We start from the raw sequence: 57,671 nt of genomic DNA on the forward strand, positions 1-57,671 counted from the left end.
CGTCGCCGGTTAGACGGGAGTCCATCGCCGAGTAAAAGGGCGTCCGTCACCGGGTAGACTGGAATCCATCGCCGAGTAAAAGGGCGTTCGTCACCGGGTAGACTGGAATCCATCGCCGAGTAAAAGGGCGTTCGTCACCGGGTAGACTGGAATCCATCGCCGAGTAAAGGGAGCTCGTCTACTCACCTCCACTCTCGCTTAACAAGCGGTTGGGCTGGGGTTGGGGCTCGGCTGGCGATAACCCATAAGTCGCTTTTTGATTTTTTCCCGCATGTATAACTTAATTTCTAGAAACGAAGAAGCCTTCAAACCCACTGTCTCGGTGGTTTGAAGGCTTTTTGACTCTACCTTTGGGTCTGGCTCATCCGTCCGTCATGACCCTTTTGGGACATTCCCTTTTCTGTTTTTTTCAGAAAAAGCATAGCCAAGACTGAGTTAGGCCCGCAGTTGCGGGAGAAATCACTAGAGCGCTCACGGCGTTACCCTTTTGCACATTTAGTTGTGCCAGAAACAACTAGAGCGCTCAGATTGCCCCATTTCGGACTTTTAGTTGTGTCGGAAACAACTAGAGTGCTCCGAGCGCACCTTTTCAGACTTTTAGTTGTGCCAGAAACAACTAGAGCGCTCAATCGGCGCCGTTCCAGACTTTTAGTTGTGTCGGAAACAACTAAAGTGCTCCGAGCGCACCTTTTCAGACTTTTAGTTGTGCCAGAAACCACTAGAGCGCTCCGAGCGCACCTTTTCGGACTATTAGTTGTTTCAGAAACCACTAGAGCGCTCCGATTGCACCTTTTCGGACTTTTAGTTGTTTCAAAAACCACTAGAGCGCTCCGATTGCACCTTTTCGGACTTTTAGTTGTTTCAGAAACCACTAGAGCGCTCCGATTGCACCTTTTCGGACTTTTAGTTGTTTCAGAAACCACTAGAGCGCTCCGAGCGCACCTTTTCGGACTTTTAGTTGTGCCAGAAACCACTAGAGTCATTTCCATTCAGCTAAGTCGGTTCCACAAAGCTAAATCGACTCCATTAAGCGCTACCGCGCACTTCATTCGCTTCCGGACGAACATGCACAAGCGTCCCGGACACTTGTTGCGGCTGCTGCAGCAAGTTCAGAATTGGACAGGCCACCTCCACTGCATCATGCAGCTCTGCCAGTTGTTCCGCCGTTGCGCTCGACTCAATTCGCAGTGTGTAAGAGATGTTGTAGAGATAAACGGGAATATGCTCATACCCCGGCTTGCCCCCTAGCGGATGAAAATCCCCCGTCACTTCTGCCTCTACCGCATCAAGCGGTACACCGCGACTCGCCGCCTGAATTAACGTTATATGCGACAAGCAGCTTCCAAGCACGCCAAGTTGCAGCTCGGGTGAACCAGGTCCAAGCTGATGTCCTGCAAAGTCGGGCCCGCTGTCACTGATCACTTGAAAGTCGCGAATCCGAATTTCCCGTACGCCGCTTCTTCCCGCCACTCTGACACCAGCTTTCAACTGTTGCGAAACGACGACGCTTTCCTCCGCAAATCGCTCATTGCGGGCGTCAAGCGCCTCCTTTTTGTCTTGCAAATACTCGTTTAATTTGCTCATCGCGCACGCTCCTTTTTTTAAAAAATGCCTTCCCTTCGTTCGATAAACTTCACTCGTTAATTCATTCATTCATTCATTCATTCATTCGTACATTCATTCTTTAATTCATTCTTTAATTCATTCGTTCATTCATTCGTACATTCATTCGTTCACTCGTTAATTCACTTGTTAATTCATTCGTTCGTTCACTCGTTAATTCACTTGTTAATTCATTCGTTCGTTCACTCGTTAATTCACTCATTAATTCGTCCATTAATTCATTCGTTCATCCGTTAATCCTCTAGTTAAATCGCTCACTAAATTTCATTCCTCAAACCTCGTTGCCGTAAGGCTTGTTTATTCTTTTCTCCATGACGCTTTGAAGATAGCCGTAGACGATAGCAACCAGCCAATACAAAATCGCTGCTGCCAGGAAAGCTTCAAGAAATTTGTAGGTTTCCGCGGCCATCAGCTTAGCCTGCGCCATCATCTCCGTCAGCCCAAGCGTAAAGCCGAGCGACGTCTCCTTAATAACGGTCACGACGGTGTTCCCGAACGACGGCAAAGCGATACGAACCGCCTGAGGCAAAATAACGCGTCTCATACTCTGCCAGCGCGTCATTCCGATCATTTGGCAAGCTTCCCACTGCCCATAATCGATGGAGCGTATAGCGGCCCGAATAATCTCCGCTAAGTAGGCCGCGCAATTTAAGGTGATCCCTATAACGGTAGCCCAGTAAGCATTAATATCACCGAATGCGGGAAACACTTGGGGAATCCCGTAATAAAGAATAAAAAGCTGCACAAGCAAAGGCGTTGCTCTAAAGAACGAAATATACACTTTTGACAAGGTCGCCAATATAAAAATGTTGCGTCTAATCGCCGTTTCAAGTAAAAAACCAAGAATTAGTCCAAAAAGGATAGAAAAAACAGCAATCGTAATCGTTAAATACATAAACTCAAGCAGACGCGGCAGCGCCGACAGCAAATACGCCAAATCAAACATGGATGACCTCCCTCTTCTCCAGCGCGGCTAGCGGCTAGTTGTCGGGATTCGTCAAATCCTGAGTAAACCATTTTTCAGAAATTTTGGCGAGCGTGCCGTTATCGCGGAGCTTCTGAAGCGCTTCGTTCACCTTGAGCACCAGCTCCTTATTTTCCTCTTTGTTCACAAAAGGATTGGCGGCTGGAATCGTCGTTAATTGCTTGCCCCCTAGTTGCAGCGGAAGCTGAGTTTTTTGAATGGTGCCTAAAGCCGAAGCTTTAGTAGCAAAAGTCGCGTCAATCCGGCCAATCGCTACATCTTGGAAACCGGCGTCCGCCGATTCATAGTTTACAATTTCAATTTCTCCCTTAGTGTCGAACTCCTTAACCAAGTTAACAAAATTTGTTCCGAGCTGGATGCCAATCTTTTTCCCCTTCAAATCCTCCAGCGACTGAATTGCATCGTTGCCCTCCTTGACGACGAGCTGAGCGCCGGAATACACGTAAGGATCGCTGAACAAATATTTTTTCTTCCGCTCCTCCGTCACAGCGATGGAATTGGCAATCGTATCGATTTTTCCGGTATCGAGCAATCCGAATAAACCGCTGAATTCCGAGGTTTTCCATTCCACCTCATAGCCGGTCAGCCCTGCAATTTCTTCCCATAAATCGACTTCAAAACCTTCGAGCTTATTCGTTTCACTGTTCTGAAATACGTAAGGGTAAAAGCCCCCTGTTGATCCGATGACCAGCTTTTTGCCTGAAGCTTCCGCCTTCGCGCCAGTCTCTTCCCCTTTCTCAGCACATGCCGTCAGCAACAAAACCACGCTTAACAACGCTAACAGCCATGCTTTACGCCCCGCTTTTCCTCTGTTTTGCATCTCCGAACACTCCCTTAACCCTCATTTTGTCACCCTCCATTAACATAGTTATCCTATGAATTTAATGGGTATTGAGCTATAAATGATTATAAGGTTCATTTTTGCCGCCTATCCAATACCAATTTTCATATTAAATCGATCGTTCCAAACCTATAACGTAACGAGGCTTATCCGCGCCGACCAAAGCCGATTCCGTCAAACGCCCTTGAAGCTTATGAAAATATTCCACAACATAGATTCTGAACCGTTCGAAGCTAGGCGACAGCTCCTGACGTTCCGGCCAAGAAAGGCTTATTGTACGCGAGAAATGGGAATCTGCGATCAGCACGGAGACGGTGGAAGGATCTGTATTGTCAATTTCCCATAACGACGGGATAAACGAAATGCCGATCCCAGCGCGGACAAGCTTATGAAGCATGGACGGGTCCTCCACTTCAAAAATCACATTTGGAGAAAATCCGGCTTTTTGGCAAAGTCCATCCGTCGCATCTCTTAGGCCAAACCCGCCTTTTAAGCCGATAAAAGCTTCCTTCTCCAGTTCCATAAGCTGGACGGATTCCCGGCTGGCAAGAGGATGTCCGGCTGGCACAAGCAGCTTCAACTCTTCTGTGAACAAAGTGATGTTTGTTGTACCCGGCAGCTCAATAGGAGGCGACGAAACGCATAAGTCGATTTCTCGATCCTTAAGAAGCTGTTTCATGGAATGATAACAGCCTTGCTGAAAACGGAATCTCGTCTCGGGATGTTTGGCGACAAAAGCGGCAAGCATCTCGGATACAAACGGCAAATGAATGGAAGCGAGCGTAATCACCTCTTCATAATTGCCCGAAATGCGAATCGCTTCGCGTTTGCCTTTCTCCAGCTCGGTAAAGGCCCGTTCCACATGCTGCAAAAAGGATTTCCCCGCCTCGTTCAGCCGAATGTTGCGGCCCAGTCGATCGAACAAGGCAACGCCAAGATCATCCTCTAGCCTTGCAATCGTTTGGCTTAAGGAAGGCTGGGCGATATTCAGCTCTTTCGCCGCTTGTGTGATATGCTCTCTCCGGGCGACGGTTTGGAAATATTTCAATTGCAGCAGGTCCATACACTCTCTCCTCTCTTTTTGGAAAACAGCTCTTTGAGACCAAAAAAACTCGAAGCTTGTGCTTCGAGTTCTACAGCCGGCTGTTCGATCTCAATTGTGGAATGTATTGAATATTCTGTATGTTTATCCCTATTCTAGACTTAATCATAGGGATGGTCAATACTATTCATTGGATGCAGGCGCATGATTATACCGCTGCCGCTTTTTTGCTCAGCTCACGCCTCACTGCCGGAATGACCTCTTTAGCAAATAACTCAATGGAGCGGGCTACCTCAGCATATGGAACGCCTCCAATATCCAGTTGAAGCGTATAGCGGTTATGCCCGATTAATTCATGCTGGTATAGTATTTTTTCAATAATTTGCTCGGGACTGCCGACAGCCAGCGCATTGTCCGCTCCGGTAGCAAGCTCAAATTCCTCTCTCGACAGCCGGTCAGCCGGGTTGCGCCTTTGCATAATATGTTCAAAATAGTTGGCGTGATACGGGAAATATTCATTAACCGCATCATGCCCTGTTCTCGCAATATACCCATGGCTGGATATGGCCACCGGAAGCTGCTCCGGCCTGAAACCGGCAGCCTGCCCCGCTTCTCTATAGGCGTCGACAAGCGGCTTCAGCCGAATCGGATCGCCGCTAAGCTGCGCCAATGCAAGACCAAGCCCCAGTCTCCCCGCCCGCTCCGCGCTCGCAAGCGTCCTTCCTACGCCGATCCAAATAGGCAGCTTCCCGTTCAGCGGGCGCGGCGCCACGCCGGATTCCGTCAATTCAGGACGGAAACAGCCGCTCCACGATACCTTTTCCTTCTCATTGATTTGCAACAGCAGCTCGATCTTCTCTTCATACAGAGCATCGTAATCGGCCAGATCATAGCCGAACAGCTTGTATGTATCCTCCGTAAAAGCCAGGGCTCCTCTACCGGCAATAAGCTCGGCTCTTCCATTGGACAGCAGGTCAAGCGTGGCAAAATCTTCATACAGCCGCACAGGATCCGCTGCGCTTAGTACCGACGTTGCACTGGTCAGCTTAATCCGCTTCGTATGCTGAGCAATGGCCGCAAGCACAACAGGCGTAGCCGTGACCGCAAAATTTAGCGTATGATGCTCGCCTAGCCCGAACACATCGAGCCCTGCATCTTCCGCAAGCTTGGCTGCCGCTACAATGTCATCCAGCCTTTGCTTCGCGCTAATCGTACGTCCGTTATGCGGATCAGCGGTCAAATCGCCGAATGTATATAGCCCAAATTCAAAGCTCATCTCTAATTCCTCCCGCAAATCATCTTTACCCTCCATAGTAAAGGGGGAAGGTGTGCAAACTCCAATATGAATTTTCATATTGAATTCATAGGCCAGACCAATGAAAGCGATAGCTAACTTAATATTGGATTTGCACAATTTTATACCGCTATAATGACGATAATAACCCGATAAAACCGATAAGAATAAATGGAAAGGGGAAATAAGAGATGACCGTAACTTTACATTCGTCCGGCAAAATCAACAAGCTAGCTTTAAAAAATCGGCTCATCCTCGCCCCCATGCAGCAGCGCCAAGGAACTTCGGACGGTCATGCGACGGACTATCATGTCCAGCACTACGGCCGCTTGGCAGCGGATGTTGGTCTTGTTATTGTGGAATCCACTTCCGTTTCTCCTGAGGGCAGACTCTATCAAAATGATATTAGCATCTATTCCGACTCTCACCTAAAGCCGCTCGGCAAAGTGGTTGAAGCCGTGCATAAAAGAGATGCGCGCATCTTTATTCAATTGTCGCATGGCGGCAGAAAATCAAATCCTCGGCCCGGCGAAAGGCTGCTTGCCCCCAGCTCGCTTGCTTTTAACGATGAATACGGCGTTCCAAACGCAGCAAGCGAAGAAGAGATCGGGCGCATCCTTGAGCAATACCGCACAGCAGCGATTCGCAGCAAGCAAGCCGGCTTCGACGGCATTGAGCTGCATGCGGCGCACGGGTATTTGCTTCATCAATTTCTATCGCCGCTCACCAATCGTCGCTTGGATCACTATGGAGGGAGTCCTACCAATAGGCTGCAATTTGTTTTGCAGGTCGTCCTCGCCGTCCGCGAAGCCGTAGGCCCCGATTATCCGGTTCAAATTCGGGTATCCGCTTCCGATTATGCGAAAAACGGGCTTATCCCTCGCCAAGTTGCAGATATTCTTAAAGAGCTCGAACCGCTGCTGGATGCCGTCCATGTCAGCTCAGGCGGCTTAACGCCGAATCGTCCACAAGATATCCATCCCGGCTACCAGCTCCCTTATGCCGCTCTTTTGAAATCGGAGCTTACTTTGCCCATTATTGCCGTTGGCGGCATTCATCAGAAGGCTTTTGCGGAAAGAGTCGTTTCGGAGCATCTAGCCGACTTCGTCGCCGTAGGGCGTCCGCTGCTGGAAGACCCTGATTTTGCAGGGCGGCTGCTGGGCAAACAGCCTTTCCTCATTGCGGATTGAAGCTGACCCTTGTTGTTTATCACGTTACAAAAAGGCGGTTATAACCATGTTGAAGCAAGCTCGGCCCCGGCAGGGAACTAAGAGGAAATATACCGGAATGTTATGGGCGATAGCCATCCTCGTGCTGATGTCCGCATGCAGTTCCGAAACGAAAGAAGCCTCCTCCGAACCGAAGCAAGACCAAAGGGTCATTCGGATCGGTACAAACGGCTCTTTCTATCCTTACACTTTCAAAAACACGGAAAATGGAGATCAACTGGACGGCTACGAAATCAATATTTGGGAGGAGCTTGCGAAAAAGCTGGACCTTCGCGTCGAATATACGTTAACGGACTTCGCCAGTTTGTTCGGAGCGCTGGAATCAAACAAAATCGATACCATTGTCAATTCGATCGCCCTCTCTAAAGAGCGGAAAGAGAAGTATTTGTTTACCGAGCCTTATGTATATTCAGGAGCACAGCTAGTCGTCAAAAAAGAGAACACCACGATCCATTCCCTTGAAGACTTAAAAGGAAAAAAGATCGGGCTTGTCGCAGGCAATAAAATTATGCTGAATTACATTAAAGAAGCCGATCCCGAACAAAAAATCGAAGTGGTCACCTACGAAACGGGAGAAGGAGCTTTCCGCGACGTCCTGCTCGGGAGACTGGACGCTACCTTTTCAACCAAAGCCGCTGCGCTTGCCCAGATCAAAAAAACAAATCAGCCGCTTAGGCTCGCTGGCGAGCAGTTCGTTGTCATTCCAGCAGGCAGCCCATTCCTTAAAAATGATCAAAACGAAATCTTCGTCAAAGAAGTGAATACCGCGCTTGCGGAGCTGAGAAATGACGGCACATTAAAGCGGCTTGCCGAAAAGTGGTACGGCGAAGACTTAAGCCAGCCGGCGGAGTAAGGCGATGAACTTCGACCTGTCCTATTTTGTAAACAGTCTCCCCCGGTTGTTAAGCTACTTGCCCATTACGCTCATGCTGGCCGTTTTGTCCATGCTGTTCGCCGTTATTCTCGGCATTATTTTGGAGACTATGATTCGGTCACCCCTAAAAGCTTTGTCCGTTTCCGCAAACGCGTATATTTTGTTTTTTCGGTCTACGCCACTGCTCGTCCAGCTGTTTCTGCTCTATTACGGGCTGCCGCAAATCATTCCTTCTCTTAGCGCCATGGATGCGTTTCAAGCTACCGTGATCGGAATTAGCCTGAACAATGGGGCGTATTTGGCGGAAACTTTTCGAGGGGCGATTGACTCCGTCGACCGCGGGCAGATGGAGGCCGCTCAATCGGTTGGCATGACCCGCCTGCAATCATTCTATCGAATCGTGTTCCCGCAAGCCTACCGAATCGCTCTTCCTTCGCTTGGCAATACGTTTTTGGTCATCATCAAAGAGACGTCGCTCGGCTTCACGCTTGGCTTGACGGAAATGATGGGGCAAGCGAAGCTGATGGCCGCCGATACGCTCAAAGTGATGGAAACCTTTCTTTCGGTCAGTCTGCTCTACCTCATTGTCGCCCTCCTCTTCGGCAAGTTCCAAGGGAAGCTGGAGAAAAAGGTCGGCCGACCTTATGCGGGTTAGGTTAACGGGTTAGGTTAACGGGTTAGGTTAACGGGTTACGTTACCGGGTTGCGTTACTAGGTTAAGTTAACAGGTTAGGTTAGGCGGTAAAGTATACTCCAAGCCATATCCGCCGTAAAAAGTCTTCTTGCCGATAGCAAAAAAATCCATCGCCAAAGGGCTGCCCCTATGGCGATGGATTCGTTTATTCTATACCCGGCTCTTACTGGCCAATATGCGCGTCCGGCGCTTTGTCAGCCACCAAGTTCAGCGAAATACCGTGCTCAAGCAGTGCTTTCACGCCGCATAGCACCATGGTATAACCGCCCATAGAGTCCAGCGCTTGTCCGACAACCTCATCCCCGCTACCTGAGAAACCCCAATTTTTAATCGTCACATACGTCTCCTGCTCGGCTAGCTCCGCAAACGTCCATTCCACCTTTGTTCCATCCGAAGACTCGATTTTGATCCGCTCGTTCGGCACCAGCTCCAGCACCATCACCTCGTCGACGGCACCATACATTTCCCACTCCCACCGAACCGTGCTTCCCTGTTCCAAACGGCCGCTGCTGCGGGTAAACCAGAATCGGGTCGTTACAGCCGGGTCGACGAATGCTTCATATACTTCATTTGCAGACCTCCGGATCAGCATTTCCGCTTGTACAACCGGCATTTCATTTAAATTCACTGCCATCAACCCCTTTCATCCTAATTATCCCGGTATTTCCGGGCTTGCGGTTGCCTTCTCATAAATCTTTCCATATCGGTTTCAAAACCATATCTCTAATATAATTCATGGGCATCATACGTCCCCATTATCCCTGTCATCCATTCGAATTCCGGGGCATTCGTTATAACCTCCACAAGCCATTTTACAAATAGTATAAAGGAGCCGGCATGTTGTCACCAGTTATTGCTGGTGTTTTTCGATGAGTTTTTAAAAGATGACTATATTTTTACCAAGGTAGTTGCTCCCACCCTTTATTTTCACCTTTTCAGCAGCAGGAAAAGCTGTTATGATAGTGGCTGTCTGCTTCGGCAGAACGCGGTTCGTAACCATCCCGCGACAACAAAACTAGGAGGCTTTTTCGATATGTTTAATTTGTTTTGGGGCGTGCTGTTTATGCTCGTCCACTTTGGCCTATTTTTGCTGTGTTTTCGGATGTTTGGCAAAAAGGGGCTGTACGCCTGGATCGGCTTTGCGACGGTTATCGCAAATATTCAGGTGACAAAAACGATTGAGATGTCCATCGGCACACTCGCCATTGTGATGACGCTCGGCAATACGATTTATACGTCCATCTACATGACGACGGATTTGCTCAATGAAAGGTACGGTCAGCAAGCTGCCAAAAGAGCCGTCTGGTTCGGTTTCTTTACGCTTATTGCCTCGACGATTTTGATGCAAATGACGCTCGCCTTCGTCCCGCAAGCCGAAGATTTTGCCCATGAGCCTCTTACCGCTATTTTCGGGTTTCTTCCGCAGGTAGCTGCGGGCAGTATGTGCGCCTATTTTGTCAGCCAGTTTCTCGACGTACGGGTATTTAGCTACCTTAAGGAAAAGTTTCCGGTGCGCAACCAGTTTTGGATTCGGATTAACGGAAGCTCGCTCGTCAGCCAATTTGTCGATTCCCTTGTGTTTTGTACGATTGCTTTCTACAAAGTGCATTCCTTCGATATTTGGATTCAAATCTTCCTGACAACGTATTTGCTTAAGCTGCTCATTTCCTTCCTCGCCACGCCAGTCCTTTACTGGGCAAGGAATATGAAGGTACAGGAAGATTAAGTTTCGTTTTGTTGAAAAACGAAGTATACACAAAGAAAAAAAAAGAGAGCCGATCGGCTCTCTCTTTTTTCATAGAGGGCTTTCATTTCGCAACCCTATCTCCCCAGCCTATTTCAGCTCAATCACTTCCCCGTCTTCAGGAACGGCAGCCACATGCTCCAATTTCCGTTGTTTCAGAAAAGCTCGAAGATGCTGCCGTTTGAATGTGCAATGACTGATAGCGTCCATATGTACGGCAACAAGTTTGGTGGCGGGAGATACATCTGTAATACGAACGATATCTTCGGCAGTCATCGTGATGATCGTTCCCAGCAGCATTTGTGCGCGTGGTGTATTCAGAATTGCAAAATCCGGTTTGGACTCCCGAAAAACAGCTTCGATTTCAGGTGTGTAGATGCAATCGCCAACGATATAAACCGAACCGTCCGCTGATGTGCTTACAATAAACCCGGATACAGGACCGAGCAGCTTAGCCGTATAACCCGGAGCATGCCGGCCTTTAATCCTCTTCATATGAATGCCGCACCATTCATGCGATTGCTCAATCGCAACGACGTGGCTAAACCCGGCCTCTTTCAAAAAGTCCATATCTTCGGGCTGACAAAAGACAGCCATTTTCTTATTCAAAATGGACAAGGCCTTTTTATCCAAATGGTCAAAATGTCGGTGAGTAAGAAGCAATGCGTCCATTTGCTCGAAAAAATCAAGCTGGACGGGAAGAGGCGTTAACGGATTACGGCGAAGTGTGCGAGTGAAGGGTACCGGCGGCAGCTCGCCTGGAGCGCTTAACATAGGATCAATCAATATTTTTTTACCGTTCACGTTTAATACCGACGTAGCGTTTCGGATGTGTTGAAACGACATAGTCATGGTTATCATTCCTTCCGTTTCACAATTTTAGTACCGACCGGTCTCTTTTAAATTAACATAATCTGAATGACAGATCAACAATAATTATCCAGCTATCGATTGAGCGCAGAACGAAAATATGATATTTTAAGACCAATCGGTATTTTTTGAAAGAGGGATCGCTATGGGAAAAGGACAAGCTACAAAAGAACATATCATTCGCCAATCCGCCGGATTGTTTAATACTAAAGGATATGCAGGCACCTCTCTGTCCGAAATTATCGAGCGTGCTAATGTGCGCAAGGGCGGCATCTACAATCATTTTGAAAGCAAAGATGAAATCGCGTTATGTGCATTCGACTATATGTATGCTGACTTAAAAAAAGTTTTGAAAGAGGCCATGTCCGAGCGGTCAGAACCGAAGGATCAAATACTCGCTATTTGCGACGTTTATTTGGAATTGATCGAACAAAATAAATTGGAAGGCGGCTGCCCCATTTTAAATGCTGCTGTTGAGAATGACGACGGCCATCCTTTGTTAAAAGAAAGAGCCCAGCTTGCCATGCATGAGCTTATGACAAGTCTCGGGAGAATATTAAAGGACGGGATAAGCCGAGGGCAGTTTCGAAGCGATCTCGATGTGGAGGGCGCAAGCAGCGTGATCATCGCTTTAATAGAAGGCGGCGTTATGCTAAGTAAATTGTTTAACGATAATAAACATCTTCGGCATTGTACGAACCAGGTGAAGAGCGTACTTGAAGGGATGGCTGTGTAATTTCGCGCTATTGGTAATGGAATGTGAAAAAGAGCTGTAACAGGTCGTTTGCACAACCTACTACAGCTCTCAAATATTCTACCCTCAGTCAATCGGACAGCGATGCGGCATAACGCTAACACTCGGCGACGGAGCAAATATTTTCAATTCGAATTTATTCTTTTTTTAACGGGAATCCATATCTCGCTTTTGTATTGCGGAGATTTGATTTCTTTACTCTCGTTCCATAATATTTCCGGCCCTTCGCTTACTTCATAGTCTGAGGAGGGGAACCATTCAGCGTAAATTCGTCCCCAAACCTCCTGCAGCGCAGTCGGAAAAGAGCCAACAGCGGTAAACACAGCCCATGCCGAAGCCGGTACCTCCAATTGCTCAAAGCCATCGGGTGCATCCTGCGTGGTAGCCGCTCCGATATATTGATCCAGTTCCCCTCTCTCTTCCATCCGTCCTTCACCAAAGTTTGCAGAAGCGCTAATAAGACCTGTAGGCTCAACATTGGACAAACCTTTGATAGCTTCAATCCATTCGGGCGTCAAGTTTTCATACATCGCTGAAATTTCGGGATTCACCCCGTTGAAGATCAGCGGCACCCGTTTCTTCATTCCTACAATACGAAAGGCTTCTTTGTCTTCAATACGATAATTCATTTCACTTCCTCCTTTTACCGTTAACTGAAAAGTCATTCGAGGGTAGGCTTTAAGCGACTGTCCATGGCTCCGCGCTTCCGAAGGAGTAATCCCGTGCAAGCTTTGAAAAGCTCTGGCGAAGGAATCTGGAGAAGAATATCCGTATTTCAATGCCACATCAATCACCTTGCAGTCATTGCTGCTCAGCTCCAGTGCCGCCAAAGTTAAACGCCGACGGCGGACATACTCTGACAAAGGAATACCGGCAAGAAACGTGAACATCCGTGTAAAATGATATTCTGAGCAACAGGCCCTTTTTGCAGCTTCCTTATAATCGATAGAGCTCGTTAAATTGTCCTCCAAATAACTCAGAGCTTCATTCAGTCTTGCGAGCGAATCCATGACATCGCCTCCCTCGTTAATAAACTTATCAGAAACGGAATAACGCCTCCCGACAATCCATGCACCTTCCTGTAGGGTTACGGCAAACAGGGCAGAAGCTTGTTTCCGTAAATAAAAATAGCCGCGCTAAACGCGACTTATGAGGAGATGATGCCTTTTTAACATCCCGTATTTATTTAATGGTTTTCAGTTTACTATAAGATCAACAGCTCTCTTTTGTGAAAATAGTAGATGTCTTCTCTTTTGAAGCCGTATTCCCCGTTCTTATGTTTAATATGCGGTTCAAAAGTAAAAAAAGAGGCTTCGCTCAACTTCATCTTGTTCCCTAGCTCAAAATATTTCCTGTTATTTTTATCAAATTCTATGGTGTGTCCTAAATTACCGCAAAAATCAAGATTTATATAATCAAGTTGTTGGATAAACTCATTCATATATAAGTATACTTCCTCAAACGTCATGTCTGGTGTGGCATAATCAGTGAATGCTCTATGTAGTTGCTTTTCAATGTGAATTCCATGCTGAAACTCCGTAGTAGGCTGAAGCGCTGCATCTTCAACAATTGCTTCTTCATCAACCGCTTTTCCATCGATGACTACAAATGTTCTAGCATAGTCTCCCCAATAATGGCTTAACTGCGGACTTAGGTCTACAGTTACCAAATCATTATTGCTCACTGCCGTTTCTGAGGGTCTATACTCCTTTCCCGATTCAGAGAGCACAGTTCTTTTTCCGACATGTACAAAAGCTCCTATTCCGTGATACCAAAAAAGCTGAATCCCTTTGTTTCTCATTATATCTTCGGCTTTTTTTACGATCTCGCATTCAGAAATGCCTTCTGTAATGATATCCTTTATCTCGCTCATAGTCGATTTTGCGATGGATTGTACATGAGCATATTGCGACAAATGCTTCAAAAAAGCATACCCCTTTCATGAATAGGAGCTACTCTATTCCCTCCGTATGCAAACGGATATTTAGATATAAAAAATATAACATATCTTCATTCAGGTTAATAAGCTACTCCCAGCATTCTGTTTTTGTGGCACAAAAAAGACGCAGGCGTTGGCATGCGTCGATAAGAGATAGAAAAACTAAATTATGCGCCTCAAGCAACATACTTTTCAGACAACCAATAGTGAAGCGCACCTTGATGTCTAGACGGCCTTATGAAGCCTCTTCCTTTAGCTTAATGAGTTTTAACAAGAATTTTGGCTTGGCTTTTATCGTTGGTCAGCGTATTGAATCCTTCCTCAACGATATCGTCCAAAGCGATTTTTTTGGTGATAATGGATTTGACGTCCAGTTGTCCGGAGGCCATCATAGCGATTACTTCCTTATAGACGTTGCGATAGCCGATCGTAGCCGTTAGGCTCGCTTCTTTTAGCGTGAGCTGTAAAACATCCACTTTAATCGGCTGCGGGATAATAGATTCGATCACAACCTGGCCCGTTTTGGCGATAGAGGCCAGTGCATTGTTTACGGTCGCTTCCGCACCTGCACATTCAAACGCGATATGGACGCCTCCGCCGGTTTCAGCTTTTATTTTTTCTACAAAATGTTCTTCTGTTGCAGCGTTAATAACGCTGGTCGCGCCAATTTCTAAAGCTTTCTGCAAACGCTCCTTCGAAACATCCACCGCATAAATACGAGAGGCCCCTGCTGCTTTAGCACACAAAATAGTCAGAAGCCCAATTGGACCAACTCCGAATACAGCTACCGTGCTTCCTACTCTCATTTGACTCAACTTAACCGCGTGGAAAGCAACGGCAGTCGGTTCGATGACAGCAGCTTCTTCAAGCGTAATGTTGTCCGGCAGCTTATGCACCATGTACGGATCAACGAGTGCGTACTCCGTAAATCCGCCGTTCGAATGCAAGCCGACGAACCCCATGTGGTCGCAAAGATTCGGCATCCCTTTCAGACAAGAAGTACATTGACCGCAACGGATAGCCGGCTCAATGGTCACCCGATCTCCAATAGAAAACCCGTCGACTCCTTCTCCAACTTCATGAATAACACCCGCGAACTCGTGACCGAGTGTCAAAGGAGCCATCTCGCCGGTTACCGGATGAGGCTCGCCTACTTGAACGACCGGAGCCCCGTGATACGCATGCAAGTCGCTTCCGCAAATGCCTGTCCACGCAACTCTAATCTTTATTTTCCCAGGCTGGATAGCCGGTTCTTCTCTATCCTCAACACGAATGTCGTGCTTCCCATACCATACCGCTGCTTTCATTGTGAACATCTCCTTTGCAGGGATTAAAATGACATAAAAATTTTAACATGTTCACTTTTTTTCGTATAATTAAAGGTAATGAACTTACTTAAGTGAAACTGAAGGTGAATGTGTTGAATTTGGAGCAAATGCATCATATCGTGGAGACAGCAAGGCTGAAATCGTTAGCCAGAGCAGCAGAGTCTCTCCATATTTCACAGTCGGGACTGAGCCAATCGATTACTGCATTAGAAAAAGATATCGGATATCCAATCTTTAAACGCTCCCGTCTTGGCGCCGAAGTCACTCCTGCAGGAAGCAGAATCATTCATTTCGCTACTCAAATTCTAGAGCTATTTGACGAGATGAGAGGCGAAGCTCAACACCATATTCAGATGATGAGCCAAAACATTTCATTGGCAGGCATACCGGGAGTCATGGACTCCTTTATCCGGTTGGCCGTCCGTATGAAGCAGCTTTACCCGGAAATGACGATTGAAATTTCAGAATTCGGGACTTTGGACAGCATTAAGGGAATAGAAGAAAGTCGTTTGGATGCCGCCTTTATTGCCATGAGCCAGAGTATGCATGTTTCCTTAGCACCCTATTCCTTCTTACCTGTATCGAAAGGACAAATGATTATTGGCGTAGGGAAACATTCCGCTCTCGCTTCGCGCTCCTCGATTACTCCTGAAGAGTTGAAAAAGCAGAACTTCGTTTTATACAATGATGATTTTGTACATTGGTTTATCGAGGATTTCAAAAGTCGACACGGAAAGCTCAATGTTCTTTTCTCATCCAATAATGTGAATGCCGTTAGCCATGCCGTCCTTGAAATGAAAGCTGTCACGGTTGGGCATGAATATACGTTCTATGAGCATCCGCTCGTTCAGCAAGGCGAGATAGTGCCGCTTGAGCTGGAGGACTTTCAACAAAGTCCGGTAACGTTCGGGTGGCTAATTGGCAGGAAAAAACGCACCCCGCTGCTGGAGGAATGCTTGGCTTATTTTAATGAAATTCGGGACAAACGACAGTGAGCCGCATTTCCCTTCAGATCAAAGCTTGTCCTTCAGATATGGAGGCGTCTCAACTTCAAATAAAAAACGGAAGACCTTGAGAGCAGCTCAAAAGGTCTTCCGTTTTTTTAAATGAAATCCGCCGCCTCCAGCATTCTTTTCACAACCGCTGCCGTTTCGGCTCTTGTAATATTGTGAGTTGGACGAGCTAGGCCGTTGCTGCCTTCCATAATGCTCAGCTTGGCGCAAAGTGCCGCCGCTCCTTGGGACCAGTAGGCAAACTGTCCGCTATCGTTAAACGCCTCAAGCTGCGCTTCGATTTGCGTCTCTAACAGGGGTTGATCATGGCCTGCCAGCTTCAAAGCCCGCTCAATAATAACCATAGCTTCTTGACGGCTGATCGGCTTGTTCGGGCCAAATTCAGACTGGCTATATCCCTGAATTAAACCATATCGTTGTGCAATGGATACCGCCGAATAAAACCAATCATTTTGCGTCACATCCGCATAGGACATCGTGTTGTTAGAATCACGCAAGCCCAGTGCACGAATGATGATCGCTGTAAATTCAGCTCGCGTAATCGCTTTATCCGGAGCAAAATTTGTTTCATCCACGCCGCTAAGGATAAGCCTTGCTCCCATTTCGTTAACGATCTCGTTCGACCAGTGATGCTCGACGTCTGCAAACGACTTATTATTGTATACAACCGAATACATACTATTGGTCAAACTACTGATCACGACGTAATATCGGCCATCCTGTTGAATCACTTTTGTCGGCACATGCGCGAAAGTACCGTCAGGCATTGCAACCACACCTGTCGTGATTTTCTCAGGATTTACGCCAGCGGGAACCGCAATCGTACGCTCCACATAAGCGTTAAACTGATTCATCTCGGCTTGCTTGCCGTTGTAATGACCCGTCAGCTTGAATTCAATCGTAGGCGCAACCATTTCTACGTTGTTGTTCTTTTGCTTTTGTACAATAACGGCTGGATCGTCGTTCGACAACTTCGTTATTTCTATTTTCACAACAATATCTTTACGTTCAATATTTCCGCCCAGTAAAGACGATATCCGATCAACGTTCATTTGTTCTGCCGGAATCGTGTAGGATGCCGCTTTTGTTTGAACTTGCAACACGATTTCGCGATTTTCCATGTTTTTGACCGTCTGTCCGTTTAATTCAAAAATAACCTGATTATTCGTATCCACCGTAATCGGAATGGTCACAACCGACTGCTTGTCCGCTTTGTCAAGCAAGGCGTTCAGCTTCGCTTCATCCACAGTAATGATACTCTGTTTACTTCCATCTGCGGCAGTTTTGGTTGTTATTTTGACCGTTAATTGCTCCTGTATTACGCCATTCAAAACAATTCGAGTTGAATTTGGATCTGATACTCCGCTGCCTCCGTCTGAAGGGTAAACCGGCGTCGTTATGCTAAATTGGACAGTTGTCGCATTTCCAGCCGCATCAGTCACGACAAGCGTATGTGTGCCTTCCGATCTTACAGTACTGCCGCTGGTAAACGGCGTTCCGTCCAGCGTTGCAGTTCCCTCATTAAAGGTAATCGTTCTATCATTCATGTACGAGCCATTGTTGGTTACGCCGCTTACGACAGGCGCCGTTCGATCGATGGCGAAGTTTACTGTTGTCACATTACCGGCGGCGTCCGTCACGATTAGCGTATACGAGCCTTCTGCACTTACCGTATTGCCGCTCGTGAACGATGCGCCGGCTAACGTTGCCGTTCCTTCGTTGAAAGTAATCGTTTTATCGACCGCATACGTACCGCCGTTTGCTACACCGCTTACGACAGGAGCCGTTTTATCTAGTGAGAAGTTCACTGTTGTCACATTTCCAGCAGCGTCCGTCACGATCAGAATATGCGAGCCTTCATCACTCACCCTAGTCCCGCTCGTAAACGCCGATCCATTCAGCGTTGCGGTTCCTTCGTTGAAGGTGATTATTTTATTGTCCGAATACCACTGGCCGTCTGCTGCTCCGATTACAACAGGAGCTGTCTTATCAATGGTGAAGCTTAACGTCGTCACATTGCCGGCCAGGTCCGTTACGGTCAAAGTATAAGAGCCTTCCGCGCTTACCGTACTGCTGCTCGTGAACGCTGAACCGTTCAGCGTTGCTGTTCCATCGCTGAACGTAATCGTTCGATTGCTGCTATAGCTCGTTCCATTCGAAATCCCCGTTACGGTTGGCCCTGTTTTGTCAATTGTAAAGTTCACCGTCGTCGTATTGCCTGCAGCGTCTATTACGTTAAGGGTATGTCCCCTTTCTTCGCTAACCGTACTGCCGCTCGCAAAGGCCGAGCCGTTCAACGTCGCGGTTCCTTCGTTGAAAGTAATCGTCTGATCGCTGTTATAACTTGCCCCGTCCAAAACACCTGTTACAACTGGCACTGTTTTATCAATTATAAAGCTCAACATTGTCACATTGCCAGCCGTGTCCGTCACGATAAGGGTGTACAATCCTTCCGCATTCACCGTACTACCGCTCGTAAATGCCGAACCGTTCAGCGTCGCCGTTCCTTCGCTGATCGTAATCGTTAGGTTGCTGTTATAGCTCGCTCCGTGCGTGACACCTGTCACCGTCGGCGCCGTTTTATCAATTGTGAAATTCATCGTCGTCGTGTTGCTCGCCGCATCTGTCACAGCGAGCGTATGCGTTCTTTCCTCGCTCACCGTACTGCCGCTTAAGAAAGCCGCACCGTTCAGCGTTGCCGTTCCTTCGTTGAAGGTAATGCTTTTATCTGTCGTATACGAACGTCCGTTCGTTACTCCGTTCACGATTGGGGCTGTTTTATCAATAGTAAAAGCAATCGTTCTCGTGTTACCTGCTGTGTCCGTCACGATAAGCGTATGGGATCCTTCCGCGCTCACCGTACTGCCGCTTGTAAATAACGAGCCGTTCAGCGTCGCCGTTCCATCGCTGAGCGTAATCGTCCTGTTGCTGTTATAGCTTAATCCATTTGTAACACCGGTCACCGTCGGCGCCGTTTTATCAATGGTAAAGCTCACTATTGTAGAGTTGCCTGCCGCGTCTGTAACGGTAAGATTATACGTTCCTTCTGCGCTCACCGTGCTGCCGCTCGTAAAGGCCGAACCGTTTAATGTTGCGGTTCCCTCATTAATCGCTATCGTTCGATTTGCGTTATACAAGCCGCCGTTTGTTACGCCGCTCACGATTGGCGCTGTTTTATCAATGATGAAAAAAATTGTCCTCGCGTTCCCAGCCGCATCCGTCGCAACTAACGTATGCGCTCCTTCCGCACTCACCGTACTACCGCTCGTGAATGCCGAGCCATCCAAAGTCGCCGTTCCATCGCTGAACGTAATCGTTCGGTTGCTGTTATAGCTCAATCCATTCGCGGCACCGGTTACGGCCGGTGCTGTTTTATCAATTGTGAAATGGACCGTCGTCGTGTTGTTATTCGAATCCGTTACAATTAGCGTATGCGCTCCTTCTGAGCTTACCACGCTGCCGCTCGTGAATGCCGAGCCGTCCAGCATTGCCGAGCCCTCATCAAAGGTGACGGTCCGGTTTGTATTGTACAAGCCGCCTTCCGTGACACCCGAAACGACGGGAGGCGTCGTATCGGCTTCCGTGAAAATAAGCTGCGGCCCGTAGGTCGAATTTTCTCTAGGGTATATGGTGAAATAGGCTGTATTGTTTGTACCTAATCTGCCGGTCAGCATAAACGTAACATCAATAGCACCTGTGGAAAGCTTATTCTTCACATAATCGGTGACGTCAAAGTTTAAGCAACCCACCAATGTATTCGCAATTGGGGCACAACCTGGCGATGTCGTATCCACATTGGTCGTGTTTACAATCCCCGTATTGCTAGCCACTAGAATGTTTTGCAAACTGCTCAATCGGTAGTCACCGTTCGATACAGGGAAGTTGTTTGGATTGTTCGATAAATTCTCCAACCAGGTTGTGTTGTCGGATCCAGTCACCGTGGCGCGAACATCATCCGTGCTATTGTTGGTATATATGTAAGGAATAAAAACTCTTAATACAACCTTGGAAATTGAACCTGAAAGACCGGAGTTCAAATTGGAAAAATTAATAGCCGTCTTCTGATCTGATACATCATAATCTGGACCCACGACGTTAACGTTTACATTTTGCGCGCCGGGAATAAAGATGTTCGCTTGTAAACCATTTGGATAGGTCCCATATAAGTCGACAAAAACGTCCTTGTTTGCATACTTGACGACTTCTTCGCTAGCATAAGCCCTCTGAAAGGACATAGCTGGCTGCAATAAAGAAAGCAAAAGCGCGCAAACTAAAACAACCGCTAAACGATTAACCAACATTTCCACCTCATCTTATTGGTAGCTCTAAGTTCCTATTTATACTAGAGATAATTATATCAAACATACGAAAAACGAATAGTACTTCGACAAAAAAATACAAATTTCTGCAATTATGCAAACTTATTCGAGAGGTAAATCCCGCCTTTTAAAAAAATCCTCTATGATTTTATAGGTATGTATACCGTCATATTGATTTTCCCAGGCAAAGAATTCAGCACATCCGTCACCTCGAAATCCGGGCCTTCTCTTCTTTCGTAGTTACTGTTCGGCAGCCAGGTGCCATAAATATATTTCCAAGTATTTTGGCCAAGTTCGGGCGCACTGTTCACCTTAAAAGCGGCGTATTTCCCAGCAGGAATCTCAAAACATCCAAAACCCGGCTCCATCTCCGCAAAAGAAGCCACTTCCTCGCCAATCAGATAGGAAAATTCCCCGTTGTCTTCATAGGAATGACTAATACCGTATGCAAAAGCCGGACGAGCCTTGTTCGGAATACGCAGGTAATATTCATTTCTGCCAAAATGATCGTAGAACCCCGGAATTTCTTCAAAATACTTCTCGTTGTTTAATTGAGTTTGATAGTTAAACCCTATAATTTTGAGAGTTGCCAAATCGACTATTTCAGGTTTGTACATGTTCAGTCCTCCTCGAATATTTGTCCCGTAAGCGATGAAATCAATTTGGGGCTGAACGGTTAAGGATGTTTGCGAGTTTCGATACTTCGCCGGGGTGATCTCAAAGCAGGAGGTGAAGGCTCGAGTAAACGCCTCTTGCGAACCATATTGATAGGAAACGGCGATTTGAAGCACCGTGCTGTTCGTTTCCCGCAGCATAGCCGCCGCTTCGGCCAGCCTTCTTTTGCGAATATACTCTTGAACCGTAAACCCTGAAACCGCATGAAATAGTCTTTGAAAATGATACAAGGAAAACCCCGCTGCTCTAGCAATATCCACAAAATTAAGCTGCTCTTGAAGATGCTCTTCAATGTACAAAATCGCGCTTTGAACTCGGGTGTAGTGTTCCATGAATTTGACCCTCCGTCTTCTTAGTCCATTGATCCATCATACATTCTATTTCGGATTGATATTTGATTTATTGTGCTTTTTTAAAAGTGGCTCCCACTTATGCCTGAACATAGCAAAGGGGCAGCAACAGCCCGCCTTTCGGCAAGCCGTCACAGCCCCTAACTCTTGTTCAAGAGCTTCGATTCGCAACAATTCGATAGTCGTCGGTTATAGCTATTGGCTGGCAATCACGCAAATAAAATTGGTCGCTGGCCTTCCATGTATGGCCCTGCTTATTCTTTCTGCGGATGTACACGTAATTGAATGGTGATGTGGAGTAGGTCTTATACCCCTTCTGAGTCGCTTTTTTCAAAAAGGCAACGTCCTCTCCAAGCGACTTATCCGGGAAGCGAACCCCCTTAAGCACCTTCCGCTTAAACAGCAGAGTTCCACCTTGAACAAAACCCGTATATTTATGCCGCTCCTTTGGCGAGCGGATGATTAAATTTTTTGTTGCCTCAAGGTATACCAAGCAGGAATGCTTGCCGACAATGTCGCTTTTCGTTCTGCGGATCTCACGCACCTGTTCCTTCAAATAATAGGGAGAGTAGTAGTCATCGTCGTCAAACTTAGCAATGAGCGGAAAGCTTGCTTTTGCAATTCCGCAGTTTAAGCACTGTCCGAGTGACACCTTCTCCGGAACCTTGTATATTGATACTCCAGCAATCTTACGAGCTCTGTTCCTAAACCGCCCCAGCTCCATATTGTCTTTATTCAAAATAATAATGAGCTCTTTCTTAGCATACAACTGCGCCTCGTAGTTTTTTAATATATTATTAAAATAGTCCGGCCGATTCGTGCAAACGATAATCGATACTCCGCTCGTTTCCATAGTTTTAGCCACCTCACACCCTCCTTTAAAATCTAGTTATTTTATGTGAGTGCTAGAATAGAGGTGTGGGCAAGATATTAGGAACAAGGATATGAAAAATATCGATTTATGTTTGGATTGTTTCATTAAAAAAAGGATGTCCAACCGTCAACCGGCCGGAACATCCTTCTTTTAATCTCCACCTTGGCTATCTCAATTGTGATGCACAAATGTTCTTTTAAGAAAAGCTTTCGTACGTTCATGTTTCGGGTCGTTAAAGATTTGCTGCGGCGTCCCTTCCTCCGCAATCACTCCTTTATCCATAAACACAATCCGATCCGACACTTCCCTTGCAAAATCCATTTCATGCGTTACAATAAGCATCGTCAAGCCGGAATCCGCTAGCTCCTTCATCACTTTCAGCACCTCGCCGACCATCTCCGGATCAAGGGCTGATGTGGGCTCGTCGAACAACAGTACATCAGGCTCCATAGACAATGCTCTCGCGATTGCCACACGCTGCTTCTGGCCCCCGGACAATTGCTTTGGTCTGGCATTAATGTAGCGTTCCATACCTACAACTTGCAAATACTTTTTGGCGACCTGTTCCGCTTCCTCCTGTGACCGTTTCAGCACTTTAACCGGACCTACGACACAATTGCCCAGCACATCCAGGTTCTCGAACAAATTAAACTGCTGAAACACCATGCCCATCTTCGTCCGATAGGATGGAATGTGATGTCGACCATCCAGAATGGATTGGCCTCTATAATAAATTTGCCCTTCGTTCGGAGTTTCCAGCAAATTGATGCAGCGAAGCAGCGTCGATTTTCCAGAGCCGGACGAGCCAATTAAACTAACGACCTCGCCGTGATTGACGGAAAAATGAATGCCCTTCAGCACTTCATTATCGCCATATCGTTTGTGAATGTTTTGAACGTCGATGACTTTCTCCATAGGTCACTGTCTCCTCTTGCTTATCTTCCGCGTTCCAGCCTGTAGCTATCCTTGCCATCCAATCTTCTTTCAAAATAACGCAAAATCATCGAAACCGTAAACGTCATAACAAAATACAGGACGCATGCGACTAAAAAGGACTCAAAATATCGGAAGTTGTTGCCTGCAACGGATTTGGTTACAAAATAGAGCTCCGAAACCGAAATGACATTCAGAACGGAAGTGTCTTTAATGTTAATGACAAATTGATTGCCGGTCGCCGGCAAAATGTTGCGAATCACCTGCGGCAAAATGACATTGAACATCACTTGTCTATGATTCATGCCAATGGCCATCGCCGCTTCAAATTGACCTTTATCAATGGACAGAATGCCGCCTCGAACGATTTCCGCCATATAAGCGCCTGTATTGATCGATACGACAATAAGTGCTGCCGTCAACGCATTCATATTGAGGTTAAACGCCAATGCCGATCCGTAATAAATGACCATCGCCTGAACGATCATCGGCGTTCCTCGGAACACTTCGATATATGCCGTCAAAATCAAATTGACTAGCTTCAGCATGATTCGCCGCCCTCGCTGGGCGGGCACAGGAATCGTGCGAACAACGCCTGCAAGCAAGCCGATTAATCCGCCGATGACTGTCCCGATCAAGGCAATAACAAGAGTCATTCCCGCTCCTCGGAGAAACATTTTCCAGTTTTCTTCTACAATGGATACAACCCATTCAAAGCTCATACTTATGCCCCCAACCTATTCATTGCAAAATGACTGCGGATACAGCCAGCTTCTCTGATTTCATTATTGTGCAGCGGGTTGATTTTTGATCGCTTCATCCATCATAACCATGCGCTGCTCTTCAGAAATGCTTTTCAACACGTCATTGATTTTCGCTGTATATTCGCTGTTTTTCTTAAGACCAACTGCGATAGCCGTATCGTCCTCAGTCGTTTGGAAACCATCCTGCAGCTCAACCATCACAAAGTTGTCATTAGCCGCAGAAGCGCTTACGGCTTCCGGACGCTCGGTGACATAGCCGTCAATAATACCTGACTCAAGCGCGACCCTCATAGCCGGGAAGTTATCCATCGCCGTTTGCTTGGCTACGCCCTCGATTTGATCAATGACCGAGTAGTGGAACGTATTGAGCTGTCCCGTCAATTTTGCGCCGCTAAAGTCCTGAATAGATGCTGCGTTTGCGTACTGGCTTCCCTTCTTCACGACTACTACCAGATTGGATTTATAATAGTTGTCCGAGAAATCAATCGACTCTTTACGCTTGGCAGTTGGGGACATCCCGGCAATAATAGCGTCGATTTTACCCGAAGTTAAAGCGGGCACTAGACCATCCCATTCGGTTTTCACAATAACAAGCTCTTTGCCTAATCCTTCAGCTATTTTTTTCGCAATTTCCAAATCATAGCCGCCTGCATATTCAGAAGATCCGGCGATGCTGACAGCACCGTTGCTATTGTCGTTTTGAGTCCAGTTGAAGGGAGCATATCCCGCCTCCATGCCTACTCTAAATGTGTTGCTTGCTTCCTTGCCCGCATTATTGGATCCGCATCCTGCTACAACCAGCATAGCCGCGATTACCGTCATCAAAAATAGTTTTGTTCTCATGTTCTGTTCCTCCTGTTGTGTGTGCGATTCTTGTTGGCAAACATAAAAAAATGCGCCCCGAGATGAGCTCAGGTCGCATTTGTAAATGTGCATGATTTGCCTCTGCTTCCCCTGGTAAGATAGCTCAACTTAATAAACGTGGGACGTTTATTAAGACAGTCCTGCAGCTCTTAACTGCAGACCCAGCAAGTAATACGGAGAATATTACAAACTTCGGCGATATTTCCTTCTTCACAGCTTCTTCGTTTCTCCAACTCCGCTGCGAACTGTTAAATACCGCGCCTCTACCTCAACGACAGTGATCGCGTGAGGTGTTATTTAATTAAGTTAATTATCATGTCATAAGAGCTTAACTGTCAATATTAATACTTTGGTTATTCGTTCAGAAAATGCCAGTTACTCCATTTGTCGATTATTTATTGAGCGGACACGCTTACCCATTCGTCGATTCCGTATCCGTGAAAATGGTACCAGACGGTCCCATCGGGGGCGGTCCATTTCTCGAACGCTTGCACCGTCTGCGGTTTATAGAAACCTTTAGCGTGAGCTACCTCCCCCGTTAACGGGTATCGATAAGTGGTGGATTCCTTCGTCAGCGCAACTTTGTCTTCAGTCTCGACGATTCCCTCGGGGCGCTCCAGCAACGCCCTAGCCGGATTTACCCAAGCCTCCCCGCCTTGCGGCAATCGAATGTGTCTCCACTCGCCCGAAATTTCGAATGCCTCGTAAGAACCCGGCGCCAGCCAGTTTTGTTCGTCAAGGCTTAGTTGAGGACTTGAAAAATATCTCGTATCTGTGGGCAAAACGATCCTCTCGTTTACTACACTATAATCGGGAATAATGGGGCTCGACGGATAAACCCAGCGAATGCCATCCTCCAGCTTCACTTTATACCATAGGGCGCTCGATGGCCCAAAGCCCGTTTCCCATGTCGCTAATACACGTACCGCTTGAGGCATAATCTTCTGTGCTTTTGATTCTACAATATACGGAAAAGGATATGTATTCTCCTCACCCGTCAGCTTGATCGTATAGGAAACCGGCGTTTCCACAACATCCTCCAGTAAGCTCGGATTATGTATCCATTTATCGCCTAGCCAAGTCGAGATTCGAAACCAGGTGCCGTATGAATTTAAGAAACCCGCAGCACTTCCGAAACTGCTGGGACCGTATGCAATTTGTCCAGTTACGCGCAGTTTCTGTGGGGAAACCCATTTGTTAATATTTGTGTTCAGGTCCGGCTTATCGTACAACTGAACCTCATAGACGCTAGTCACTTGGCGGTTGGTCACTTTGAACTGTCCGTTTATGACGATGTTGCTGGACTTAATCCACTTGTCGCCGAGCCATGTTTTAACCTTTAGCCATTTTAACGGCGCGCTCCAGTCATTCTCGTTATCCACACCGACAACCTGAAGAGTCTGAAATGGTGCAACCGCACCGGCAGGCTTGCCTTTTCCGCTAGTGTCATGATACAACTCCGTTTTGGCGATAACCACCACTTGGCTAATCGGTCCATCGTATGCCGCCTGCACCGCCGCTGCATTCCGGCCGATAACGCCAACAATGACGAGCAGCACGATAAGTGACAAAAGAACGGCTCGATGCCGAACAGAAAGGCTGTTTCCTGACTCGCCTCGGACTTTCTTCATCCCACTTTCCACCATGGATATATTATCCTCCATTCACTTTTGATTCCTTTTTTAAACAACAATACTTTGACGCGACATTAAGGTTTATAGTTGCAAGTTGAATGGCGCGACAGACACAATTGCGACAGCAAAAAAGAGCAAAAAAGACCGCTTCAAAGGCGGTCGGGTTCAATCATTCAGTCCGTATTAAAAGCGCTTATTACAAGCTAAATTACAAGATAATTAACTTAAGTACTCATAGAACGCAACTAAGGCCGGTAGCCGCTTGAAAAAGCGAGAACTACCGGCCTTTCTTTGAGTGGCTGCCAAGCTTTGTGCGCTAAACTGCCTTTTAACCTTGCAAACGCCTGTAGCAAAAAAAGACTTGGAAGTATTTTCACAAAGCGAGCTTATCCAGGTCGCTTCAGATCGGCGTCAGTTCGATGAGCCCAGCGGCGTCTTTCCAAGGCTTCATTTGACTGCCGGGAATCTGGAGTTTGCCCAGGCCGGTTACACGACGCCTTGCGCAATCATTGCATCCGCTACGCGGACGAAACCGGCAATGTTCGCGCCCACGACTAAGTTGCCTTGGTGACCGTATTGGGCCGCAGCCACATCGCAGCTGCGGTAAATGCTGCGCATAATGGTATGCAGCTTGGCGTCCACTTCTTCAAATGTCCACGACAAGCGCATGCTGTTCTGCGTCATTTCCAGCGCAGACACTGCCACTCCGCCGGCATTCGCCGCTTTCGCCGGCCCGAACAACACGCCCGCGCTCAGGAACACGTCGATCGCAGCTAGCGTCGAAGGCATGTTCGCGCCTTCGCCGACCGCAATGACACCATTCGCGACGAGCAGCTCTGCCGCTTCGTGGTCGATCTCGTTCTGCGTCGCGCACGGAAGCGCGATTTCGCAAGGAATAGTCCAGATCCCTTCGCAGCCCGGTGTATATGTCGCATTCGGACGGGAGACGATGTATTCGCTGATCCGCTTGCGATCCACTTCCTTGAGCTGTTTTACCAGCGCAAGATCAATCCCCTCAGGGTCATGCACATAGCCGTTCGAATCGCTGCACGCGACGACTTTCGCACCCATTTGCTGCAATTTCTCAATCGCATAAATCGATACGTTGCCGGAGCCGGAGACGACGACCGTCCGTCCTTCCAAGCCGAGCCCTTTCGCTTGCAGCATCTCATTCACGAAGTAGACGCAGCCGTAACCCGTCGCTTCCTTGCGTGCAAGGCTACCGCCATAAAGCAGTCCTTTGCCCGTCAGCACGCCCGCTTCGTTGCCGCCGCGAATCCGTTTGTATTGACCGAACATATAGCCGATTTCCCGTGCGCCAACGCCAATGTCGCCAGCAGGCACGTCGATGTCCGGACCAACGTAGCGGTATAGCTCCGTCATAAAGCTTTGCGTGAAGCGCATAATTTCCTGCTCCGACTTGCCCTTAGGATCGAAATCGGAGCCGCCTTTACCGCCGCCAATTGGCTGGCCAGTCAGCGAGTTTTTGAAAATTTGCTCGAAGCCGAGAAACTTAATAATGCTCGCGTTAACCGAAGGGTGGAACCGGAGCCCGCCCTTATATGGGCCCAGCACGCTGTTGAACTGAACGCGGAAGCCGCGGTTGACTTGGGCTTTGCCGTTATCGTCAACCCATGGCACGCGGAAAGAAATGACCCTCTCGGGCTCAACGATTCTCTCTAGGATGTTGTGCTCCACATAGTACGGATTCGCTTCTAGCACAGGAATAAGGGAATCTAATATTTCTTTTACCGCTTGAAAAAATTCCTTTTCGCCCTGATTGCGATTGATGACCGTTTCATAAACCGATTGCACGTATTCCTTGGCGCTTTGCTGTTTAACCAATACTTGATTCACTTCGGTGGACGCTCCTTTGAAACGAAACGACGAGGAAAAAAGAAGGATAACTACGCATCGTTACGCTTATGAATGGGATAGGGATGGGCGCAAATGCGAGTTTACAGCAACTCGCGGCGCAGCTCTTCGGCCGATTTCGGCGACAGATAGGAGAACGGCACATCGAACACGGTTTTCGCGCCGGTCAGCCCTTCACGACTCATACGGTTAACCGCTCTGGCGTAAGCCACAAGCACGCTTGCCGTAAATTCCGGATTGCTCTCCAGCTTCAAGCCAAATTCGATAATTTGCTTCGTGCCTGACCCGGTGATGCCGCTGCGGATAACGAAACCGCCGTGCGGCATGCCCTGATGCTCGGCTTTCAATTGCTCATCGTCGATGAACGTAACTGTCGTATCGTAATCGGCGAAGTAGTTCGGCATCGAAACGATCGTCTCTCGAATCGCGTCCTTGTCCGCGCCTTCTTCCGCTACGACAAAGCATTGACGGAGATGCTTCTCGCGAGTAGCCAGCTCTGGCGTTTCACCCGCTCGAATGCGGTCGATTACCGCTTCAACGGGAACCGTATACTGCACGCCAGCTTTCACGCCCGGAACGCGGCGAATAGCGTCCGAATGGCCTTGGCTGACTCCTTTGCCCCAGAACGTATAATCCGTCCCTTCCGGGAGGATGGCTTGCGCCAACAAACGGTTAAGAGAAAACAATCCCGGATCCCAGCCGGTCGAAATGACGCTAAGTTTACCGCTTTGCTTCGCTAAAGCGTGAACTCGATCAAAAAACGCCGGAATTTCAGCATGCGTGTCGAAGCTGTCTACCGTATTGAACATGCTTGCCATGTAAGGAGTTTGCTCCGGGAGATCCGTTGCTGATCCACCGCACAAAATCATAACGTCGATTTGGCCCTTGTATTGCTCGGCTGCCGAAATATGCTCAAACTTGACGCTGCCCGTTGCCAGTTGATCCGGCTCTCTGCGCGTAAATACCGCAACAAGCTCCATGTCCGGGTTTTGACCAATCGCTTTTTCCACGCCTTTTCCGAGATTGCCGTACCCTACTATGCCTACTTTTACAGTTTCCATTTCTATCCTCCTAAAATAAAGGCGAATCTATCAGCTTGTGGAATAAAAGTCCAAACGACATCCTACCAGATTCTAAGGATTAGGAATGTACAAGCTATCGCCTATTGTCTCTAGCACCTGCTGCTGAACAGTCATAACTTCGACTTATTGTAAGGAATTCATCCAAATAATGCAAACAAATATTTACATAGTGCAAACGGAAACTAACCTGACACCATACTTTTACCGTTTAACAGGGTTGTTTGCTCAATTAACCCTACGTTTCTTTCCTTAATAAATGAACCTAAGATGGAGATAATTGAGGTATTGAAACTTTATTAATCTGGAAATTTCGGACTTTAAATTTACATTAATTTACTGTAATTATTTTTAACCTAATGAAGTGATCTATTGTGACATCAACCCCAATTAGCTTTTCCTTTCACCAAATTGGACAACAATGCTACTAAATCTGACAAATCATGTTTGTAAGACTCCCCTATTTTTCCGTAGAGAAACAGCGCAGAAGCCTAGAAAAAAAGTGTGATTGACAAACAAATAACGAAGTTTTTTAAAAAAACCGCCTTTTCAGCAGACAGATTCGGAAGCGAAAGCCTAATATACCAACCCATCTTAATACTCCAACATTAAAATTGATCCTACCCAAGCAAGTCATGTTACAATTCATAGAGCATAGCAGCAAAGGAGAATGAGAGGAATGGAAACAGCTGTTAACTGGAAGATCGGAGCTTATGGGCACAAATTTATAGCTTCTTTTAGCGGAGGAAAAGATAGCGCACTGGCTCTATACAAATCTATGAAAGTTGGAGAAGCGATCGGACTGATCGTCATGATGGAGGAAGAAGGAAAACGTTCCAGATCCCACGGCATGCCTCCGGAGATTATCCGCGCCCAAGCCGAATCTATCGGTTTGCCCGTTTATACCGCCGCTGCAAGCTGGGAGGACTATGAGAACAAATTTATAGTGCTTCTGACACAAGCAAAAAGCCACGGCGCAGAAGTGTTAGTTACTGGAGATTTGGACATGCCTGTTGAGAACTGCTGGCATGACAAGGTTACCCAAAAGGCCGGCCTAAAACTAGCCATGCCCCTATGGGAAATAGATCATGATAAAGCTGTCGCCGAGTTTATTAATCTCGGGTTTAAATCGATGCTGGTCACTGTAAACCTATCGCTCGGGATGCGGGAAGAAGATTTGGGACGAACCTTAACGCACGACTACATTAAAGAACTTCTAGCACGCGGGATTGATCCTTGCGGAGAAGGCGGCGAGTTCCATACGACCGTAATCGACGGCCCCATTTTTAAACATCCGATTCCTGTTCGAAAATGTGGCATCGTTAAGATCGGGGACTATGCCTTTATGCCTTTGGAATTAGATCGGATTTGAAATTTAGGCCACAACCGGATTTATTCCACCAAACCAAAAAAAGCCGTGATTTACACGGCAATTAATGGGATAAAGTTTTGCCAACCAACGAATAGCTGAAATAGACGGGATTAAAGATTTAATACGTATTATATATATTTTCACATTCTTTTGCGGTCGGTTCATAAAAACAGTGCTTTTTCCATCGTCCGGCAAACGGCTGATTATACCAGGTTGGCGGACAAGGACCGGGATTGTCGAACGATCCCGGACGGAAATACCATAGTGAGAATTTAGCCGGCCAATTCCGCTCCCCATTCACGGACCGCTGTGCCAGACGGCGCTCCCTGTCTCTTGCGTTTTGATAATACAAGCTATGCTGCAACGCTTCGAACGCATGTGGCTGGTTGATCATTTGAGGAATAGTGCGGATATCTTTAAAATCGGAGCAATCCCCTCTTATTCGGTTAATGCCGACATTTCCAACAAGGAGCATGCCCATTTCGCCTTCGGTTTCCGCCTCGGCTCGAAGCAACCTTGCCAACATTTTAATATCCTGTTCCCTGGCTTTTACGACCGCCATTGGCTCACCTCTTTTGATTTCTAAAATCATCATATTGTAGGCAAAGCGGAAGTGTGACTCCGGCAAAATGGAGCGCGAGGTTGTAAGCACACCCCTTTGTTCGTCCTGTTTTTACCACTCGGCTTTGCGCAAAAGAGTCATTTGCCGTTTTATTTCACTAAGCTTCTTTTCTCCGACTTCTATTGCATTTGGGAGGCACTGTCTTTTTTCTCCGTTTTGGAAGAGGCAGTCAAAGAAATCCAATATTTCGTTCGCCGTAAGCCCAAGGCTGAAGTAGAGCTGAATAAACTCCACCCTTTCAGTATCCGATTCTCCATAATCTCGGTAACCATTGTCCAAACGAGTGGGAATTAATAATTTTTTGTCCTCGTAGTATCTGAGAGAACGCAGGCTTACTCCTGTCCTTTTTGACAATTCGCCAATATTCATTGTGATCTCTCCCTGTTTTGGATTGATATTGACATCCTACACCATCACTTCATGTGAAGGCCAAGTGTACAGACATTTGATCAATCGTTCTCCAAGGAAAAGAAAAATGAAACAAGATCACGCCCTAAAAGCGGATGAACAGAAAACAGACCGCAACATGATTGTTGCAGCCTGTTAAACGATTATTGATGACATACTCATTTCACATTTTTGTACGATTAATTACCTGATAGCCAACTTTTACAGCTATCGGCCATCCCTTGCAGCTCATTAAACAACAAACCGGCATGGTAGCCGTCGCATACTGCGTGGTGGAACTGTGCCGATAAAGGTAGGAGTGTTTTCTCATCTTGTCCGTAGTATTTCCCCAAGGTAAATATCGGCAGCAAATACGTTCCGTCGGTATAAATATTCAGGTTAAATCCCGTAAAGCTTACCCACGGGATGCCGGAAATCGGAAACGTGTTCGGCGGTTCATTTGTGTCGGGGAATAGCTGCTTCACATTCTTGTACTTTTCTGTTTCTTGAAGGTAACCTTCGTAAAATGTTTGAAAATCCTCGCTAAACGGAGTCCAAATACTTGAGAAAGACTTATCTTCCTCATGAAATATAGTGAAGCTCGGAGACATGCGATCCCAAACGCCCAACCGTCCCTCCGAATCAAAGCAAGTTCGAAACTCGGAGTGGCGATTAACCACCGTCGTAATCATGTAAAGCAAGGCAGGATATAACTTGATCCCCTTGCCCTTTAGTTCTGCCCGCATCATGGTGATGTCAATATTGGCTGTCAAGCTGTAGGTGCATCTGATACGGTTTAAATAGTGTTCAAAATAAGGCTTTCTGGACCACTGATCCATATCAATCGGATTAAATATCATTTTTTACCCTCCTAAAATTTTTATTTTAGGAGGGACCATCCACTGCTTTAACCATATCCGCATTCACATTCCTCGTTTATATTTGTACTGCCCGTTGCTTCTCTTAAATTCCTAAGATTCTCGATGACTTCTTTTTTCCATTTTAGCACATCTTATGTATCTCTTTGTACAGAATCACTTTCTTTTTCGTATCTCTTAACTCCTATCCATTCAGCCAGCTAGGCATATTATTCACACGATTAGCATCAGCCGATCAGCTTCGTTCGCTTGGCGTTCTCTGCCGACTTTCTGATCCATGGACTCAACGGTTGCTTGAGAGCCAGCGACAAAACCAGACTAAGCGCGATAAAGCCAACCAAAGCAGCCATATCGCGGACAGCCGTCTCCCATAGTACGCCTCCGACCGATTCTCTCAACAAGCTGATCGCATAGGTGAATGGCATAAACGGGTTCAATGCCTGGAAGAAAGGAGAGGACATGCCGATTGGGAACGTACCGCCCGAGCTGGAGAACTGGAACACCATAAACAGAATCGCAAGCCCCTTGCCCACATTGCCAAAGACTGATACCAGCGCATACGTAATCGCCACGAAGGTGGCGCTGACCAGTAGAGCGAACAAAACGAATGCCGCCGGATTCGCGACATAGGCTTTCAGGATGAACAAGTCTCCGAGCGTCACAAACAGCGCCTGCAACAGCCCGACCGTCATAAAGGTAGCGAGTCTCCCCACATACAATTGGTATGACTTCGCCTTCATTTCCTCTTCTTGCTCAGCATTCGGGTTAAGCAACGAGATTAACAATGTCGCCCCTACCCACAGGGACAGCACACCATAAAACGGCGACATCGCCGAGCCGTAATTCGGAATCGGATACATCCGATTTTCCTTCACCAGTACCGGCTTTGCTAGAAACTCGCTCTCCTCTTCAATATTCCCCTTCAGCAGCTTAGTCATGGCCGCGAGCCGCTCCCCTTCGTCCAACTCGCGGAGTGTATCCGCGGCCTGCTTGACAGCCATCTCCAGTTGCGGCAGATCGTCGCGGACCAGACCCGCGAGTTTATGAATGCCGGCTTCTGCTTCCGACAAACGATAACGAACGAAATCCGCCATCTCCCTGATCCCTTGTTTAGCTTCGGGCAGACTTTTGCGGATGAACGCATCCGCAGCTTCCAGCTTGTTCTGGGCCGAACCGATCTTCTCAGTGAGGTCGGAAGTAGAATCGCCGACCGCTTGCCTATACGCCCCGATATGAGCTTCCATCGTCCTAATTAATTCGGCTACGTTTTCGCGGATCTCGCGGAGCCTCTCGTCATCTCCAACAGCCTCCTCCGCCTCTTGCTCCCCAATCGCCTTGCCTGATTCAGTGATCGTTTCCAATGATGAGCTACTGTCCTTACTCACTCCAGCGGCAAGCTTACCGTATTCGTCCTGCAACTTGCCGAGGGCAGCCTCGATAGCTCGGACATGTGCCAATGCTTGATTAAGCTCAGTCATTCGTTCGGCCAGACCACCTGCGGCAATAACCGCTTCTCCGGCCTTCGGCCATTCACTTCTTAGCCGTTGCAGCTTAAGGGCAGCCTGATCCAGCTCGGGCAGCGCGCGCTCCACTTCCAGAATGAGCTGAGCTTTCTCGCGAATATCTGGCAGCTTCCGCTCGACTTGAAGTACCTTCTGTCCGGCTTGCCGGATAGCGGGAAGCTTTTGCTCCAGCTCAAATACGCCTTGTTCAATCTTGCGGATGAGCGGCAATTGCTCCTCCAGCTTCACTCCAAGTTCCTCGAACTTAGTCAGCAATGCAGAGCTAACAGCTTTCGCGAATTGCTCATTCACCTGTTCCGCGAGAGACGACACTCCGGTCGCCGTTACTTTGGGAGCGACTGCGTTGATCTTCTCGTTGACCGAATATATAACCTCGGGCCTGTCGACTTTGCCTTCTACGATACCGACCAAACGTGAAGAGAAATCGCTCGGAATGAGGATGCTTGCGGAGTATCGACCACGCACCACGCCGCTCTCCGCCTCTTCCTTATTTGTAAAAACCCAGCCCAGCTTCGTGTTCGTCTTCAAGCTCTGCTCCAGCTCATCGCCAATGGAAACCCCCCTCCCCAGAACCGAAGCTCCTGCATCCTCGTTCGTGATGGCGACCAGAATACCTTCTGTATGAGCATATGGATCCCACACCGACTTGATATTGATCCAATCGTAAAGACAAGGAATCGCAATTAGAGCTATAACAAGAAAAACGCCCACAGGCACTTTCAACATATGAATCCAATCTCTCTTATACAGCCTCCAAATTTCAATCATGATTAACCACCCGCCGCTTTTGTTTGCAAGGTAGTTATTTCCAGTTAATCTCTTTATTATGTGCCGAATTCCACGCAAAAAAGCGCCATATGGAAATGGCGCTCTTTCGTGTGCAGCCACCTTCGATGGCAGTCCACTATTCCAATGTTTCGTCCGTTGCAACAATAATTTTACGAGTATGATTCGTTGAAGCGTACATTTCTTATGGTTTCTTAAGGCGTAAAGCCATCTATAGAAGCAATTGGGTCACTTGAGCTCTGCTATTAATAACCCTGAATTCCCTATATGCTGCATATCATATTCCACAAAACGTATTGATCTTCGATAGTGGGAGCTTCCAGTCTTCTTTGAGCTTAAGGGAGTTCTTTTATAACACCTTCCAACTGGTAAGCGCTCACTCCGGTTATACCTAAAAAACTTACAAGAAGCAATCATTGGCTCTTTGTTGACTTCGGCACCCTAAAGCACAACACAAAGGAGTACATCGTCATATGAGCAATGTACTCCGGTGTCACATACATTTATGCTGCTTAAACCTTCTTTTCTTCCCCCGTCACCACCAGATTCTCCTCATAGCTGTCCAATTACCAACTGCGGATTAACTTTAAGAATCAGTTAAATCTAAAGGCCGGTATTAACCTGATAAATACTCATAAACGGACGAAATGGCAGCATTTCTCATCCTCCTTGCCCTTATTTCACCAATATAATGAGCTTCTTTAAGTTTAGATTCGGTTGACTTTAGAATTTCCCCAACAGTTGAAATCCCTATTGATTCTAAACGTTCTCTTTGCCAAGGTGTTAAATCTAGAACGGTTATAGGCCTTTCAAGTTGTTCTATTAGAACGGTTGTCATATTCGGTTCTGTAAACTTTGGCAACTCATTAAGTAAGTTCTCATAAAACTTGTAATTTACCCCATATTCACTCATTCGTTTTGGAGTAAGTGATTTTGCTAAAATAAAACCCGTTGAAGTTGGAGTAGTTTCTAATGCCAGTAAACAACCCAAATTTACAGCATAACGGGTTCCGATTTCTGACCTAGTTGCCTTAATTCCGGATGCCTGCTCACTCACTATTCCAGTGTATTCGAGAAGTCGCAACGATTCTTTTATAGGCTGGGGGATATCTCTATGCATCCAAAAATAAGTAGTAGTCTTTTTATCCTCCGATAAATAGTGGACATTCTTTCTATGAAGTTCAGGTAAAACCTCAGACTCAAGAAATTTCCTTCCCCAATCGATTAATGCCCTATGACCTGAGTATTTTGAAGCTAGCCCAGAGTGCTCTGACCAAACATCTGTCCTATAATACTCACGAATCACATTATTAACCGCATCACCTGTTAAGTTACCTGCTTGCATAACGGTCTTAAGTAAATGTCTAGGGTTACCACTAGAGGCATAAGCAAGCAAAGCGAAATTTTGGCCTCTTTGAGCAATGTTTTTTAGTAATGTGCTGTTATCATCAGCCTGTTTAGTTACTATCTCTTTCATTGAAGCCACATACTTGTCATCTTGAATATCCCTATATAAAGGCCTAATGGTAGCATCATGAATTGGTTGGAAAGTATCCCCATAAACTGTAACACCAGGATAAACAGCGGCATTACAAGTTAAGAATGGACTTCTTAAATCCCTAAATAAGGTGAAAAACTGCCTCTGTTGCTCAGGTAATAATACATGTGCCGCTTCATCAATAAAAATGACGAATCGACTAATTTTAAATGTTGAACAGATATCCTCTATTGCATCTAAAAAGTCATCTGTAGTCGGCAAACCCTCAATATCAATTTCTTCCCCAGGTGCTCTCCAGGATTCTTCAAAAGCCTCAGTGATATGCTCTATCTTTGATTTCTCTATAGATACCCCTGTAGTACCACCTGCCAGTACAGACAGACTTGTTGGCAATAAAGTAACTAACCCTAGCTTACTTAGAGCTCTTAAAACTTCACTACAAATTCTTGCCATCATCCAAGACTGAAATTGTTTAGTATTTTTCGTATGTATTAATGAACTTCGCCTAAATGTAATATAAACCGGCAATACCTTATTCGTTGGAAATTCGTCTAACAATTCCTTTTGAGCCATTCGGAACAGAAAGGACTTTCCTACTCCGCGACTTCCAACTAGAACAATTGGGTTTCTAGCCTTTAATTCGTTAATTAATTCTCTGTCTTGTTGTGTTTCAACGTAATAATCGCTAATTTCATCAATTCGTATTTCTTCTGTTCTATAAAAAAACTCACTCATTATGATTTTCCTCCTTTCATATTTCGAGAAGACCTTGTATAACAGAAACGTGTCCGAGTCGTTCCATGACAGATGACTCTATTCTACTCTTCGACTCTATACTCAAGCCGGTGATATACCTAGAACACAAGGCAAATGTTAAAATAAGTTGCGCGGACTCAGCCTTATCATGCCAATCGTTAAATATTTGCTGGTTAAACTCTAAATTGCCCGGAAGCTTATCCTGGGTATTATAGTTACCATGCGTATATTCAGAACATTCTCGATATAGCCCCCTTGCTATATTTCCGTGGCCAAGTGCATCTTCCGTTAAGGGGTCACAGAAGGCGCTAACAAAACGTTTTGAAAATATACCTTGTTCATGATCAATAATATTGCTCCAGAAAATATCCTGTTTCCCTTTCATCCATAGTCGTAATTGCAGCTCATTAGCGGAGAAATGAATTGCTGCCAATGAATGTTCAACAAAAAAACGCAATGAATTATACGCTTGTCTGTATTGACCATTTACAACAGAAATTAATCCTTGTTGATATTCTCTCCCTGATGTTTTAAGTAGGGAAACTTCAAGTCGATCTTTTAAAATTTCTATCCAATGGCTAAGATCTTCTAGAAAGTTGTGGTTTCGAGATTGTAAGCCTCTTATATCCGATTCAAGAGTTTGAATTGCTATTGTTTTATTTGTTTCTATAATTCCTAGATAATATTCCGAACAAGTAGTCAATTTTTATCCTACCTTCTTATTTTTTTCCAGCTACCTAATAATAACCTAAAGCAGATAAAGAATAAACTGGAGTGTACCATCTGTTACTTCTTGTTCGGCTCGCACGTTGATTCCATGTTGAATAGACTTACATACAATTATAGTATGCTGAACTCAATACCAACGAGTTAATTCATCAGACTTAAGAAACTCTTCAATTACAATTATTCATAGCAAAGGCCAGAGTCCTCAAGCTAGGATTTCTGGCCTTCTTTATCTATTGCAGAGAATATTAATTTGTACTTAAATTCTTTTTGTGCAGTAAGTACTTTTTTAGAACGGTTGACTTCAGGAAATTAACAACACTTCACTTGACCCGCATGGTGTGTATTCAGAATTTGCATACCGCTATTCGTATTTGTGTTTCTCTTCTTCCCCCACCGCAACCGGATTCTCCTCATAGCTAATCCAATCGCTCCAACTACCCGCATACAACCGAACCTTCGAAAACCCGGCTTCCTGCAAAGCAATCACATTTGGCGTTGCCGTAACGCCCGATCCGCAGTACACAATAAGCTCGCGATCCCCATCCAAATCCGAGAAACGCTCCGCCTGCGCCGCTTCCTCTTTCCAAGCCCCTGTAGCGTCCAAACCTTCTTTCCAAAAGCGATTAATCGCTCCCGGAATATGTCCAGCTACGCGATCCAAAGGCTCGACCTCACCGCGATACCGCGGTGCCTCCCGAGAATCGATCAGCGTCACACGCTCGCTGCCAAGCAGCTCCTGCACTTCCGCCATCTCAACCAGCATGCTGTGCCGAACCTCAGCCAGGAACGACGCTTGAGCAACCTCCGGCTGTTCCGAACTAACCGGGAATCCCGCTTCCGTCCAAGCGGCAAACCCGCGATCAAGCACGTACACTTTTTCATGTCCTAAATATTTCAGCAGCCACCATAAACGGGAGGCCATCGCCCCTCCCTGATCGTCGTAGGCTACAACAGTTGTTTCGTTGCCAATGCCCGCGCGGCTCATCGTAACCGTCAGGTCAAAAATATCGGGCAGCGGATGACGTCCGCCATGCTCCTCAACGGGAGCGGACAAGTCCTTTTCCAAATCCATATAAATAGCGCCCGGAATATGGGAAGTTTCATACAGGCTGCGCCCCGCATCCGGCTGACCCATCACAAAGCGGCAGTCCGCAACGACGAGACCCGGCTCGCCGAGACGCTCCTTCAGCCACTCCAAAGACACGATATTATTCATTACAATCTCCGTCCTCTCTATTGCCTTCTTGCGTACTCATTATACCGAAACTCCTATCACCATTAAAGCAGGAATATGAGAGGATAACTACCCCAGCTCAATCACAATCAGCGTCCCTACCCCAACCTCACTAGAAACGTTAATCTCCCCGCCATGAGCTTCAACGATATCCCGAGCAATCGCCATGCCGAGCCCCGATCCTTTATGTGCCGCTCCCGTATTAGTCCCTCGATAATAACGGTCAAAAACACGCTCCAGCTCCTCCTCGCGAATGCCCTTTCCGTCATCGCGAATCACAATTCTCGTCCGCCCCTCGCTTTCCAAACTAACCATAATCCTGACATTTTCATCGTTATGAACAACAGCATTATACAACAAGTTAAAAATAACCCGCCGGAATAAAATGCCATCAACCTGCTGCGGCACATCCTCCCGATCAGCGTGAAACTCAATATGTATATCCATATATTTCGGATCATTAAGCACATCAATGACTGTGTTTCGCAACAAAGCAGTCAGATTCACCTGTTCTTTATTAAGCGAAAGCTCCTTATTTCTCAGCCTAGTCGATAAGCTTAAATCCTCAATGACTTCTTTAATATAAATCGACTTAACTTCAATAATGGCGGCGTACTCGCGGACTTCCTCCCAAGTAAAACTGTAATCCGGGTCCTTCATCATTTCGGCATAGCCCTTAATCGACGAAAGCGGCGTTTTCAAATCATGCGAAATATTGCTGATCCACTCTTCCTTCATCCGATCGAGCTTTTTGCGTTCCCGTTCCGTTTCCTTCAGCCTGGAAGACAACTGGTTCATATTTTGAAAAACGCCTCGATAAATGCCCTTCTCCTTCAACTCCGGATAATCATCTTGATTTGCCAAACGGCGAATCCCGCCAATGAGCGTCTGAAGCGGCTGAGTTAATTTTTTGCTAAATAAGTAACCTATACCGAGCGCGATCAAAAGATCAATGGCAAATACAATGAGTCCTGCCCTAAAAAACATGAGGACGTTCCGATGATCATAGGAAAGCACGTACCTCTCCAAATACGGGTTTTCGAGGCCAACCAAATAGCTCAGCCTGCGTTCGCCGAAGCTCGCCTCCCCAACGTATACGATCGTGTCACGGTTCACTTCCTGATATTTGTACATTTGCACAATGTCCGCCGCAGTATATTTGCCTGGAAGCTCCGCAGGCTGCTGATATTCATAGAGCACCCGCCCGCTTTCGTCCAAAATCTGAATCCAACCGTTCTGCTCGTCCAGCAGCCGCCGCCCCTCCTCCGTTACTCCCGCAACAGCAGACGAAGGCACAACAGTCGCAGCAGCATCCAAACGCACCTTCGCTCCTACCCCTGTTCCTGCATCCGTGACCGAGCCGAAAAACTGTACATGCCGTTGAAACTTGCGGGTAAACGTTTCAGGCGAATTCGTATTATTAGGAAACAAAGGCACCCCATTTACCACGCTAGCTATAAAAAAGCCGACCGCAAGAACCCCGTTCAGCACAATAACCAAACTGACAATAAGGATTACCGAGGCCAAATATCTTCCGGTCAGCTTCCATTTCATCGCCTATCCATCCTTTACAACAAGCTTGTATCCCAGCCCTTTGACCGTAATGAGGTGGTCTGGCTCGGACGGTCTCTCCTCAATCTTTTCCCGCAAGCGGCGAATATGTACCATAACCGTATTGTCCATCCCCATAAATTCCTCGCCCCAGACGGTGTCGTAAAGCTGCTCTTTGCTCATGACTTTGTTTGGATAGAGTAGAAACCGTTTCATCAGCCCCAATTCCTTGGGCTTCAAATCGATTACAGTCCCGTTTTTGAGCAACTCCGCTCGATCCTCATCCAATTCAAATGGCCCCACTCGCAAAATAAGCCCCCCGGTCGGCTCCTCCTTGCCAAATTCCGCCCGTCGAAGCTGCGCTTTTACCCGATAAGCCACTTCCTTCGGACTAAACGGCTTTGAAATATAATCGTCTCCCCCGATGGCAAATCCCAATATCTTATCAATCTCTTCCGTTTTGGCGGACAAAAATAAAATCGGCACATTCGATACTGCTCGAATCTCCTTGCAAACCTCGTACCCTTCGCCATCGGGCAGCATAATATCAAGCAAGACCAGATCGGGAGCCTCGCGCTGGAACTGCCTTACCCCGTCCTTTGCCGTTCCGGCCGTCACGATTTGTTCTATCCCTTCCTTTTTCAACACCGTCTCAAGCAGTCTTACGATATCTTCCTCATCATCAATAATTAGCACTTTTCTGTTGCGAGCCATCGCCTCAAACCTCCAAGCTCATCCTTCTCTTCATAGGATGGTACATCGGCTAAAAAACCAAACCTCATTAACCATTGAACATGCCATCCTGAAACCAATCCTCATTCATCCCCCGATTAACGGCAATAACCGCCATGAAAAAGGAGCCCTCACCACCGAACCGCTACCCGATTGAAGCGCACTTAACCTCCAAGCGTCCTCCTACGAGCGTCCGTTCAAATGCAGCATGAAGGCTCCTTTTCCTCTATGGCATTTCCTTATCCAAATCTTTTTTGCGCGGCTTCGGGTATTTCATCAAAGCTTACTTCTTGATAAGAGGTGACCCCTTTTCCCTCTTTAACAAAAAGCTTAAGATAAGCGCCTTCCCGAAGCTGCTTAGCCGCAGAAAATGGCAACTTCTCCTCTTTCCCGTCATCCATATAAGCGACAAGCTCATATTCGTAACGGATAAAATCCTTAGTCCCGTCTACACTCACTACTTTCCCCGCTCCAACAATTTTCGTAAAATAACCGTCTGTCCCAATCCGATTGATGTTAACGGTCTGTAGCGCAAAAAAACCAAGAATGACGCAACCTGCCATAAACGCTATAACAATCCCCGCAATACTTGCTTTCTTCATCCTTTTCCCCTGCTTCCCATAGTTAAAGTTAAAAACTGCTCAATGACATCCGATAATCATCGCTTAACAGAGCGAAGATCGGCAAAATAGTCAAAATAGAAGCTCCGCTTGCCCTTATGCAACAAAACGATAAGCCCGTGCACGACAAGCAACGCCCACATCACGGCTGAAATAAAAAATAATATAATCTGCAGCCAAAGCCCGTAATCATAATACGGAGAGCCTAGCGGGATCTCCCACTGGGACACGGCACCGAACAATCCTGACAACATCCATGGCGCATACAAAGCGAACGTCCGCTTCAAAAGCGATTTCAAAGGAGGCCTCCCCCCCTCTCGATCAGCCAATCGAAGACGCAGCAGGCTCATTCCCACCGTTCTGCCTTTCAAAACATAAGGAACAATACCAAACATAATCAAAAATCCGACTGTCATATGAACCGCTTCGGCAAAAGCGTTTGAAGTTACTAGCCAAGTAGTCAGTGCGTAGCTGATTTGGATTACCCAATAATCAATCAGCAGCGCAAGCAACTGAGCTACTGGAGGAGCATGTCTATTTTCCTCGAAGCTTTCTTTTTTCGCTTGCAAACTCGCTCTGGACGGGAACAAAGCCAGTACAATCGGCGCAGCCAAATACCCGATAAGCGCACCGCCGCTGTTCAGCAGCAGATCGTCCACGTCAAATAGACGATAAGGACATTTGTACAGCCCGTAAATACCGGTCAATTGAGTCACCTCGTAAAATAACGATAGCAGAAACCCAAGGCCAAGCGCTCTTGTCCAGTAACGTCTCTCTCGGAAAAAGTAGCGGAGATAAACGCCAAACGGAACGAGCAGCAGCACGTTAAAGGCGGATTGCCAGAACGCTTTTTGCTTCAAAATTTGCGGATACGTAGCCGGCTGCGCCCATATGACTGTGCCGTCTTTTGCAATATCATTAATAAAAGTGAACGGCATTAAGGAATAATAAACGGTGCCCGGCGACTGCCTCGCGCATGTGTCGAGTGATTCGGGCAGCGGCAGCAGCACAAGAAACAACGCCGATATCATGTAATAAATAAACGAAAAGGCGACCACTGTAGCCCATAAGCTGAAAAAACCATACTTTCTATAGTTGTAAATGAGCCATGGCAGAAACAGCATCATGCCGAGCGCAATTGAAATGAGAATGGCCACCGTTAGCGGCTGTACATAAAAAGACATTAAATCACCTTACCCATCTTGCGGATTGATTTTTACAATATGGTTAAGTTCGCCATCTTTTATGCACCGTCCGGGGTCGCCCGTTTTAATAACTTCTGCCCTGACTTGCCGTAAGTGAGAAACCTCCATAGCTTTTCGAGCGGACCCATTCGGAAAAATTTCAACCATACGGCGCTTATCCCAATTTGAATGGCGTAAATGGACACCGCGATCAACACAATTTGTCCCGGAGTCGGCAGTCCGATCCCAAACGCATTCATAAGCCCTAATCCGATGAAGCTTTGTGCAACATAGTTGGTCAGCGCCATACGGCCAACTTTCGCGACCGGACTAAACATAGACGCGATTTTGCGATTCTCCAACAATAAGAACAACCCGGCAAGGAAAAAATAAGCCATCGGCATCGCTCCAAGTGCGATAATAGACGAAAGTTGCGGACTGCCGCTCGCAGAAGCCGTCCAGGTCCAAACCGCCAGCGCTGCAGCGATCGGCAGCAGAAGAAAAAACAGCTTGCGAATGGAACGCAAATGTTCGCTAGTCCGGCCAATCCATCCCGCTTTGGCGGCAAGGAAACCGGATAGGAACATAAGAAAAATAGTCACAAGATCATTCGCTAAATAGTCGATAACGCCAGCGATTCCCGGTACCGGATTTGAAAGCGACAGCTTCAGCCCGGTTGCAAGCAGATGAACCGCAAGCAAACTGCCCCCGATTGCCATAATGGTCTTTAAGCTGGCCCGGTAAAACGGCATTAACAGAAATCCTACAAGCGCGTAGATCGGCAATATGCTGCCCCAAAAGACGAAGACATGTAATATCCCCATTAGCAGCAGGACGAACAATCGTCTGGAAAACCGCCACAACGGCTTGTTGCCGCGCCGTTCAGCGCTAGCGGCAAACAGAAAAAATCCGGCGCCGAACAGAAATGAAAAGATAGAAAAAAACTTTTTTTCCACAACTACTGCAATTAACGTTTGAATCGTTGCGTCCACCCCGACAATAGAGGGCATCTCCATTCCTTCCGTCACGAGGCGATAGCCTCCAACGTTTATGAGCAGAATGCCGAACAGCGCTAAACCGCGAATAATATCGAGCGAAACGATCCTTTCGTTAGGCGTCATAGATATTTGTTGCATTTGTGAACCTCCTGGCAAGATGTAAGCAAATGATTTAAGCAAATTCAGTGTAACTCCCTGAACTTAAACCTTCTTTGCGCCAACCTTACAGCAACCTTAAACCATTCATTTTGGTCCCGGCACAAATGAATCAGATATACGAAACACAAAACCATTTGCCTGTGTCTTAAACAAATGACAAAAAAGCCGAGTCCTCTAACGAGGAGCCTCGGCTTTTAGAAACTTATTGCGGTGCAGTGCATTGCAGGGCGGGGCATTGCATTACGTTAAAATACATTACACTACATCAAATCACAATACATCACAATACACTACACTACATTACACTCCACTCATTTCACTTCACTTATTACACTTCACTCATTTCACTAACTTATTACAATACACACGTTATATTCGCTACATTCGTCACATTAATCACATAATCTACTTCTTTTCTAGAATCTCCAAAGCAATCCGCTGAACAATTTCATCTACCGCCATAGAGCCGATATCCCCCTCTTCTCTACGTCTTACAGCAACAGACGCGGAGCTTTGCTCCTTTTCCCCCAGCACGAACATATAAGGCACCTTCTCCAGCTGAGCCGCGCGGATTTTATATCCCAGCTTTTCGCTTCTGATGTCCAGTTCCGCTCGGATGCCCTTTTCCGCCAGCTCTTGCTTCACTTGGAAGGCATAATCGATAAAACCCTCCGAGACTGGCAACAGCTTCACCTGCACAGGGGCAAGCCAGAGCGGGAACGCCCCGCTGTAATGCTCGGTCAAAATCCCGATTAACCGGTCGATAGAGCCATATATGGCCCGATGAATGACGACTGGCCGATGCTTTTGATTGTACTCCCCAACGTAAGACAAATCGAACTTCTCCGGCATCTGATAATCGAGCTGAATCGTCCCGCATTGCCAGCTGCGATTAAGCGCATCCTTAATATGAAAATCAATTTTAGGTCCGTAAAACGCACCGTCGCCCTCATTAATATGATAGGCTATCCCCTGCTTATCCAGCGCGCTTTGCAGAGCTTGCTCCGCCTGGTCCCAAACTTCTTCTGTTCCCAAAAAATCTTCCGGGCGAGTAGACAGCTCAATCTTATATTCAAAGCCAAAAACTTTATAAATATGGTCGATCAGCGCAATGGTCCGAAACATTTCCTCTTCGATCTGATCCTGGCGAACGAAAATATGCGCGTCATCTTGGCAAAATGTCCGAACCCGCATCATCCCGCTTAAAGCGCCGGAATATTCATGGCGATGCACTTGGCCAAATTCCGATATCCGAATCGGCAGCTCCCGGTAAGAGCGCAGGCTGTTTTTGAAAATCAACATATGACCCGGACAGTTCATTGGCTTAAGCGCAAACTTCGTCTCATCCACTTGAGTAAAATACATATTATCCTTGTAATGCTCCCAGTGCCCCGACTGTTCCCATATCCGATTATTCATCATAAAAGGGGTGCGGACTTCATCGTAATCCCGTTTGTTCTGCACCTCGCGCGAGAAGTTCTCAAGCTCGGTACGAATCGTCATTCCTTTCGGAAGATAAAACGGCATTCCCGGCGCCTCTTCAGAAAACATAAACAGATCGAGCTCCCGGCCCAGCTTGCGGTGATCGCGCTTTTTGGCTTCTTCCAGGACATGCAAGTACTCGGCCAATTGCTCCTTTTTGGCAAACGCCGTTCCATAAATGCGCTGAAGCATTTTATTGTTGGAATCCCCTCGCCAATAGGCGCCAGCCACTCTAAGCAGCTTGAATGCCTTCATTCGCCCGGTAGACGGAAGATGCGGCCCCCGACAAAGATCGACGAACTCTCCCTGCTCATACAAAGTGATGACGGCATCTTCTGGGAGATCCCGAAGCAGCTCTAACTTGAGCGGGTCTTCCAGTTCTTCGAATACCTCCTGCGCCTCTTCTCTGCTGACGACACGACGCATGATGGAGAGATTCTCCTGCACGATCTTTTCCATCTCAGCTTCAATAGCGGCTAGATCATCGGATGAAATCGGCTTTTCTATGTCGATATCATAATAGAATTCATTTTGAATAACTGGCCCAATGCCCAGCTTGACTGCTTTTTCTCCATAAATCCGTTTGATCGCCTGCGCCATCAAATGGGCCGTGCTGTGCCGGCATATCTCTAAGCCTTCAAGGCTGTCGAATGTAACAATCTCAATTTGGCAATCTTCCTCAATCGGGCTGCTCAGATCGACGGACTTGCCGTTGATTCTGCCCGCAACCGCGTTCTTTTTCAAGCTGCCGCTAATGATCCCGGCCATCCCTTCGATGGTCGTCCCTCGCTCCACCTCTCGAATTTGTCCGTCCGGCAATGAGACTTGAATGACCACAACTTAACCTCCTTAGGGTAAATTTGAACGCAAAAAAACGCACTGCTCCACAAAGGGACGAGTGCGTTCAGCTCGTGGTTCCACCCTAATTCAACCTGCCGCGATCCATGAATTCGCATAACGCGCAAAACATGCCCGGCAAGTCCTTAATCGGTATCCGTTAACGGGGATAAGACGGTATCACCTACTGCCATATGGTCCAAGAAAGGAATACGGGTTCGACGGTACGGCTGCAAAGGGGTAATCTCGCTTCCGTTTGCTTAAGAGGCTTTCAGCGTGTGCCCCTCTCTCTGTGAAGCTCGCAAAGGAAATCATGTCTTTGGTCATCGCCTGATGGATATTGCTTGTAAACATTATATGCACATGATTCGCCCCGGTCAACAGGCACTAGCATGAGAGTGAAAAGAATCGGAACCGCCGGTCCCGATCCTTTATTTCACTCTGGCCGTAATGGAGGAATCCGACCTACTCCACGAAATAAGCCATAATCTTCGCAATTTCCGCTCGCGTAATCGTCTCCTTTGGCTTCAGCCTGCCGTCCGTTCCGCCAGACAACACTCCTGCATTTACAAGCGCTTGAATCGCTTCACACGACCAAGACGATATGTCGTCCGCGTCTTTAAAAGAGGTCAAATCGACGTCCACCGGAGATCGTTTTAGCTTGTCCTTCATTGACCGATAAAGCAATACAAATGCTTCCTCGCGCATAATTTCGTTCTCCGGACGGAAGCTGCCGTCCTCAAAGCCATTCGTCAATCCTTTGTCCGCAAGCGCATGAATATAATCGCTGTACCATTCTCCGCTGCTTACATCCGTAAAGTTCCCGCCGACAGATTTGCCGGTCAAGCCCATTGTACGATACAACACGGCCATATATTCCGCTCTCTTCATCGGTTTATCCGGTTTAAAAGATCCGTCCGGCATCCCGTTCATAATGCCCTTCCCGGCCGCCTCTTCAATATAAGGCTTCGCCCAATGCCCGTCTATATCGTTAAACCCGACCACCGAGGAGGTCGGTTTTGGTGTCGGCTCCGGTGTTGCTGTCGGAGTCGGAGTCGGTGCAGGCGTCGAAACGGGAGGGATGTAGGCAGCTCGTATGATGTTTAGAGTATACGTTTTTACCGCTACTCCATTTTGCGCCGTTACCCGGGCCTCGAACGTATTGGAGCCTTCCGACAATCTCAGTTCTCCACTTGGCACATCGCTTTCAAGGCTCGCACCATTCAAAACGATATCGGCATAACCATCGTTCGTCCGCAGCTTCATTTTGACCTTTGAATCTGAATAAGGGACGTGAACTGTGTAGCTGTAGGTTGCAGGGTTAAACGCAAAGGTTGGCGAACCGCTTAATTCACTGAGTTCCCAAGCGGCCAAGCTGGCATCGTCGCTCTTCGGCTTGATTTGATTAATGACGATTACAGTCACAGTGACATTCCCCGCTGTGTCGAGAGCATAAACCGTATAAGTGCCGTTTTCGCTAATCTCAAAGCTTTCGCTGAAAGCTGTGCCTTGCGTTGCAAAATAATCGGCGGTCTGGCTTCCTGCAGCCCATTTCATTAAGGAAATTCCGTTTTCCCGGCCTATAGCGGATGCTGCCGCCGATACCCATACACTACCGAAGGTTGGCTGCTCGGGCCTTGCGCTTAATTCAATCGTTGGAGGCTGGTCATAGACAAACTCAACAAAAACCGCCTCATCCAGCATCATTTCACTATTGGTATCTATAGCTAAATACTCAGAGGTTCCTGCAAACAAGCTGCTTGCTTCAAAGACGGCAACGCCTTGCGCATCTGTTGTTCCAGAGACCGTCTTTATATAGGAACGCTCTTCGACTTCCCGAAGAATAATGCGTTTTCCAGGCAAAGGATGGCCGTAATCGTCCATAAGTGTAACTCGAATGACGGCAACGCTTTCTCCGTCTGCCCGTACCGTTGCAGTATCCGCCTTCGCCGTGGAAGCCGAAGGGCTGCTCCCGCCAACAACAAATTGCACTTGAGCCGTACTCTCCAATGTCACATTCGGCGTACCGGCTACGACCGCGCTAACCGTCGCAGTGCCCAGTGTGAGGGGAGCGGTCAGCATCGCGCTGTACGTGCCGTTCCCGTTGTCCGTCACCGTTCCGACCGTACCTAAAGTGGATTGGACCGAGACTGCCGCTCCTCCCTCAGTCAAAGAATGGCCTTGTTCATCCTTTAACCGGACCGTAATGGCGACCTGCCCTGTGCCATCGGCCACTATCTTCGCTTTTGATGCTGCGACTGTGCTGTTCGCCGCCGACAACGGCCCCGGCACAAACTCCACTGACGCTGTCGATGCGGCAACCGCTCAGTTTAGCGTAGCGCTGATAGAGGCAGTTCCAAGTGATGCAGGCGCTGTCAAAATGGCGTTGTAGCTTCCGTTCCCAAGATCCGTCACCGCTCCGACCGTCCCGAGCGTAGAAGCCACTGCCACCGTTGCGCCGCCGCTCGTAAGCGCATTTCCTTGCGCATCGAGCAGCTTAACGGTAATCGTCGTTTGGCTTGTTCCGTTTGCGGGGAGCGTCAGATTTGCTACCGTCACTAAGCTGCGATCGTTGGAGGGCGCCCCCGGTACAAATTCCACCTCAGGCGATAAAGGAAGCGAAACCGAATTCACTTTCGCGCTAATTGAAGCTCTGCCCGTCGTCGTTGGCGCGGTTAACACAGCCGTATAAGAACCGTTCCCGTGGTCCGTCACCGCCGCTAACGTTCCCATTGTCGTTGCAATGGCTACGTTATCCCCGCCGCTTGTAATGGGATGACCTTGCGCATCCTTTAGCTTGACCGTTACCGCAGTCCCCGCCGTTCCATCAGCCGCAAGGATTGCGTCTCCAACCTCCAGCGAGCTGTTCGCAGCCGAAGGAGAGCCCGCAACAAACTGTACCGAAGTATTCGCAGCCAATGCTGCGCCATTCACTTTTGCGCTGACGGTTGCATTGCCGAGCGTTGTCGGAGCAGTCAAAGTTGCCCAGTAAACGCCATTCCCTTGATAAGCTACCGTTCCAATGGAACCTAGAGTCGTTGACATTTCCACTGTCGATCCGTCGCTCGTCACCGAGTGGCCCTGCGCGTCTTTTAGTCTAACCGTGATGGTCGATTGGCTAGCGCCATCCCCTGGCATCAATGTGCGGCTTGAGGTAAGCTCACTGTGAGCGGCCGAAGGATCTCCCGGTACAAATTGTACGGAAGTCGTCGAGGTTAAGGCCGTCCCATTCAGTGTAGCGCCGATTGTGGCAGTACCGAGCGTTGTCGGTGCGGTCAGCATCGCCGTGTAGGTACCGTCTCCATTATCCGTAACGGGTCCAACCGTTCCAAGTGTTGATGAGATCGCAACCGTCTCGCCACCTGCCGGCCAATCCGCTCCTTGCGCATTTTTCAACTTCACAGCAATGGAGGCTTGGCTTGTCCCGTCCGCCGTCAGCCTTGCAACTGAACGAGATATTTCGCTTTGCTTCGCAGAAACCGTTTCGTCTCTTATCATATAAGTTTGAAACACAAAATCGGCAATATCCGCCGAAAAAGAATCCGTCCCGCTTTTGTGCCCAGGATATGGATTTGAGGTTCCCGTACTCCATCCAATTCCCGAGGTTCCTCCTCCGATCGTATGCACTCTCATCCGATAAGTCATGTTTTTATCCAGATATATGCCCCCAGGAATTGGAACATCAACCCATCCAATCGCACCCGAAGTGATCGGCAGCTCCCCCAACCCGATAACAGCAGACAAATCGTTTGCTTTATAAATCTCAACGATAAGCCCCTCAGGGTTTCCGTATGCTCCAGCAACATGGATTCTTACGCCAGACAACTGACCGGCTATCTTCGCCGTAAATTCCTGATGCTTGGCAGATTCTCGATTAGCCCAAATATTCCCTCCTGTACTAACGTGTTGATTCACATCAAGCTCAGCCGCTGAAGCGTATGTCCCCTCGACCGGGAACGACCACCCCAAGAGAGCCGTTACAAGCATAACTGCCAACCATTTTTTCATTCGTTTAACCTTTTTCATCGTCTTCCCCCGCCTCTGATTCTCTTCCGCTGTCATCTTTAGTCCCGGCCCCATAAAGTAAGGTTAACCTTTAAAAAATTGCCAAGTACCGAAGCCGAGCACCGCCACAAAGCCGATGCCGCAGCACCACTTCGTATATTTCCAGCCAACCTCGGGCCCATCTCGCCACAACATCCAACCAATCGCGATTGCCAAAATGAATAGAACTGAATAACGGACAGCGGAAAACTCCATTTTGTCATTCACCTTTTCCCTAATAATCGCTCGACCTGTTTAAAAATAACGAGATTCTATTAAATTCTCTATACCTCAAAGGAGGTATCTTTTGTAAAATAGAATAATTGTTAACGATTTGAACTACGAGGTGCATGTTATGCAACAAAATGGGGCCGCCAAACGATCAGGCGCTCAAACGCTCAGAACAATTATCAACGAACACGGGCGCATGGAAACGGAAGCCTTTCTAGAAATGGCACGAATGATTGCGGCCTGCGTCGGCCAATTTCATCAAACTCGAAACTGCCATGGCCGATTGCGGCCGGAACTGCTTCATTTGGACTTTAGCGCAAACAAGGCGGAAATCTATCATTTGGAGGAAAACAGCAGCCTTGAGCAGCTCGCCTACTGTTCGCCGGAAAATACCGGACGCATGAACCGCACAGTGGACGAGCGAAGCGACCTCTATTCGCTGGGCATTATGTTTTATGAAATGCTTGCAGGGCGGCTACCTTTTCAGACAGACGATTCTCTGGAATGGGTTTATATGCATCTGGCTCAGAGTCCGCCTCCGCTTGTGCAAATTCGGCCCGATCTGCCCGAAGATTTGGCTTTGCTTGTGATGAAGCTGCTGGAAAAAAATCCGGAAAACCGTTATCCGAATGCGGCTTTTCTCATTGCCGATCTGGATACCGTTGGACAAGCTCGTGAAGCTTCTGCTGGCGATTCAGGCTGCTACGGCAGAGAAAATGAAACTGCCGCGCTCATTCAGGCTTTTCATTCCGCTTGTTTAGGCGCTGCTGAAATCGTGTACGTCTCTGGAGAATCGGGTATCGGCAAAACAAGCCTGATCGACTCCGTATTCCGCAAACAAAAGCATTCCCGCAATTTCTTTTATATCTCTGGAAAGTTTGAAGAGCTGCCCAAGGAAAGCCCCTATCACCCGATCACCCAAGCGTTCGGCGGACTTATCCGCCATTTGCTCGGCGAACGCAAGGAGCAAAGGGATCAATGGGCGCATCGGCTAAGAGAGGCACTTTCCTCCAACGTCAGCGTCATTTCGTCTATTATTCCGGAAGTAGGCGTCCTGCTCGGCGAAATGCCGGAGGCGGAGGAGTTGCCAGGCGCAGAATCGAAAAATCGGTTTGTGTACCTATTTCGTAAATTTGTACAAGCTTTGGCCTCCAAATCAAATCCTCTCGTTTGGTTTATTGACGATTTGCAGTGGGCCGACGCTTCATCCTTGCAACTACTGCACGAACTGCTCCGCGATCCGGAATGTCAATATATGATGATCGTCGGCGCTTATCGTCATCAAGAGAAGAACTCCCCCGCTCTGCCAGGATACGAAGCGGATGGCAGCTTCACCGCACATGCCACCGTTCGGCATGTGCAGCTCACCTCTTTGCATCTGAAGCACATGGTGAAAATGGTGCGGGATACTCTGAACGCAAGCGACGAAACGACACTCCCTTTGGCGGAAGCGCTCTATTCCCAATCCAAAGGAAATCCGTTTCATTTCAAGCAAATTTTGCTCCGCATCCAGGACGACCGTCTACTAGAGTACAGCCATGAGCAGCGGCGGTGGCATTTGGATATGTGGAGGCTCATTGAACAAGAGCCGAACTATTCTATCGAAGGGCTTATCGACTATAAGCTTAGGCGGCTTTCACCAAGCAGCATGGAACTGCTCCATATCATGGCTTGTATTGGCGGACAATTCTCTTCCTCTTTCGTCGCAAACGTGGCCAAACAAGAAGCCGGTCCCGTTGACGCCGCCTGCAAGACTCTTGAATCGGAAGGCCTTCTAGTCCGAATCCCATCCGGCTCCTTTCGCTTCTCGCACGATAACATGCAAAAAGCGATATACAATCGAATTTCAGCCGTATCGAAAACGAAGCTTCACCTTCAAATAGGGTTGTGCATGAGGGAGCGCGGCTCCGGCTATGAGGATGATGCCTTTGAAAGCGTAAATCACCTGAATCGCGGCTCTGCACATATCAAAGATTTCACTCAGTTGCACGAACTCATTCGTTTAAATCTGGATGCGGGCATTCGGGCCAAATCGTCGTCGGCTCACGATATTGCACTATTGTATTTCGACCATGGCATCGGTCTGTTGTCGCAAGACGATTGGAGCAGCTCATTTGATCTGTGCTTCGAGCTCCATGCCCAAAAGGCGGAATGCGATTACTTGTGCGGGAACATTTCCATGTCCGAAACGGGTATCGAAACGCTGCTTGGCGTTGCTCGGAATCGGATTGAGCGCAGCCGCATTCGAATGATTCAAATTATGCACTACATCAATAAGGGGAAGTATTCGGAGGGCACCGCTCTCGGTTTGCAAACATTGCAAGAATTCAACATTGACATCCCCGTTCACCCTTCCAACCTGTTGCTGCTTATGGAAGGCAAGCGTACGGAGCTGCTGCTTCGCAACCGTATCGACAAGTTGCCGGCTCTGAGAGAGATGAATGACCCGGAATGGATAGCGGCGATGGATTTAATTTTTTCTATCATTTCGTCCACCTTTTTTACGAACAAAAAAGTATTTTTCCTGCTTGTATGCAAAGGGGTTCGACTGTCTCTCCAACACGGAAATTCCCCTGTGTCTGCAGCCATTTATACGGCCTACGGGATGCTGTTAGGCGCTGTAGCGGACCAATTTGAAAAAGGTTATTCTATTGGGAAAATCGGGCTTGAGCTATCGGGACGATACAACAACAGCTCGGTCAACAGCAGAGTTTATACCATATTCGGCGGGGTGTTGTGCCAGTTCGCCGGCGATGCGAGAGCAAGCGATTCTTATATGAAACAAGCGCTGCAATTTGGTATTAATGCAGGGGATCTCGTATTTGCCAGCTATGCCGTCGGCGCGCATATCAATTCCTTGTATACCCGTTCGCCACTAGGCCATCTAGCCCGCACTTTGACGGAATATTTAAATGTAATTTCGACTCTAAACGAAGAATTTGTCCGGCAAAACATCTATTTGTACCAGCAATATATCGACGCCCTTCAAGGAAAAACGGACGCGCCGGATTCCTTCAATAGCTTTGGCTTCGAAGAGGAACGTTTCCTTACCCTGATTAGCCGTGAAGAAACCTCTTCGACAACGTTATTTCAGTTCTGCACCTATAAAACTCAACTTTGCTATTTGCTAGGCCGCTATGAAGAAGCTGTTGGCTGGGCTCGGCAGGCATTCCAGCATGAGCGTTATGCGACTCATTTGCCTCATTTGCCTGAATGTCTGTTCTATGAGTCGCTGGCTATGCTCGTTGCCATGAAGCCTGCGACGAAACGGCAGCGGAATTTGCGCCACGGGCGTCTCGGAGCCATTCTCAAAAGAATCGAGAAATTGGCCCTTTGGAGTCCCGCCAACTTTAAGCCGCGCTCCCTACTTCTGCAAGCGGAGCTTGCTCGCGCCACCGGACAATCGGAGCAGGCCGAGCTGTTATACGACCGAGCTATTCGAGAGTCCAGAGAACGAGACGATTTGCAAACGGCGAGCTTGGCTGGAGAGCTTGCAGCGCATTACTTTTGGAGCGTAGGCAAAAAGAATTCCGCCCTGCACTACTTACAGTTGGCACTGAGCAGCTACACAAAATGGGAAATTTCCATCAAGGTGGATTCGCTCACCAAGTTGCAACGAGAGTGGGCAGCTTTGCGAGAGGCAGCTTTCGATTCCGCCTATCCATATAAACCATCCGCAGAAACGGATACAAAGCAACAACCCGCTGCGGCAGAAATTCGGGCTGCAGCATCCGGCAATGAAGACAGCAGCCTTGATCTTGAAGCAATGCTCCGCGCACTGCGGGCAACGTCCGTACAAATGGATATGAATACGGTTGTTCATGAAATTGTTGGCACTATAAAAAAATATGCGGGAGCAAGCAAAGCCGCCCTTCTTACAGAGGGAGGGAATGATGCGCTTTTTATTCAAGCTTACGCCGACTCGGATGACTCACAATCGGGTCTCCTGGCAGGAGAGTTCATCGACAGCGCCCTTCTCCCGGAAGGTATAATTCGATATGGATTTCGAACGGGCGAATCCGTCTATTTTGACGCCCATTCGGAAAACTGGCTTATTCACAATCCGTATATTTCACAAAACCGTCCTCAGTCGGTTGTCTGCCTCCCGATCCGGGTCAACGGCGCAGTTCTCGGTATTCTTTATTTGGAAAATAAACACGCAAGCGCAGTGTTTGCACCCGAACGGCTAGAGGTACTTCTTTCCATGGCGTCGCATGGCATTTTGCTCAGCATTCTTCAAAGCTCCAGCGATCAATCGAGCGAATTGGAGCCCGAAGCGAGCCGCGAGGCGTCATCCGACGTCTCAACTATCGAAGAGCCGCTGACCGACCGCGAGCTCGAAGTATTGGCTCTGCTTGCAGCAGGCCTGTCCAATAAAGAGATAGCCGACCGCCTCGTCATTGCCATCGGCACGGTTAAAGTGCATATTAAACATATTTTTGCCAAGCTTAAAGTGAATCGCCGGACAAAAGCGATCGCGCATGCCAAGGAACTAAACCTGCTCGGCTAGAGCGGAAACAACGAGGAACAGTATTCGGTTCAAACCGATGCTGTTTCTTCTTTTTTGCCCCTCCATCTCCAATCCCAAAACTGACATGATACGTTATATAACACCGATCTAAATTTTTCGCCATAAAACAAACGGATCATTAAAATTTTTATACATTTATTGACGATTTTTAATTGATGTGAGATATTTTAACGTGTAATTGTAGATAAGGTGCTATCGTTTGTCCGAGTTCATTTGAACTTTAGTCTTTAAAGCTTTAGCTATACACATAAGGAGGCGCTCCGAATGAAAAAAATCGAAGCTATTTTGCGTCCGCAGAAGCTGCACGACACCATTAAGGCTCTGCACAGTATCGGCGTTACCGCATTTACCGTGGGCCAAGTCGTCGGTCGCGGCATGCAGAAGGATCGCAGCGGCATTTATCGCGGCCGCAACTTCACCATGAGCCTGCACCCTAAAGTAAAAATGGAAATCGTCATTTCCGATTTTATGGTGGAACGTACAGTGCAAGCGATCATCTCCGCAGCCCAAACGGGAGAAGCCGGAGACGGCAAAATTTTTATTACATCGTTGGAGCAGGCCTACAATATTCGGACAGGACTCATTGACGATTCGATTGACGAATTGCGTCCGCTGAAGGAAGAGGGGTAGAAGGACATGGTAGAAGCGATTCATTTAAATACGACCTGGGTCGTCTTGGCTGCGGCTATGGTGCTGTTTATGGAAGGCGGCTTTAGCCTGCTGGAGGCCGGTCTTGTCCGTACCAAAAATGCAGTTAACGTGACTATGAAAATATTCGTCGACCTGACTATCGGCGCTCTAGCCTTCTGGGCAGTCGGATTCGGCCTCATGTTCGGGACGGATGCGGGCGGGTTTATCGGCACCTCCCTATTTGGTTCTCCCGAGAAAATCCAACTTTCCGTCGACTTGCCCCCGGCGGCGTTTGTTCTATTCCAGCTTGGATTTGCCATCGCTTGTATTTCCATCGTTTCCGGTGCGGTTGCGGAACGAATGAATTTTAAAGCTTACGTTCTCATTGCCGCATTCATCACCCTCCTGCTATACCCGATCTCAGGCCACTGGGTATGGAATGCGGACGGCTGGCTCGCTCAGCTTGGCATGAAAGACTTCGCCGGTTCCGCTGTCATTCATTTGCTCGGCGGTTCGGCGGCACTGGCAATAGCCTGGATACTTGGTCCGCGCAAGGGCCGCTACACGGACGGAAGCGTCAACGTTTTTGCTCCTTCTAACATCCCGCTTGCCTCGGCGGGCGTGTTTGTCCTCTGGTTTGGCTGGTTCGGCTTTAACGCGGGCAGCACGCTGAATGCGGGAGACGCCATGTTGTCCAGCATTGCGCTGAACACGATGCTGGCCGCCGCGGCAGGCGGAGCTTCCTCCATGTTCTTTACGATGTTCCGCTTCGGTAAGACGGACCCCAGCATGGTGATGAACGGAGCATTGTCCGGCCTTGTTGCCATTACGGCAGGCTGCGCTTATGTCAATCAGTGGCAAGCGGTATTGATCGGTTTGGTTGCGGGACTAATCGTGATCGGAGCTACGCTGTTTATCGACAGGTTGAAAATTGACGATCCCGTCGGAGCAGTTGCCGTACACGGTTTCAACGGCGCCTTCGGCACGATTGCGGTCGGCTTGTTCGACTCGCAAGGCGGACTGTTTAACGGAGGCGGCTTTTCCTTGCTGGGCACTCAACTTTTAGGCTCGATAGCCATTTGCGTATGGGGCTTTGTTGGCGGCGTCGCCATTGCCTATATCGCCAAGGCAACTGTCGGCCTCCGCGCATCGGTCGAGGAGGAAGAAGAAGGGCTGGATATGGCTTATCACGGCATTCCGGCTTACAACGAGCTTGACCGTTTCTCTGAAACGGCTAAAGCAATGTACGATTTTGAAGCGACGACCGGCGTCACGATTAAACAAGCCGAG

At 47.6% G+C, this 57,671-nt stretch carries 46 protein-coding genes and 2 riboswitches (2 of these 48 cut by a window edge); of the genes, 11 read left to right on the top strand and 35 right to left on the bottom strand.

Going from position 1 to position 57,671, the window contains the following annotated elements; genetic code table 11:
* Window positions 1–13 carry the final stretch of a DsbA family oxidoreductase gene (locus ACFQZE_RS15750; protein ID WP_379358631.1) on the top strand. The gene continues 605 nt to the left of window position 1, outside the view, so the window shows 13 of its 618 coding nt (coding positions 606–618); the start codon falls outside the window, past its left edge; it ends in the stop codon at window positions 11–13.
* Window positions 14–1,026: 1,013 nt separating this feature from the next.
* Here the strand turns inward: ACFQZE_RS15750 and ACFQZE_RS15755 are convergent.
* The 5 genes from ACFQZE_RS15755 to ACFQZE_RS15775 form a co-directional block, all read right to left on the bottom strand.
* Window positions 1,027–1,584: an OsmC family protein gene (locus tag ACFQZE_RS15755; protein WP_379358633.1), complete on the bottom strand. Its 558-nt coding sequence runs from the start codon at window positions 1,582–1,584 to the stop codon at window positions 1,027–1,029.
* Between the two features lie 310 nt (window positions 1,585–1,894).
* Complete coding sequence (locus ACFQZE_RS15760; protein ID WP_379358635.1) at window positions 1,895–2,569, bottom strand: amino acid ABC transporter permease; 675 nt, start codon at window positions 2,567–2,569, stop codon at window positions 1,895–1,897.
* Window positions 2,570–2,603: 34 nt separating this feature from the next.
* Window positions 2,604–3,428: an amino acid ABC transporter substrate-binding protein gene (locus ACFQZE_RS15765; protein ID WP_379358637.1), complete on the bottom strand. Its 825-nt coding sequence runs from the start codon at window positions 3,426–3,428 to the stop codon at window positions 2,604–2,606.
* A 130-nt stretch (window positions 3,429–3,558) separates the two neighbouring features.
* Window positions 3,559–4,512, bottom strand: coding sequence for a LysR family transcriptional regulator (locus ACFQZE_RS15770; RefSeq protein ID WP_379358639.1), 954 nt, complete (start codon window positions 4,510–4,512; stop codon window positions 3,559–3,561).
* Between the two features lie 187 nt (window positions 4,513–4,699).
* On the bottom strand, window positions 4,700–5,767 hold the full coding sequence (locus ACFQZE_RS15775; protein WP_379358641.1) for an LLM class flavin-dependent oxidoreductase: 1,068 nt from the start codon (window positions 5,765–5,767) through the stop codon (window positions 4,700–4,702).
* Window positions 5,768–5,976: 209 nt separating this feature from the next.
* On the opposite strand from ACFQZE_RS15775, the gene ACFQZE_RS15780 reads away from it, so the two are divergent.
* Genes ACFQZE_RS15780 through ACFQZE_RS15790 form a run of 3 tightly spaced genes read left to right on the top strand, consistent with a single transcriptional unit; the run spans window position 5,977 to window position 8,543 of the window.
* Window positions 5,977–6,975: an oxidoreductase gene (locus tag ACFQZE_RS15780; protein ID WP_379358643.1), complete on the top strand. Its 999-nt coding sequence runs from the start codon at window positions 5,977–5,979 to the stop codon at window positions 6,973–6,975.
* A gap of 46 nt (window positions 6,976–7,021) precedes the next feature.
* Entirely contained in the window at window positions 7,022–7,867 is an 846-nt protein-coding gene (locus ACFQZE_RS15785) for a transporter substrate-binding domain-containing protein (RefSeq protein ID WP_379358645.1), read from the top strand.
* 4 nt (window positions 7,868–7,871) lie between these two features.
* Window positions 7,872–8,543, top strand: coding sequence for an amino acid ABC transporter permease (locus ACFQZE_RS15790; protein ID WP_379358647.1), 672 nt, complete (start codon window positions 7,872–7,874; stop codon window positions 8,541–8,543).
* 202 nt (window positions 8,544–8,745) lie between these two features.
* Here ACFQZE_RS15790 and ACFQZE_RS15795 read toward each other — a convergent pair whose 3' ends face one another.
* A complete protein-coding gene (locus ACFQZE_RS15795) occupies window positions 8,746–9,216 on the bottom strand; it encodes an SRPBCC family protein (RefSeq protein WP_379358650.1) in 471 nt (156 codons plus the stop codon).
* A 345-nt stretch (window positions 9,217–9,561) separates the two neighbouring features.
* A riboswitch (PreQ1 riboswitch) is annotated at window positions 9,562–9,607 on the top strand.
* A gap of 8 nt (window positions 9,608–9,615) precedes the next feature.
* On the opposite strand from ACFQZE_RS15795, the gene ACFQZE_RS15800 reads away from it, so the two are divergent.
* A complete protein-coding gene (locus tag ACFQZE_RS15800; protein ID WP_379358652.1) occupies window positions 9,616–10,308 on the top strand; it encodes a queuosine precursor transporter in 693 nt (230 codons plus the stop codon).
* Window positions 10,309–10,416: 108 nt separating this feature from the next.
* Here the strand turns inward: ACFQZE_RS15800 and ACFQZE_RS15805 are convergent, their stop codons facing one another.
* Window positions 10,417–11,178, bottom strand: a complete 762-nt coding sequence (locus ACFQZE_RS15805) for an MBL fold metallo-hydrolase (protein ID WP_379358654.1) — start codon at window positions 11,176–11,178, stop codon at window positions 10,417–10,419.
* 163 nt (window positions 11,179–11,341) lie between these two features.
* Between ACFQZE_RS15805 and ACFQZE_RS15810 the strand changes: the two genes are divergently transcribed.
* A complete protein-coding gene (locus ACFQZE_RS15810) occupies window positions 11,342–11,932 on the top strand; it encodes a TetR/AcrR family transcriptional regulator (protein WP_379358656.1) in 591 nt (196 codons plus the stop codon).
* Between the two features lie 143 nt (window positions 11,933–12,075).
* Here the strand turns inward: ACFQZE_RS15810 and ACFQZE_RS15815 are convergent, their stop codons facing one another.
* The 3 genes from ACFQZE_RS15815 to ACFQZE_RS15825 form a co-directional block, all read right to left on the bottom strand.
* Window positions 12,076–12,960 (bottom strand): AraC family transcriptional regulator, encoded by an 885-nt coding sequence (locus ACFQZE_RS15815; protein ID WP_379358658.1) that lies wholly within the window; start codon window positions 12,958–12,960, stop codon window positions 12,076–12,078.
* Window positions 12,961–13,154: 194 nt separating this feature from the next.
* Window positions 13,155–13,874 (bottom strand): M24 family metallopeptidase, encoded by a 720-nt coding sequence (locus ACFQZE_RS15820; protein ID WP_379358660.1) that lies wholly within the window; start codon window positions 13,872–13,874, stop codon window positions 13,155–13,157.
* Between the two features lie 272 nt (window positions 13,875–14,146).
* The gene (locus ACFQZE_RS15825) at window positions 14,147–15,196 is read right to left on the bottom strand and encodes a 2,3-butanediol dehydrogenase (RefSeq protein ID WP_379358662.1); all 1,050 of its coding nucleotides are present in this window, start codon (window positions 15,194–15,196) and stop codon (window positions 14,147–14,149) included.
* Between the two features lie 104 nt (window positions 15,197–15,300).
* Between ACFQZE_RS15825 and ACFQZE_RS15830 the strand changes: the two genes are divergently transcribed.
* Window positions 15,301–16,212 (top strand): LysR family transcriptional regulator, encoded by a 912-nt coding sequence (locus ACFQZE_RS15830; protein WP_379358664.1) that lies wholly within the window; start codon window positions 15,301–15,303, stop codon window positions 16,210–16,212.
* 107 nt (window positions 16,213–16,319) lie between these two features.
* On the opposite strand, the gene ACFQZE_RS15835 is transcribed toward ACFQZE_RS15830, so the two are convergent.
* The 9 genes from ACFQZE_RS15835 to ACFQZE_RS15875 form a co-directional block, all read right to left on the bottom strand.
* Entirely contained in the window at window positions 16,320–20,531 is a 4,212-nt protein-coding gene (locus ACFQZE_RS15835) for an S-layer homology domain-containing protein (RefSeq protein WP_379358666.1), read from the bottom strand.
* A 158-nt stretch (window positions 20,532–20,689) separates the two neighbouring features.
* Complete coding sequence (locus ACFQZE_RS15840; protein ID WP_379358668.1) at window positions 20,690–21,556, bottom strand: effector binding domain-containing protein; 867 nt, start codon at window positions 21,554–21,556, stop codon at window positions 20,690–20,692.
* A 169-nt stretch (window positions 21,557–21,725) separates the two neighbouring features.
* Window positions 21,726–22,439, bottom strand: a complete 714-nt coding sequence (locus tag ACFQZE_RS15845) for a glycosyltransferase (RefSeq protein ID WP_379358670.1) — start codon at window positions 22,437–22,439, stop codon at window positions 21,726–21,728.
* A 180-nt stretch (window positions 22,440–22,619) separates the two neighbouring features.
* On the bottom strand, window positions 22,620–23,363 hold the full coding sequence (locus ACFQZE_RS15850) for an amino acid ABC transporter ATP-binding protein (RefSeq protein ID WP_379358672.1): 744 nt from the start codon (window positions 23,361–23,363) through the stop codon (window positions 22,620–22,622).
* Window positions 23,364–23,383: 20 nt separating this feature from the next.
* Window positions 23,384–24,103 (bottom strand): amino acid ABC transporter permease, encoded by a 720-nt coding sequence (locus ACFQZE_RS15855; protein ID WP_379358674.1) that lies wholly within the window; start codon window positions 24,101–24,103, stop codon window positions 23,384–23,386.
* A 63-nt stretch (window positions 24,104–24,166) separates the two neighbouring features.
* Complete coding sequence (locus ACFQZE_RS15860) at window positions 24,167–24,988, bottom strand: transporter substrate-binding domain-containing protein (RefSeq protein WP_379358676.1); 822 nt, start codon at window positions 24,986–24,988, stop codon at window positions 24,167–24,169.
* Between the two features lie 112 nt (window positions 24,989–25,100).
* A riboswitch (Lysine riboswitch) is annotated at window positions 25,101–25,283 on the bottom strand.
* Between the two features lie 121 nt (window positions 25,284–25,404).
* Window positions 25,405–26,640, bottom strand: coding sequence for a hypothetical protein (locus ACFQZE_RS15865; protein ID WP_379358678.1), 1,236 nt, complete (start codon window positions 26,638–26,640; stop codon window positions 25,405–25,407).
* A gap of 489 nt (window positions 26,641–27,129) precedes the next feature.
* A complete protein-coding gene (gene gdhA / locus ACFQZE_RS15870; protein WP_379358680.1) occupies window positions 27,130–28,500 on the bottom strand; it encodes an NADP-specific glutamate dehydrogenase in 1,371 nt (456 codons plus the stop codon).
* Window positions 28,501–28,601: 101 nt separating this feature from the next.
* A complete protein-coding gene (locus ACFQZE_RS15875; RefSeq protein ID WP_379358682.1) occupies window positions 28,602–29,579 on the bottom strand; it encodes a diaminopimelate dehydrogenase in 978 nt (325 codons plus the stop codon).
* Between the two features lie 697 nt (window positions 29,580–30,276).
* Here ACFQZE_RS15875 and ACFQZE_RS15880 point away from each other — a divergent pair.
* Window positions 30,277–30,969 (top strand): Dph6-related ATP pyrophosphatase, encoded by a 693-nt coding sequence (locus ACFQZE_RS15880; protein ID WP_379358684.1) that lies wholly within the window; start codon window positions 30,277–30,279, stop codon window positions 30,967–30,969.
* 118 nt (window positions 30,970–31,087) lie between these two features.
* Here ACFQZE_RS15880 and ACFQZE_RS15885 read toward each other — a convergent pair whose 3' ends face one another.
* From ACFQZE_RS15885 to ACFQZE_RS15960, 16 genes are all read right to left on the bottom strand, one after another.
* Window positions 31,088–31,531, bottom strand: a complete 444-nt coding sequence (locus ACFQZE_RS15885; RefSeq protein ID WP_379358686.1) for a cell wall hydrolase — start codon at window positions 31,529–31,531, stop codon at window positions 31,088–31,090.
* A gap of 111 nt (window positions 31,532–31,642) precedes the next feature.
* On the bottom strand, window positions 31,643–31,960 hold the full coding sequence (locus ACFQZE_RS15890) for a MerR family transcriptional regulator (RefSeq protein WP_379358688.1): 318 nt from the start codon (window positions 31,958–31,960) through the stop codon (window positions 31,643–31,645).
* 218 nt (window positions 31,961–32,178) lie between these two features.
* Complete coding sequence (gene catA, locus ACFQZE_RS15895; protein ID WP_379358690.1) at window positions 32,179–32,838, bottom strand: type A chloramphenicol O-acetyltransferase; 660 nt, start codon at window positions 32,836–32,838, stop codon at window positions 32,179–32,181.
* A gap of 245 nt (window positions 32,839–33,083) precedes the next feature.
* Window positions 33,084–35,147, bottom strand: a complete 2,064-nt coding sequence (locus tag ACFQZE_RS15900; RefSeq protein ID WP_379358692.1) for a YhgE/Pip family protein — start codon at window positions 35,145–35,147, stop codon at window positions 33,084–33,086.
* Window positions 35,148–35,781: 634 nt separating this feature from the next.
* Entirely contained in the window at window positions 35,782–37,398 is a 1,617-nt protein-coding gene (locus tag ACFQZE_RS15905; protein ID WP_379358694.1) for an ORC-CDC6 family AAA ATPase, read from the bottom strand.
* A gap of 16 nt (window positions 37,399–37,414) precedes the next feature.
* Window positions 37,415–38,122 (bottom strand): hypothetical protein, encoded by a 708-nt coding sequence (locus tag ACFQZE_RS15910; protein ID WP_379358696.1) that lies wholly within the window; start codon window positions 38,120–38,122, stop codon window positions 37,415–37,417.
* Window positions 38,123–38,509: 387 nt separating this feature from the next.
* Window positions 38,510–39,364: a sulfurtransferase gene (locus ACFQZE_RS15915; RefSeq protein WP_379358698.1), complete on the bottom strand. Its 855-nt coding sequence runs from the start codon at window positions 39,362–39,364 to the stop codon at window positions 38,510–38,512.
* A gap of 87 nt (window positions 39,365–39,451) precedes the next feature.
* Window positions 39,452–40,936: a sensor histidine kinase gene (locus tag ACFQZE_RS15920; protein ID WP_379358700.1), complete on the bottom strand. Its 1,485-nt coding sequence runs from the start codon at window positions 40,934–40,936 to the stop codon at window positions 39,452–39,454.
* Between the two features lie 3 nt (window positions 40,937–40,939).
* The gene (locus tag ACFQZE_RS15925; protein ID WP_379358702.1) at window positions 40,940–41,647 is read right to left on the bottom strand and encodes a response regulator transcription factor; all 708 of its coding nucleotides are present in this window, start codon (window positions 41,645–41,647) and stop codon (window positions 40,940–40,942) included.
* Window positions 41,648–41,904: 257 nt separating this feature from the next.
* Window positions 41,905–42,267 (bottom strand): YxeA family protein, encoded by a 363-nt coding sequence (locus ACFQZE_RS15930; protein WP_379358704.1) that lies wholly within the window; start codon window positions 42,265–42,267, stop codon window positions 41,905–41,907.
* Window positions 42,268–42,323: 56 nt separating this feature from the next.
* Entirely contained in the window at window positions 42,324–43,469 is a 1,146-nt protein-coding gene (locus ACFQZE_RS15935; RefSeq protein ID WP_379358706.1) for a VanZ family protein, read from the bottom strand.
* Window positions 43,470–43,528: 59 nt separating this feature from the next.
* Window positions 43,529–44,605 (bottom strand): DUF418 domain-containing protein, encoded by a 1,077-nt coding sequence (locus ACFQZE_RS15940; RefSeq protein WP_379358708.1) that lies wholly within the window; start codon window positions 44,603–44,605, stop codon window positions 43,529–43,531.
* A gap of 426 nt (window positions 44,606–45,031) precedes the next feature.
* On the bottom strand, window positions 45,032–46,945 hold the full coding sequence (thrS, locus tag ACFQZE_RS15945; RefSeq protein ID WP_379358710.1) for a threonine--tRNA ligase: 1,914 nt from the start codon (window positions 46,943–46,945) through the stop codon (window positions 45,032–45,034).
* A gap of 465 nt (window positions 46,946–47,410) precedes the next feature.
* The gene (locus ACFQZE_RS15950) at window positions 47,411–49,237 is read right to left on the bottom strand and encodes an S-layer homology domain-containing protein (RefSeq protein ID WP_379358712.1); all 1,827 of its coding nucleotides are present in this window, start codon (window positions 49,235–49,237) and stop codon (window positions 47,411–47,413) included.
* Window positions 49,238–49,270: 33 nt separating this feature from the next.
* On the bottom strand, window positions 49,271–50,971 hold the full coding sequence (locus tag ACFQZE_RS15955; protein ID WP_379358714.1) for an Ig-like domain-containing protein: 1,701 nt from the start codon (window positions 50,969–50,971) through the stop codon (window positions 49,271–49,273).
* Between the two features lie 63 nt (window positions 50,972–51,034).
* Window positions 51,035–51,205 carry a hypothetical protein gene (locus ACFQZE_RS15960; RefSeq protein WP_379358716.1) on the bottom strand — a complete coding sequence of 57 codons (171 nt, stop codon included), beginning with the start codon at window positions 51,203–51,205 and terminating at the stop codon, window positions 51,035–51,037.
* A 139-nt stretch (window positions 51,206–51,344) separates the two neighbouring features.
* Between ACFQZE_RS15960 and ACFQZE_RS15965 the strand changes: the two genes are divergently transcribed.
* From ACFQZE_RS15965 to ACFQZE_RS15975, 3 genes are all read left to right on the top strand, one after another.
* Window positions 51,345–55,730 carry an AAA family ATPase gene (locus ACFQZE_RS15965; RefSeq protein WP_379358718.1) on the top strand — a complete coding sequence of 1,462 codons (4,386 nt, stop codon included), beginning with the start codon at window positions 51,345–51,347 and terminating at the stop codon, window positions 55,728–55,730.
* 285 nt (window positions 55,731–56,015) lie between these two features.
* Entirely contained in the window at window positions 56,016–56,381 is a 366-nt protein-coding gene (locus ACFQZE_RS15970; RefSeq protein WP_379358720.1) for a P-II family nitrogen regulator, read from the top strand.
* 6 nt (window positions 56,382–56,387) lie between these two features.
* Window positions 56,388–57,671: the 5' portion of an ammonium transporter gene (locus ACFQZE_RS15975; protein WP_379358722.1), read on the top strand. The gene runs 24 nt beyond the window's last position; 1,284 of the gene's 1,308 nt are visible here — the first part of the coding sequence; the start codon lies at window positions 56,388–56,390; its stop codon lies beyond the right edge, outside the window.

The sequence above is a fragment of the Paenibacillus sp. GCM10027627 genome (genome assembly GCF_042675505.1).
GTDB lineage: Bacteria > Bacillota > Bacilli > Paenibacillales > Paenibacillaceae > Pristimantibacillus.

Excerpts from the sequence above, each read along its gene's own strand:
- ACFQZE_RS15960 (WP_379358716.1), bottom strand. The coding sequence starts at position 51,205 with ATGGAGTTTTCCGCTGTCCGTTATTCAGTTCTATTCATTTTGGCAATC.
- ACFQZE_RS15955 (WP_379358714.1), bottom strand. The coding sequence starts at position 50,971 with ATGAAAAAGGTTAAACGAATGAAAAAATGGTTGGCAGTTATGCTTGTA.
- ACFQZE_RS15970 (WP_379358720.1), top strand. The coding sequence starts at position 56,016 with ATGAAAAAAATCGAAGCTATTTTGCGTCCGCAGAAGCTGCACGACACC.
- ACFQZE_RS15810 (WP_379358656.1), top strand. The coding sequence starts at position 11,342 with ATGGGAAAAGGACAAGCTACAAAAGAACATATCATTCGCCAATCCGCC.
- ACFQZE_RS15865 (WP_379358678.1), bottom strand. The coding sequence starts at position 26,640 with ATGAAGAAAGTCCGAGGCGAGTCAGGAAACAGCCTTTCTGTTCGGCAT.
- ACFQZE_RS15920 (WP_379358700.1), bottom strand. The coding sequence starts at position 40,936 with ATGAAATGGAAGCTGACCGGAAGATATTTGGCCTCGGTAATCCTTATT.
- ACFQZE_RS15855 (WP_379358674.1), bottom strand. The coding sequence starts at position 24,103 with ATGAGCTTTGAATGGGTTGTATCCATTGTAGAAGAAAACTGGAAAATG.
- ACFQZE_RS15835 (WP_379358666.1), bottom strand. The coding sequence starts at position 20,531 with ATGTTGGTTAATCGTTTAGCGGTTGTTTTAGTTTGCGCGCTTTTGCTT.
- ACFQZE_RS15850 (WP_379358672.1), bottom strand. The coding sequence starts at position 23,363 with ATGGAGAAAGTCATCGACGTTCAAAACATTCACAAACGATATGGCGAT.
- ACFQZE_RS15825 (WP_379358662.1), bottom strand. The coding sequence starts at position 15,196 with ATGAAAGCAGCGGTATGGTATGGGAAGCACGACATTCGTGTTGAGGAT.
- ACFQZE_RS15875 (WP_379358682.1), bottom strand. The coding sequence starts at position 29,579 with ATGGAAACTGTAAAAGTAGGCATAGTAGGGTACGGCAATCTCGGAAAA.
- ACFQZE_RS15790 (WP_379358647.1), top strand. The coding sequence starts at position 7,872 with ATGAACTTCGACCTGTCCTATTTTGTAAACAGTCTCCCCCGGTTGTTA.
- ACFQZE_RS15805 (WP_379358654.1), bottom strand. The coding sequence starts at position 11,178 with ATGACTATGTCGTTTCAACACATCCGAAACGCTACGTCGGTATTAAAC.
- ACFQZE_RS15765 (WP_379358637.1), bottom strand. The coding sequence starts at position 3,428 with ATGCAAAACAGAGGAAAAGCGGGGCGTAAAGCATGGCTGTTAGCGTTG.
- ACFQZE_RS15785 (WP_379358645.1), top strand. The coding sequence starts at position 7,022 with ATGTTGAAGCAAGCTCGGCCCCGGCAGGGAACTAAGAGGAAATATACC.
- ACFQZE_RS15880 (WP_379358684.1), top strand. The coding sequence starts at position 30,277 with ATGGAAACAGCTGTTAACTGGAAGATCGGAGCTTATGGGCACAAATTT.
- ACFQZE_RS15900 (WP_379358692.1), bottom strand. The coding sequence starts at position 35,147 with ATGATTGAAATTTGGAGGCTGTATAAGAGAGATTGGATTCATATGTTG.
- ACFQZE_RS15890 (WP_379358688.1), bottom strand. The coding sequence starts at position 31,960 with ATGAATATTGGCGAATTGTCAAAAAGGACAGGAGTAAGCCTGCGTTCT.
- ACFQZE_RS15815 (WP_379358658.1), bottom strand. The coding sequence starts at position 12,960 with ATGGATTCGCTCGCAAGACTGAATGAAGCTCTGAGTTATTTGGAGGAC.
- ACFQZE_RS15795 (WP_379358650.1), bottom strand. The coding sequence starts at position 9,216 with ATGGCAGTGAATTTAAATGAAATGCCGGTTGTACAAGCGGAAATGCTG.
- ACFQZE_RS15800 (WP_379358652.1), top strand. The coding sequence starts at position 9,616 with ATGTTTAATTTGTTTTGGGGCGTGCTGTTTATGCTCGTCCACTTTGGC.
- ACFQZE_RS15860 (WP_379358676.1), bottom strand. The coding sequence starts at position 24,988 with ATGAGAACAAAACTATTTTTGATGACGGTAATCGCGGCTATGCTGGTT.
- ACFQZE_RS15915 (WP_379358698.1), bottom strand. The coding sequence starts at position 39,364 with ATGAATAATATCGTGTCTTTGGAGTGGCTGAAGGAGCGTCTCGGCGAG.
- ACFQZE_RS15885 (WP_379358686.1), bottom strand. The coding sequence starts at position 31,531 with ATGGCGGTCGTAAAAGCCAGGGAACAGGATATTAAAATGTTGGCAAGG.
- ACFQZE_RS15925 (WP_379358702.1), bottom strand. The coding sequence starts at position 41,647 with ATGGCTCGCAACAGAAAAGTGCTAATTATTGATGATGAGGAAGATATC.
- ACFQZE_RS15965 (WP_379358718.1), top strand. The coding sequence starts at position 51,345 with ATGCAACAAAATGGGGCCGCCAAACGATCAGGCGCTCAAACGCTCAGA.
- ACFQZE_RS15780 (WP_379358643.1), top strand. The coding sequence starts at position 5,977 with ATGACCGTAACTTTACATTCGTCCGGCAAAATCAACAAGCTAGCTTTA.
- ACFQZE_RS15935 (WP_379358706.1), bottom strand. The coding sequence starts at position 43,469 with ATGTCTTTTTATGTACAGCCGCTAACGGTGGCCATTCTCATTTCAATT.
- ACFQZE_RS15930 (WP_379358704.1), bottom strand. The coding sequence starts at position 42,267 with ATGAAGAAAGCAAGTATTGCGGGGATTGTTATAGCGTTTATGGCAGGT.
- ACFQZE_RS15905 (WP_379358694.1), bottom strand. The coding sequence starts at position 37,398 with ATGAGTGAGTTTTTTTATAGAACAGAAGAAATACGAATTGATGAAATT.
- ACFQZE_RS15940 (WP_379358708.1), bottom strand. The coding sequence starts at position 44,605 with ATGCAACAAATATCTATGACGCCTAACGAAAGGATCGTTTCGCTCGAT.
- ACFQZE_RS15770 (WP_379358639.1), bottom strand. The coding sequence starts at position 4,512 with ATGGACCTGCTGCAATTGAAATATTTCCAAACCGTCGCCCGGAGAGAG.
- catA (WP_379358690.1), bottom strand. The coding sequence starts at position 32,838 with ATGATATTTAATCCGATTGATATGGATCAGTGGTCCAGAAAGCCTTAT.
- ACFQZE_RS15840 (WP_379358668.1), bottom strand. The coding sequence starts at position 21,556 with ATGGAACACTACACCCGAGTTCAAAGCGCGATTTTGTACATTGAAGAG.
- ACFQZE_RS15760 (WP_379358635.1), bottom strand. The coding sequence starts at position 2,569 with ATGTTTGATTTGGCGTATTTGCTGTCGGCGCTGCCGCGTCTGCTTGAG.
- ACFQZE_RS15755 (WP_379358633.1), bottom strand. The coding sequence starts at position 1,584 with ATGAGCAAATTAAACGAGTATTTGCAAGACAAAAAGGAGGCGCTTGAC.
- ACFQZE_RS15775 (WP_379358641.1), bottom strand. The coding sequence starts at position 5,767 with ATGAGCTTTGAATTTGGGCTATATACATTCGGCGATTTGACCGCTGAT.